Annotated in this window: 47 protein-coding genes (1 of these 47 cut by a window edge); 27 read left to right on the plus strand and 20 right to left on the minus strand. The window is 73.5% G+C overall.

Translation table 11 applies throughout. The features are described 5' to 3' along the window. Positions 1–80: 80 nt before the first annotated feature. Entirely contained in the window at positions 81–1,115 is a 1,035-nt protein-coding gene (locus ABT403_RS05950) for a WD40 repeat domain-containing protein (RefSeq protein WP_344162832.1), read from the minus strand. A 107-nt stretch (positions 1,116–1,222) separates the two neighbouring features. Here ABT403_RS05950 and ABT403_RS05955 point away from each other — a divergent pair, with 107 nt between their 5' ends. The 3 genes from ABT403_RS05955 to ABT403_RS05965 all read left to right on the plus strand — a co-directional run bounded on the left by ABT403_RS05955 (position 1,223) and on the right by ABT403_RS05965 (position 4,128). After that, complete coding sequence (locus ABT403_RS05955; RefSeq protein ID WP_344162835.1) at positions 1,223–1,918, plus strand: GDSL-type esterase/lipase family protein; 696 nt, start codon at positions 1,223–1,225, stop codon at positions 1,916–1,918. A 59-nt stretch (positions 1,919–1,977) separates the two neighbouring features. After that, on the plus strand, positions 1,978–2,976 hold the full coding sequence (locus ABT403_RS05960; RefSeq protein ID WP_344162838.1) for an aldo/keto reductase: 999 nt from the start codon (positions 1,978–1,980) through the stop codon (positions 2,974–2,976). Positions 2,977–3,156: 180 nt separating this feature from the next. Next, positions 3,157–4,128 carry an MmcQ/YjbR family DNA-binding protein gene (locus ABT403_RS05965; protein WP_344162841.1) on the plus strand — a complete coding sequence of 324 codons (972 nt, stop codon included), beginning with the start codon at positions 3,157–3,159 and terminating at the stop codon, positions 4,126–4,128. A gap of 58 nt (positions 4,129–4,186) precedes the next feature. On the opposite strand, the gene ABT403_RS05970 is transcribed toward ABT403_RS05965, so the two are convergent. From ABT403_RS05970 to ABT403_RS05985, 4 genes are all read right to left on the minus strand, one after another. Further along, positions 4,187–4,930: a hypothetical protein gene (locus ABT403_RS05970; protein ID WP_344162843.1), complete on the minus strand. Its 744-nt coding sequence runs from the start codon at positions 4,928–4,930 to the stop codon at positions 4,187–4,189. Between the two features lie 219 nt (positions 4,931–5,149). Next, entirely contained in the window at positions 5,150–5,710 is a 561-nt protein-coding gene (gene thpR, locus ABT403_RS05975; protein WP_344162845.1) for an RNA 2',3'-cyclic phosphodiesterase, read from the minus strand. A gap of 140 nt (positions 5,711–5,850) precedes the next feature. Continuing rightward, entirely contained in the window at positions 5,851–8,304 is a 2,454-nt protein-coding gene (locus ABT403_RS05980) for an HAD-IC family P-type ATPase (protein WP_344162847.1), read from the minus strand. Between the two features lie 111 nt (positions 8,305–8,415). Continuing rightward, positions 8,416–8,709, minus strand: coding sequence for a DUF2530 domain-containing protein (locus tag ABT403_RS05985; protein ID WP_344162850.1), 294 nt, complete (start codon positions 8,707–8,709; stop codon positions 8,416–8,418). Positions 8,710–8,849: 140 nt separating this feature from the next. Here ABT403_RS05985 and ABT403_RS05990 point away from each other — a divergent pair, with 140 nt between their 5' ends. Continuing rightward, positions 8,850–10,277: an NCS2 family permease gene (locus ABT403_RS05990; RefSeq protein ID WP_344162853.1), complete on the plus strand. Its 1,428-nt coding sequence runs from the start codon at positions 8,850–8,852 to the stop codon at positions 10,275–10,277. Here the strand turns inward: ABT403_RS05990 and ABT403_RS05995 are convergent. Next, positions 10,270–10,452: a hypothetical protein gene (locus tag ABT403_RS05995; RefSeq protein ID WP_007265601.1), complete on the minus strand. Its 183-nt coding sequence runs from the start codon at positions 10,450–10,452 to the stop codon at positions 10,270–10,272. The two genes, ABT403_RS05990 and ABT403_RS05995, sit on opposite strands and share 8 nt — an antisense overlap. Before the next feature lie 158 nt (positions 10,453–10,610). Between ABT403_RS05995 and ABT403_RS06000 the strand changes: the two genes are divergently transcribed. Together ABT403_RS06000 and ABT403_RS06005 are read left to right on the plus strand one after the other, a co-directional pair. Continuing rightward, a complete protein-coding gene (locus ABT403_RS06000) occupies positions 10,611–11,048 on the plus strand; it encodes a MarR family winged helix-turn-helix transcriptional regulator (protein WP_344162859.1) in 438 nt (145 codons plus the stop codon). A gap of 25 nt (positions 11,049–11,073) precedes the next feature. Continuing rightward, complete coding sequence (locus tag ABT403_RS06005; RefSeq protein WP_344162862.1) at positions 11,074–12,432, plus strand: MFS transporter; 1,359 nt, start codon at positions 11,074–11,076, stop codon at positions 12,430–12,432. A gap of 29 nt (positions 12,433–12,461) precedes the next feature. Here ABT403_RS06005 and ABT403_RS06010 read toward each other — a convergent pair whose 3' ends face one another. The 4 genes from ABT403_RS06010 to serC form a co-directional block, all read right to left on the minus strand. Then, positions 12,462–15,554 carry a sacsin N-terminal ATP-binding-like domain-containing protein gene (locus tag ABT403_RS06010; protein WP_344165747.1) on the minus strand — a complete coding sequence of 1,031 codons (3,093 nt, stop codon included), beginning with the start codon at positions 15,552–15,554 and terminating at the stop codon, positions 12,462–12,464. Between the two features lie 92 nt (positions 15,555–15,646). Beyond that, the gene (locus tag ABT403_RS06015; protein WP_344162865.1) at positions 15,647–16,270 is read right to left on the minus strand and encodes a class F sortase; all 624 of its coding nucleotides are present in this window, start codon (positions 16,268–16,270) and stop codon (positions 15,647–15,649) included. Further along, on the minus strand, positions 16,263–17,051 hold the full coding sequence (locus ABT403_RS06020; protein ID WP_344162868.1) for a hypothetical protein: 789 nt from the start codon (positions 17,049–17,051) through the stop codon (positions 16,263–16,265). The genes ABT403_RS06015 and ABT403_RS06020 overlap by 8 nt, the downstream gene beginning before the upstream one ends. Positions 17,052–17,339: 288 nt before the next feature. After that, positions 17,340–18,458, minus strand: a complete 1,119-nt coding sequence (gene serC / locus ABT403_RS06025; protein ID WP_344162871.1) for a phosphoserine transaminase — start codon at positions 18,456–18,458, stop codon at positions 17,340–17,342. A 95-nt stretch (positions 18,459–18,553) separates the two neighbouring features. Here serC and ABT403_RS06030 point away from each other — a divergent pair, with 95 nt between their 5' ends. The 3 genes from ABT403_RS06030 (at position 18,554) to cutA (ending at position 23,285) form a co-directional block, all read left to right on the plus strand. Beyond that, positions 18,554–21,361 (plus strand): FAD-binding and (Fe-S)-binding domain-containing protein, encoded by a 2,808-nt coding sequence (locus ABT403_RS06030; RefSeq protein WP_344162874.1) that lies wholly within the window; start codon positions 18,554–18,556, stop codon positions 21,359–21,361. Between the two features lie 47 nt (positions 21,362–21,408). Beyond that, positions 21,409–22,374 carry an EamA family transporter gene (locus ABT403_RS06035; protein WP_344162877.1) on the plus strand — a complete coding sequence of 322 codons (966 nt, stop codon included), beginning with the start codon at positions 21,409–21,411 and terminating at the stop codon, positions 22,372–22,374. A gap of 593 nt (positions 22,375–22,967) precedes the next feature. Continuing rightward, complete coding sequence (gene cutA, locus ABT403_RS06040) at positions 22,968–23,285, plus strand: divalent-cation tolerance protein CutA (protein WP_344162879.1); 318 nt, start codon at positions 22,968–22,970, stop codon at positions 23,283–23,285. On the opposite strand, the gene ABT403_RS06045 is transcribed toward cutA, so the two are convergent. Then, positions 23,282–24,547: a helix-turn-helix domain-containing protein gene (locus ABT403_RS06045; protein ID WP_344162882.1), complete on the minus strand. Its 1,266-nt coding sequence runs from the start codon at positions 24,545–24,547 to the stop codon at positions 23,282–23,284. The genes cutA and ABT403_RS06045 overlap by 4 nt on opposite strands. A 180-nt stretch (positions 24,548–24,727) precedes the next feature. Between ABT403_RS06045 and ABT403_RS06050 the strand changes: the two genes are divergently transcribed. After that, complete coding sequence (locus ABT403_RS06050) at positions 24,728–24,871, plus strand: hypothetical protein (RefSeq protein WP_351648143.1); 144 nt, start codon at positions 24,728–24,730, stop codon at positions 24,869–24,871. Then, on the plus strand, positions 24,864–25,121 hold the full coding sequence (locus ABT403_RS06055) for a hypothetical protein (RefSeq protein WP_344162885.1): 258 nt from the start codon (positions 24,864–24,866) through the stop codon (positions 25,119–25,121). Before ABT403_RS06050 ends, ABT403_RS06055 begins: the two co-directional genes overlap by 8 nt. A 544-nt stretch (positions 25,122–25,665) precedes the next feature. Here the strand turns inward: ABT403_RS06055 and ABT403_RS06060 are convergent. Then, entirely contained in the window at positions 25,666–27,282 is a 1,617-nt protein-coding gene (locus tag ABT403_RS06060; protein ID WP_344162888.1) for a CocE/NonD family hydrolase, read from the minus strand. A gap of 354 nt (positions 27,283–27,636) precedes the next feature. On the opposite strand from ABT403_RS06060, the gene ABT403_RS06065 reads away from it, so the two are divergent. From ABT403_RS06065 to ABT403_RS06095, 7 genes are all read left to right on the plus strand, one after another. Then, complete coding sequence (locus tag ABT403_RS06065) at positions 27,637–28,437, plus strand: TIGR03084 family metal-binding protein (protein WP_344162891.1); 801 nt, start codon at positions 27,637–27,639, stop codon at positions 28,435–28,437. 71 nt (positions 28,438–28,508) lie between these two features. Continuing rightward, positions 28,509–30,362, plus strand: a complete 1,854-nt coding sequence (locus ABT403_RS06070) for an acyclic terpene utilization AtuA family protein (protein WP_344165750.1) — start codon at positions 28,509–28,511, stop codon at positions 30,360–30,362. Continuing rightward, entirely contained in the window at positions 30,359–31,957 is a 1,599-nt protein-coding gene (locus tag ABT403_RS06075; RefSeq protein WP_344162894.1) for an acyl-CoA carboxylase subunit beta, read from the plus strand. The genes ABT403_RS06070 and ABT403_RS06075 overlap by 4 nt, the downstream gene beginning before the upstream one ends. 8 nt (positions 31,958–31,965) lie before the next feature. Beyond that, positions 31,966–33,873 carry an acetyl/propionyl/methylcrotonyl-CoA carboxylase subunit alpha gene (locus ABT403_RS06080; protein WP_344162897.1) on the plus strand — a complete coding sequence of 636 codons (1,908 nt, stop codon included), beginning with the start codon at positions 31,966–31,968 and terminating at the stop codon, positions 33,871–33,873. Then, the gene (locus ABT403_RS06085; protein ID WP_344162900.1) at positions 33,870–35,033 is read left to right on the plus strand and encodes an acyl-CoA dehydrogenase family protein; all 1,164 of its coding nucleotides are present in this window, start codon (positions 33,870–33,872) and stop codon (positions 35,031–35,033) included. Before ABT403_RS06080 ends, ABT403_RS06085 begins: the two co-directional genes overlap by 4 nt. 189 nt (positions 35,034–35,222) lie before the next feature. Next, positions 35,223–35,963, plus strand: a complete 741-nt coding sequence (locus tag ABT403_RS06090; RefSeq protein ID WP_344162903.1) for an enoyl-CoA hydratase family protein — start codon at positions 35,223–35,225, stop codon at positions 35,961–35,963. Continuing rightward, on the plus strand, positions 35,951–36,610 hold the full coding sequence (locus ABT403_RS06095; protein ID WP_344162906.1) for a TetR/AcrR family transcriptional regulator: 660 nt from the start codon (positions 35,951–35,953) through the stop codon (positions 36,608–36,610). The genes ABT403_RS06090 and ABT403_RS06095 overlap by 13 nt, the downstream gene beginning before the upstream one ends. 61 nt (positions 36,611–36,671) lie before the next feature. Here the strand turns inward: ABT403_RS06095 and ABT403_RS06100 are convergent, their stop codons facing one another. Continuing rightward, positions 36,672–37,778, minus strand: coding sequence for a citrate synthase 2 (locus tag ABT403_RS06100; RefSeq protein ID WP_344162909.1), 1,107 nt, complete (start codon positions 37,776–37,778; stop codon positions 36,672–36,674). A 239-nt stretch (positions 37,779–38,017) separates the two neighbouring features. Between ABT403_RS06100 and pdxH the strand changes: the two genes are divergently transcribed. The 3 genes from pdxH to ABT403_RS06115 all read left to right on the plus strand — a co-directional run bounded on the left by pdxH (position 38,018) and on the right by ABT403_RS06115 (position 41,049). Continuing rightward, on the plus strand, positions 38,018–38,641 hold the full coding sequence (gene pdxH / locus ABT403_RS06105; RefSeq protein WP_344165754.1) for a pyridoxamine 5'-phosphate oxidase: 624 nt from the start codon (positions 38,018–38,020) through the stop codon (positions 38,639–38,641). Between the two features lie 373 nt (positions 38,642–39,014). Beyond that, the gene (locus ABT403_RS06110; RefSeq protein WP_344162912.1) at positions 39,015–39,620 is read left to right on the plus strand and encodes a PH domain-containing protein; all 606 of its coding nucleotides are present in this window, start codon (positions 39,015–39,017) and stop codon (positions 39,618–39,620) included. 118 nt (positions 39,621–39,738) lie between these two features. Next, complete coding sequence (locus tag ABT403_RS06115) at positions 39,739–41,049, plus strand: PAS domain-containing protein (RefSeq protein ID WP_344162915.1); 1,311 nt, start codon at positions 39,739–39,741, stop codon at positions 41,047–41,049. 58 nt (positions 41,050–41,107) lie between these two features. Here the strand turns inward: ABT403_RS06115 and ABT403_RS06120 are convergent, their stop codons facing one another. Beyond that, on the minus strand, positions 41,108–41,863 hold the full coding sequence (locus ABT403_RS06120) for an SIS domain-containing protein (protein ID WP_344162918.1): 756 nt from the start codon (positions 41,861–41,863) through the stop codon (positions 41,108–41,110). A 259-nt stretch (positions 41,864–42,122) separates the two neighbouring features. Between ABT403_RS06120 and ABT403_RS06125 the strand changes: the two genes are divergently transcribed. From ABT403_RS06125 to ABT403_RS06135, 3 genes are all read left to right on the plus strand, one after another. Then, positions 42,123–42,815 (plus strand): iron-dependent transcriptional repressor DtxR, encoded by a 693-nt coding sequence (locus ABT403_RS06125; protein ID WP_344162921.1) that lies wholly within the window; start codon positions 42,123–42,125, stop codon positions 42,813–42,815. 292 nt (positions 42,816–43,107) lie between these two features. After that, the gene (locus ABT403_RS06130) at positions 43,108–44,052 is read left to right on the plus strand and encodes an alpha/beta fold hydrolase (RefSeq protein WP_344162924.1); all 945 of its coding nucleotides are present in this window, start codon (positions 43,108–43,110) and stop codon (positions 44,050–44,052) included. A gap of 176 nt (positions 44,053–44,228) precedes the next feature. Beyond that, complete coding sequence (locus tag ABT403_RS06135) at positions 44,229–46,304, plus strand: calcium-binding protein (RefSeq protein WP_344162927.1); 2,076 nt, start codon at positions 44,229–44,231, stop codon at positions 46,302–46,304. Between the two features lie 64 nt (positions 46,305–46,368). On the opposite strand, the gene ABT403_RS06140 is transcribed toward ABT403_RS06135, so the two are convergent. The 5 genes from ABT403_RS06140 to ABT403_RS06160 form a co-directional block, all read right to left on the minus strand. Then, positions 46,369–47,436 (minus strand): hypothetical protein, encoded by a 1,068-nt coding sequence (locus tag ABT403_RS06140; RefSeq protein ID WP_344162929.1) that lies wholly within the window; start codon positions 47,434–47,436, stop codon positions 46,369–46,371. Between the two features lie 9 nt (positions 47,437–47,445). Then, on the minus strand, positions 47,446–48,168 hold the full coding sequence (locus ABT403_RS06145; protein ID WP_344162932.1) for a DUF6789 family protein: 723 nt from the start codon (positions 48,166–48,168) through the stop codon (positions 47,446–47,448). Between the two features lie 260 nt (positions 48,169–48,428). Then, complete coding sequence (locus tag ABT403_RS06150; RefSeq protein WP_344162935.1) at positions 48,429–50,033, minus strand: transporter; 1,605 nt, start codon at positions 50,031–50,033, stop codon at positions 48,429–48,431. Further along, on the minus strand, positions 50,030–50,869 hold the full coding sequence (locus tag ABT403_RS06155; protein WP_344162938.1) for an ABC transporter ATP-binding protein: 840 nt from the start codon (positions 50,867–50,869) through the stop codon (positions 50,030–50,032). Before ABT403_RS06155 ends, ABT403_RS06150 begins: the two co-directional genes overlap by 4 nt. 150 nt (positions 50,870–51,019) lie before the next feature. After that, positions 51,020–51,700: a bifunctional DNA primase/polymerase gene (locus ABT403_RS06160; RefSeq protein WP_344165757.1), complete on the minus strand. Its 681-nt coding sequence runs from the start codon at positions 51,698–51,700 to the stop codon at positions 51,020–51,022. A 219-nt stretch (positions 51,701–51,919) separates the two neighbouring features. On the opposite strand from ABT403_RS06160, the gene ABT403_RS06165 reads away from it, so the two are divergent. Further along, positions 51,920–53,302, plus strand: a complete 1,383-nt coding sequence (locus ABT403_RS06165; RefSeq protein WP_344162940.1) for an NsdA family TPR-like regulatory protein — start codon at positions 51,920–51,922, stop codon at positions 53,300–53,302. 89 nt (positions 53,303–53,391) lie between these two features. Beyond that, positions 53,392–55,134, plus strand: a complete 1,743-nt coding sequence (locus tag ABT403_RS06170; protein ID WP_344162943.1) for a hypothetical protein — start codon at positions 53,392–53,394, stop codon at positions 55,132–55,134. A gap of 3 nt (positions 55,135–55,137) precedes the next feature. On the opposite strand, the gene ABT403_RS06175 is transcribed toward ABT403_RS06170, so the two are convergent. Next, positions 55,138–56,574, minus strand: coding sequence for an ABC transporter substrate-binding protein (locus ABT403_RS06175; RefSeq protein WP_344162946.1), 1,437 nt, complete (start codon positions 56,572–56,574; stop codon positions 55,138–55,140). A gap of 196 nt (positions 56,575–56,770) precedes the next feature. Here ABT403_RS06175 and ABT403_RS06180 point away from each other — a divergent pair, with 196 nt between their 5' ends. Further along, a protein-coding gene (locus ABT403_RS06180) for an SCO4402 family protein (protein ID WP_344165760.1) crosses the window boundary here: on the plus strand, positions 56,771–56,992 show its 5' portion. Its footprint extends 225 nt past the window's final position; 222 of the gene's 447 nt are visible here — the first part of the coding sequence; it begins with the start codon at positions 56,771–56,773; the stop codon falls past the right edge of the window.

Below are 56,992 nucleotides of genomic sequence, written 5' to 3' on the forward strand. Positions count from 1 at the left end.
GGCGGGGCTGTTCATAGCCCCGCCGGCGTTTGAGGCGCGGGGGTCTGGGGGCGGAGCCCCCAGGAGGCCCCGCGCAGCGGTCAACCCTTCGGGCGCCGCCGCAGCAGCCGCTTCGCCGCCAGGACCAGCGCCGTGCCCGCCGCGAGGACCAGGGCGCCCTTCGTGAAACTGCCGCTCCCCGAGCCGGCCGGGCCCTTCTCTCCGGCCGGTCCCGCCGCCGGCGGGGGAGTGGGGCCCGCGGCCGACGGGGTGGCGGCGGGGGCCACGGGGACGGCCACCACGCGGCTGTTCACGCCCTCCGCCCCGAACAGCAGCGTCCGCCCGTCCGGGGAGTACGTCACCGACTCCGCCTGCCCCTGCCAGGGCGCGTCCACCCGCTCGCCCTCCCCCTGCGGCCGGCCGTCCTTCCACGGGTACGTGCGCGCCGTGAAGTACCCGCGCAGCGTCAGCCGGGTGCCGTCCGGGGAGAACGCGCCGTCCGTCACCCACGGCACCTCCGCGACCCGCCGGAAGACGTTGCGCCCGTCCGCCGACAGCTTCTCCGGGCCCTCGTACAGCCCGCCGCCCTTCTCGTTCTTGCTCGCGATGTACACCCGGCCCGTCACCGGATGCACCATCAGCGCCTCCGCGTTGCGCGGCCCGTCCGCGTACACCGCCGTGAACTGCTCGGCCTTGACCGTGGCGTCGGCCAGTTCCTTCGGCTCCGGGAAGCGATAGATCCACACGTGGTCCCAGGTGCCGTCCCGGTTGTCCCCGATGTCACCGACGTACAGGTTCCCGTCCGGGCCCAGCGAGATCGCCTCCACGTCGCGCGGGGTGCCGATGCCGGAGAGGGTGATCCGGGCCACCGTCCTGCCCGTCGCCGAGTCCACCGCGTACACGTACGGGCCGTCGTCGCTGTCGTTGTGCGTCCAGTACACGCCCGGGTGGATCCGGCTGGCCGCCAGCCCGCTCGACTCCGTGATCCGCGGGTCGCTGATCGTGAACCCGGACGCGGCGGGGTCCGGGCTCCCGGTGGCCGGGGCGGCGCCGGAGGCCGCGGCGGCACCCGGCAGCAGCAGGCCCAGGGCGAGAGCGGCGGGAACGGCGGTCGTCGGCACGGTCAGCAGGCGCATCCCCCCAGCCTGCCAGCAGGCGGGCCGCGGCGCGCCGCGCCCCGTACCGGCCCCGGCGTGTCCGGCATCACAGGGGTTCCCGTCGTGTGATCCGCGATGATGACCGGATGCGTTTCATGTTCGTCGGCGACTCCATGACCATCGGACGCGCCGGCGACTACACCTGGCGCTACCGGATGTGGCAGCACCTGCGCGCCACCCTGGGCGACGGCTCCTTCGAGATCGTCGGCCCGCGCAGCGCGCTCTACGACACCGACGGCGACACGCCCGCCGGCCACGACTACGCCGATCCGTGCTTCCCCGAGCCCGCCCGCCGCCACCTGGCCGGCTGGGGCGAGGGCTGGCAGCACATGGCCCCGCTCATCGGGCCCGCCGTCCGCGAGGCCGGCGCCGACGTCCTGCTCGTCTCCCTCGGCCTGATCGACCTCGGCTTCTACACCAACGCCTACCAGACCGCCGCCAACGTCCGCGCCTTCGCCGCCGCCGCCCGCGAGGCCCGCCCCGGCATCCGGATGGTCTTCCTGCCGGTCATACCCAACGTCCGCGCCGAGGAGGACGCCCCCTTCGCCGCCGAGGTCGTCCGCTTCAACGAACTGCTCGCCAAGACCGTCGCCGACCTCGCCGACGCCACCTCGCCGATCCTGCTGGCCGCGCGCCCGGACGCGTACGACATCCACCGCGACACCTACGACGGCACGCACCCCAACGCCTCCGGCGAGCACCGCCTGGCCGGCGAGTTCGCCGCCGTCCTGCACCAGGCCTGGGGGATCGGCGGCCCCTACCGCCCGGCGGCGGACGCGTAACACACCCGTCTCGCGGGGGACTTGATTAGAGCGCACTCCAAGCAGTTGGCTTGGGCCCCATGAAGTACACGCAGCTCGGACGCACCGGCCTGAAGGTCAGCCGACTCGTACTCGGCACGATGAACTTCGGTCCGCAGACCGACGAACCCACCAGCCACGCCATCATGGACGCCGCCCTCGACGCGGGCGTCAACTTCTTCGACACCGCCAACGTCTACGGCTGGGGCGCCAACAAGGGCCGCACCGAGGAGATCATCGGCACCTGGTTCGCCCAGGGCGGCGGCCGCCGCGAGAAGACGGTCCTGGCCACCAAGGTCTACGGCTCGATGTCCCGCGAGGGCGAGACCTGGCCCAACTTCGACCGGCTCTCCGCCCTCAACATCCGCCGCGCCGTCGACGCCAGCCTCAAGCGGCTCCAGACCGACCACATCGACGTCTACCAGTTCCACCACGTCGACCGGCAGACCCCCTTCGAGGAGATCTGGCAGGCCGTCGAGGTCCTGATCCAGCAGGGCAAGATCCTCTACGCCGGCTCCTCCAACTTCCCCGGCTGGAAGATCGCCCAGGCCAACGAGACCGCCGCGCGCGGCGGCCGCCTCGGTCTCGTCAGCGAGCAGTGCCTGTACAACCTCGCCGAGCGGCGCGCCGAGATGGAGGTCATCCCGGCCGCGCAGGAGTACGGACTCGGCGTCATCCCCTGGTCGCCGCTGCACGGCGGGCTGCTCGGCGGTGCCATCCGCAAGCAGGCCGCGGGCGCGGCCGAGGGACGCAGCGCCTCCGGCCGCACGGCGGACGCGCTCGCCGACTCCACGGTGCGGGCGCAGGTGCAGGCGTACGAGGACCTGCTCGACAAGCACGGCCTGGAGCCCGGCGACACCGCCCTGGCCTGGCTGCTGACCCGTCCCGGGGTCACGGGCCCGATCGTCGGCCCGCGCACGCCGGAGCAGCTCACGTCCGCGCTGCGCGCGGTGGAGCTGGAGCTTTCGCAGGAGGTCCTGGCCGCACTGGACGAGATCTTCCCCGGCCCGGGCCCGTCGCCGGAGGCCTTCGCCTGGTAGGCGCGGTACGAGGGGTGGCCGCGGTGGTGCTCTACCGGCCGACCGCGGCCGCCACGGCGACGACGGCGAACATCAGCACGAGCACACCGGCCATGACACGGTTTCTGGTCTTCGGGTCCACCCGTCGAGACTAACGCGACCGCCCCCGGGCCCCGTGCCAGGGGCTGCGAGACTTCCGTCATGGTCACAGTCGACGACGTACGGCGGCTGGCGCTCGCGCTGCCGCGCACCGAGGAACACCTCATCCGCGACCGGGTGAAATTCCGGATAGGCCGGATCGTCTACCTCGCCCTCTCCCGGGACGAGACCCAGCTCGGCTTCGCCTTTCCCAAGGAGGAGCGGGCCGCGCTGGTCGCCGCCGAGCCGGAGAAGTTCCTCCTGCCGGGCGCCGGCGACATGCGCTACCACTGGGCGGAGGCGCGGATGGCGGCCCTCGACCCGGCGGAGCTGGAGGAGCTGGTCACCGACGCCTGGCGGATGTGCGTACCGGCCAAGGTGGCCCGCGCCCAGCTGGAGGGCGGCCTGCCGCCCGCGCCCGGGCTGGCCCGGCTGCGGGAGGCGGCCGAGGTGTTCGGGGCGTTCCCCGGGGTGGACCGCAGCTGGCTCGCGCTGCGCGCGGACACCGCGCCGGGGCTGGACCTGTCCGGCGCGGGGCACCGGGCGGCCCTGCACCGCTGGCTGAACGCGTGGGGCTGCCGGATCCGCTACCCGCGCGAGGGCGAGCGCGACCTGTTCGGGGAGGGGCTGGCGCACTGGTGGTCCCGGCACGGGGCCCTGCCGGAGACCCGGCTGGCGGCCCTGTCCGACCGGGAGATCGCCCGGCTGGCCGCCGCGTACGGGGAACTGGCCGCGCTTCCCGTGGGGCGCCGCAGCCTCGGGCCGACGGCCGCCGCCAAGGCGCTGTTCGCGCTGCGGCCGGACACGGTGATGCCGTGGGACGCCGCGATCGCGCAGCGGCTGTGGGGTGCCCGGGACGAGACGGCGTTCGCCCGGCACCTGACGACGGGCCGGGCGTGGGCGCGGGCCGCGCTCGCGGAGAGCGGCGGCCTGGACGAGGCCGCGCTGGCCTCGGAGCTGGGGCGGCCGGGGCTGCCGCTGGCCAAGCTGCTGGACGAGTACCTGTACGTGACGATCACGTACCAGGGTTCCTGAGGGCGTGCGCGGCGGTGCCGCCCCCGCAGGGCGGGGGCGGCACCGGGGCGGCCGTGTGTCAGGCCTTGCCCTTGAGCTTCGAGACCAGCTCGTTGGTCAGCTTGGTCGCGCCGGCCAGGCCCTTGTCGCCGTTGCCGCTGACCAGCACGGTCACCACGGAGTGGCCGACGCGTGCGGCCACCAGGGTGGTGCCGCCCATCCATTCGGGGTTGGTCTCGGTGATGACCCAGGCGCCGTCGCCCACCCCGGCGAGGGGCTTCTCGGTGATGGTCACCTTGCCGTGGGTCTGCTCGTCGGTGTAGCTCGGGCAGGCCTTGGAGAGCATGCCCAGCGCGCCGAGGACGGTGGTGGAGGTGGTGCCCTGGTAGACGTCGATCTCCTGGGCGTACTCCTCCGAGGTGTTCTTGTTGATGTAGGCGTCCTGGGCGAACGAGACGCCGTCGATGCCGGTGATGCCCGTCCACGCGGTCCCGCCGAGCTTGGTGCAGTCGGGGGTGGGCACCTCGGCGGCGACCGGCGGCCGGTAGCCGGGGCCGCTGTCGCGGGCGTCCGCGGGGTCGGCGGTGTAGCCGGCCGGGAAGAAGGAGGCGGGGGCGAGCGCGGCCTTGAGCTGCGTACCCGTCAGGAGGCCCTTGTTGGGGCCGTCGGTGGCCGGCGCCCCGGCGGGGGCGGCGGGGGCCGCGGAGGCGGCGGCCTTGACGGCGGCCTTGGCGGCCTCCTTGGGGAGGAGGGAGCAGCCGGTGAGCGCGAGCGGGAGGACCGCGACGGCGAAGAGGGTGGCGACGGGCGATATCTGACGCACGGTGTGGTTCGACCTCGTTGTTCGGGCGTACTGCTGACTCCGGCCGGCCACACCCCCGGCCGTCCCCCCGGCCCGCGCGGGGGAGCGCGGTGCGTCCGGTTCAGCGACAGGACTCGCGCATCACATCGGGCTGCCGCCGGAGCGGCAAGGGTTCAGCGGATCCTTTGCCTCCGGATGTAAAACCTTTTCCCGAAACCCTGCACGAGTGCCCGAAAAGTGCTAATGGCCGGTCAATGGCCATGCGCCGACGACCTCGTAGCGCGGCTGCTCGCCGGGGACCCCGGAGACGGGCAGGTTGCTGCGGACGAGGCTGAGGACGTCGACCTGCCAGGGCGTGCCCTCGAACCCGGAGAGGGCGTCCAGGCAGGGCCGCAGGTCGGCGTCGTCGTGCCGGGCGCGGGCGACGGTGAGGTGGGGGGTGTAGCGGCGGTGCTGCTCCATGGGCACCCCGGCCCGGCGGGCGGCGGCGTCGGCCCGCTCGGCGAGCATCCGCAGCGCGTCGAGCCCGCCGGCGGCGCCGATCCACAGGGCGCGGCGGCCGAAGTGGCCGGCGCCGTGGAGGCGGAGCGGGAAGGGGGCGCTGTGGGCCGCCGCCCGGGCGAGGCGGGTGTGCAGCTCGGGGAGGCGGTCGTCGTCGACCTCGCCCATGAAGGCGAGGGTGAAGTGCCAGCCGGCTTCGCCGGTCCAGCGGAGGTCCGTGCCGCTCGGCGCGGCCGCCACGGCCTCGCGCAGCTCGGCGACGGCGTCGGTGCTCGGCAGCACGGCTGCGAATAGCCTCACGCTCCGAAGATAGCCGCTGCGCGGGGCCTACTGGGGGCTCCGCCCCCAGACCCTCCCCCAGCTACCGCTGGGAGGTGCCCCCAGCGCCTCAATCGCCGGCGGGGCTATAAATAGCCCGCCGGCGATTGAGCCGGAAACGGTTACGCCGGGAAGCGGTGGTCGACCCAGCGGAAGGCGGCTTCGATGAGGGCCGCCGCCGCTGCCGCGATCGCGACCGCGATCCACGGCATCGTGACCCCCTCCAGCTTCAGCTGGAAGAAGTGCTGGAGCCAGGGGACGACCAGGACGACGAGGAACGCCGCCCCCATCGCCGCCACCAGCGCGACCCGCCACCACGTGTAGGGCCGGGCGATGATCGCCAGGACCCACAGCGAGGTCAGAAACAGCGTCAGCGTCGCCGCGCTGGTCTCCGCCGGCAGGGAGTCCGGGCCGGTGTAGTGGGCCCGGGCGATCAGGTACGAGGTGAAGGTGGCCACCGCCGCCACCACCCCGCCGGGGACGGCGTACCGCATGACCCGCTTCACGAAGTGCGGCCGCGCCCGCTCCTTGTTCGGGGCCAGCGCCAGGAAGAACGCCGGGACGCCGATGGTGAGGGTGGACAGCAGGGTGAGGTGGCGGGGGAGGAAGGGGTACTCCACCTGGGAGCAGACCACCAGGATCGCCAGCAGCACCGAGTAGACCGTCTTGACGAGGAAGAGGGTCGCCACGCGCGTGATGTTGCCGATGACCCGGCGGCCCTCGGCGACCACCGACGGCAGGGTGGAGAAGCTGTTGTTGAGGAGGACGATCTGCGCGACCGCGCGGGTGGCCTCGGAGCCCGAGCCCATGGATACGCCGATGTCGGCGTCCTTGAGGGCGAGCACGTCGTTGACGCCGTCGCCGGTCATGGCGACGGTGTGGCCGCGGGACTGGAGGGCGCCGACCATGTCCCGTTTCTGCTGCGGGGTGACCCGGCCGAAGACGGCGTTGCCGTCGAGGACCTCGGCCATCGCGTCCCGCTCGGCGGGCAGGTGCCGGGCGTCGACGGTGCCGGCGGCTCCGGGCAGGCCCAGCTTGCCGGCGACCGCGCCGACGGAGACGGCGTTGTCGCCGGAGATCACCTTCGCCCTGACGTCCTGCTCGTCGAAGTAGCGCAGGGTGTCGGCGGCGTCGGGCCGCAGCCGCTGTTCGAGGACGACGAGGGCCGTCGGCTTGACCCCGCTGGCCACCGCCGGGTCGTCGAGTTCGCGGGCCGAGCGGGCCAGCAGCAGGACCCGCAGCCCCTGTTCGTTGAGGCCGTTGATCTCGTCGAGCGCCGGGTCCCCGCTGGGCAGGAGCACGTCGGGGGCGCCGAGCAGCCAGGTGTTGTTCTCGCCGTCGCCCTCGCTGAAGCTGGCGCCGCTGTACTTGCGGGCGGAGGAGAAGGGCAGGGACTCGGTGCAGCGCCACTCGGCGCTGTCGGGGAAGGCGTCGATGATGGCCTGGAGGCTGGCGTTGGGGCGGGGGTCGGACTCGCCGAGGGCGCCGAGCACCTTCTTGACGTACTCGGGCTCCGCGCCGCCGAGCGGGCGCAGCTCGGTGACGTCCATGCCGCCCTCGGTGAGGGTGCCGGTCTTGTCGAGGCAGACGACGTCGACGCGGGCGAGGCCCTCGATGGCGGGCAGTTCCTGGACGAGGCACTGCTTGCGGCCGAGCCGGATGACGCCGACGGCGAAGGCGACGGAGGTGAGGAGGACGAGCCCTTCGGGGATCATCGGGACGATGCCGCCGACGGTCCGGGCGATGGCGTCCTTGAGGTTGTCGTCCTTGACGACGAGCTGGCTGATGATCAGGCCGATGGAGGTCGGGACCATCATCCAGGTGACGTACTTGAGGATGGTGGAGATGCCGGTGCGCAGCTCGGAGTGGACGAGCGTGAAGCGGGAGGCCTCTTCGGCGAGCTGGGCGGCGTAGGCCTCGCGGCCGACCTTGGTGGCCGTGAAGGCGCCGCCGCCGGCGACGACGAAGGAGCCGGACATGACCTGGTCGCCGGGCTTCTTCAGGACGGGGTCGGCCTCGCCGGTGAGGAGGGACTCGTCGATCTCCAGTCCCTCGGCCTCGCCGACGACGCCGTCGACCACCACCTTGTCGCCGGGTCCGAGCTCGATGACGTCGGACAGGACGATCTCGGAGGTGGAGATCTCGGCGGTGGTGCCGTCGCGGCGCACGCTCGGTTTGGCCTCGCCGATGACGGCGAGCCCGTCGAGGGTCTTCTTGGCGCGCAGCTCCTGGATGATGCCGATGCCGGTGTTGGCGACGATCACGAAGCCGAAGAGGCTGTCCTGGAGGGGCGCGACGAAGAGCATGATCACCCACAGGACGCCGATGATGGCGTTGAAGCGGGTGAAGACGTTGGCGCGGACGATGTCGGCGGTGGAGCGCGAGGAGCGCAGCGGGACGTCGTTGACGTCGCCGCGCGCGACGCGTTCGGCGACCTCGGCGGTGGTCAGACCGCCCGGCCTGAAGCGGGGGGCGGGGGGTTTCACGGGATGTACGGGGTCCAGCTCGGCCCCCGCGTCGATGGCGGCGGCGGGCCGCTCGGGCCCGTCATGGTCGATCCTCGCCCACTGGGTCATGTTTTCGACGGTAAAGGGCGTTTCCGCGCTTCACCCGCCGAGCGGCGGGAAGATCCGACTTCGGGATGAGGGGAATCGTCCTCGGGTCGGCCCGGGGCGGCCCCGCGGGTCCTACTCGGGCTGCTCGTCCCCGGCGGCCCGCGCCGCCCGCGCGGCCTCCTTCGCCGCGTGGGCCTTGAGCGCGGCGTCGCGGCCGCGGACGTACCAGATGCCGATCAGGCCGAGCCCGCCGCCGGCCGCGCAGGTCCACAGCCACCACAGCAGGTCCCGGTCGGCGAACCAGCCGTAGAAGGGCAGCTGGACGATGAACATGGCGAACCAGAGGATCGTGCCGCCGGTGATGGTGGCGACAACCGGGCCCTCCAGGGGCTCGGGCGCCTCGTGCCTTGGGGTCCACTTCGCCATGCCGACTAGTCTAAGTGGCCGATTTCGGAGTCTACGCGCGGAGATGGACTGCCCTCCGTTCATGTGTTCATACTGAAACGGTTTGCCTACGGCCGGATTGCTTCGTAGGAACCCCTAATTCGACTCAGTTTGAGGACCGCATGAGCACCTCGGCACCCGCCGCGGCCCCCACCAGCGGCCTGGACCGCTTCTTCAAGATCTCGGAACGCGGCTCGACCGTGGCCCGCGAGGTACGGGGCGGCTTCGCGACCTTCTTCGCGATGGCTTACATCATCGTGCTGAACCCGATCATCCTGGGCAGTGCGAAGGACATGTACGGGCATCAGCTCGACGGCGGCCAGCTGGTCACGGCCACCGTCCTGACGGCCGCCTTCTCCACCCTCCTCATGGGTGTCATCGGCAACGTCCCGATCGCCCTGGCCGCCGGCCTCGGCGTGAACACGGTCGTGGCCCTCCAGCTCGCCCCGCGCATGAGCTGGCCCGACGCCATGGGCATGGTGGTCCTGGCCGGCTTCGTCGTGATGCTGCTGGTCGCCACCGGCCTGCGCGAGCGGGTCATGAACGCCGTCCCGCTGGGCCTGCGCAAGGGCATCGCGATCGGCATCGGCCTGTTCATCATGCTGATCGGCCTGGTGGACTCCGGCTTCGTCACCCGCATCCCGGACGCCGCGCACACCACGGTCCCGCTCCAGCTCGGCGGCAACGGCCACCTGCACGGCTGGCCCGTCCTGATTTTCGTCGTCGGCGTGCTGCTCACGCTCGCGCTGCTGATCCGCAAGACGCCCGGCGCGATCCTGATCTCCATCGTCGCCCTGACCGTCGTCGCGGTCGCCGTGCAGCTGATCGCCGACCTGCCGGACCTCGCCTGGGGCCTGACCGTCCCGCAGTGGCCGGGCAACCCGGTGGCCGCGCCCGACTTCGGGCTCGTCGGCCAGGTCAGCCTCTTCGGCGGCTTCGGCAAGGTCGGGGTGCTCACCGGCATCCTGTTCGTCTTCACCGTGCTGCTGTCCTGCTTCTTCGACGCGATGGGCACCATCCTCGGCGTCGGCGACGAGGCCAAGCTCACCAAGCCCGACGGCACCTTCCCCGGCATCAACCGGGTCCTGCTGATCGACGGCCTGGCCGTCGCCTCCGGCGGCGCCACCTCGTCCTCCGCCACCACCTGCTTCGTGGAGTCCACGGCGGGCGTCGGCGAGGGCGCCCGCACGGGCCTGGCCAACGTGGTCACGGGCGGCCTCTTCACCGTCTCGCTCTTCCTGACCCCGCTCGCCACGATGGTCCCCTCGCAGGCCGCCACCCCCGCCCTCGTCGCGGTCGGCTTCCTGATCCTGGCGGGCTCGGTCCGGGACATCGACTGGAGTGACTTCACCATCGCCGTCCCGGCCTTCATGGCCATGGTGATGATGCCGTTCACCTACTCGATCACCAACGGCATCGGCATCGGCTTCATCAGCTTCTGCGTGCTGCGCCTGGCGGCGGGCCGGGGCCGGGAGGTCCCGGCCGCGATGTACGCCGTCTCGGCGATCTTCGTCTTCTACTACGCGATGCCGGCCCTCGGCCTCACGTGAGCCCGTAGAACTTCTCCGTCTCGTCGACGGCGGCCTTGAACCGCTCGTCGAAGTCATCGCGAATGAGCGTCCGGACGACATAGTCCTGGACGCTCATTCCGCGTTTGGCGGCATGGTGCCTCAGCCGCTCCAGCAGCTCCCCGTCTATGCGCATGCTCAGCACATGTGTCCCCATGCCGAAAGGGTCGGGCCAGAGGGTACGCGTGCGTGCCCCTTTCCCCGCCGGACTCACCCGTACGAGTGATCCGGCCGGATCCGGTTCCGCGGACCCGCCCCGAGGCCTTCCGTCACCCCCTGCGTTCGTTAGCCAGAGTAATGAGTTATTCTAAGTACATGCCAGACCTCTCCCATGGCGACGACGCTGCCGCCGTGAACGACCTCCGCTCCGCCGTAATGCGGCTGGGCCGGCGCCTGAAGCACCAGCGCGTCGACGAATCGCTGAGCCCGACCGAGATGTCGGTCCTCGGCACCCTCGCCCGCTGCGGCCACGCCACCCCCGGTGAGCTCGCCCGCAAGGAGCACGTCCAGCCGCCGTCGATGACCCGCATCGTCGCGTTGCTGGAGGCCAAGGGACTGGTCAGGCTGGAACCGCACCCCGACGACCGCCGCCAGAAGGTGGTCAGCCAGACGGAGGAGGCCGAGGCGATGCTCGAAGAGAGCCGCCGCAAGCGCAACGCCTTCCTGGCCGGGCTCGCCGCAGAGCTCACCGAGGACGAATGGGCCAAGCTCCGCGCGGCCGCCCCCGTCCTGGAGAAGCTCGCGCACCTATAGGAACGACGCCAGGAGGCGAACGCTTTTGAGTACCGGAACCGGAGGGAACTCCGCACCCGGCCACCTACCCACCCCCCAGACCCCGAGCACGGACAGAGGACCGGGCACCCGCTCGAACTCCATGTTCAGCTCACTGAGGATCCGGAACTACCGGCTCTTCGCCGCAGGCCAGGTCGTCTCGAACACGGGCACCTGGATGCAGCGCATCGCGCAGGACTGGCTGGTCCTCTCCCTGACGGGCTCCGCGTCCGCCGTCGGCGTGACCATCGCCCTGCAGTTCCTGCCGATGCTGCTGTTCGGCCTCTACGGAGGCGTCCTCGCGGACCGGCTGCCCAAGCGGCCGCTGCTGATCGCCACACAGACCGCCATGGGCCTCACCGGCGTCGCGCTGGCCGCCCTCACCCTGGCCGGGAACGTCCAGGTGTGGCACGTGTACCTCGCCGCGTTCCTGCTCGGCCTGGTCACCGTCGTGGACAACCCGGCCCGGCAGACCTTCGTCTCCGAGATGGTCGGCCCCGCGCAGGTCGCCAACGCCGTCAGCCTGAACTCCGCGAACTTCCAGTCCGCGCGGCTGGTCGGCCCGGCGATCGCCGGCGTGCTGATCACCGCCGTCGGCTCCGGCTGGGCCTTCCTGCTGAACGGGCTGTCCTTCGCGGCGCCGATCGCCGCGCTGCTGATGATGCGCACCCGCGAGCTGCACCGGGTCGAGACCCAGCCGCGCGCCAAGGGGCAGCTGCGGGAGGGCCTGCGCTACGTCGCCGGCCGGCCCGAGCTGGTCTGGCCGATCGTCCTGGTCGGCTTCATCGGCACCTTCGGCTTCAACTTCCCCATCTGGCTGTCGGCCTTCGTCGACGACGTCTTCCACGGGGACGCGGGCACCTACGGCGTGTTCAACACCCTGATCGCGGCCGGCTCCCTGGCCGGCGCCCTGCTCGCCGCCCGCCGGGGCAACACCCGGCTGCGGCTGCTGGTGACGGCGGCGGTGCTGTTCTCCGTCCTCCTGCTGGTGACGGCCTTCGCGCCCGGCTTCTGGCTGTTCGCGGCCCTGCTGGTGCCGGTCGGGATGTTCGGGCTGACCGTCAACGTCGTGGCGAACTCCAGCGTCCAGATGGCCACCGACCCCGAGATGCGGGGCCGGGTGATGGCCCTCTACATGATGGTCTTCACCGGCGGCACCCCCGTCGGCGCCCCGCTGGTCGGCTGGATCACCGACACCTACGGGGCCCGGCTCGGCATGGCCGCGGGCGGCCTGGTCTCCCTGGCGGCCGCGGTGGCCGTCGGCCTGATCCTGCGCCGCGTCGGCAACCTCCGCCTGCGCGTCGGCCGCCACGGGCTCACGTTCGTCCCGGCGGCCCCCCAGCGCGAACTGGCCCCGGCGGCGTAAGCCACCGGCCGGGGCCGCCCCTCGGCGTCCTAGTCGAACCACCTGTCCCGCGCGAGTTCCGCCGTGCGGGACGGGTCCTCCAGGAGGGCCGCGACCTCGAAGCGGCGGGGCCACTGGGACGCCGACCAGGCCAGGCCCGCCGCCACGCCCTCCAGGGTGGCCGCGTGCAGCACCCCGTCCGGGGTCAGCCGCCAGTCCAGCTCGGTGCCGCCCGCCACCAGCTCCTCGTGCTCCACGTACGTCTCCGGGGTGGCCGGGCCCAGCAGCACCCGTACCGGCTCCGGGACCTCGTGCTCCTCGCCCGGTGTGGTCACCTCCGCCGGGACCGTCTCCGACAGCCGCCGCACCTGGAACAGCTCCGCCAGCTCCGCCGCCCGGGAGGGGGAGACGGGCAGCAGCGGCAGGCCCTCCGTCAGGGGCAGCAGGTCGGGGGCGTCGCAGACGACCGCCTCGGCGGCGTCCACCACGACCACCTCCCCGTCCACCACGGCCCGCAGCTCGTCCGGCAGCGTCACCTGCTCCGGGTCCAGCTCGGCCAGCGCCCCGTACAGCCCGTGCAGCTGCCGGCCCGACACCTCGCGGTCCGGGTCCGCGAGGCGGCCCAGCAACTCGGCCGCGCCGCCCGGCTCCTCCAGCAGGGCGCGCACCGAGGTGCGTACGCCCAGCGCGCGCAGGACCTGCTCGTCCTCGAAACCGGTCGCGTCCGCCGGGGTGTACAGGCCGGCCAGCAGCGGGTCCCCGCCCGCCGCGCGCAGCCCCGCCGGGCGGCGGCCGTCGAGCACGGGGTGGTCGCGCAGCCACCAGGCGGTGTACGGGCGCACCGACTGCGTGGTGCCGTCGGGGAGCAGGACCCGCACCGGCTGGGTGAGGGCGTCGCGCAGCGGGGGCTGGGCGAGCATCGCCAGGGCCTGGGGCCAGCGGTCGTCGTCGACGAGGTCGAGGTCCCGTACGGCGATCAGCTCGGTGGCGACGGGCGGCACGGGGGAGTCGGGGAACTGGTCGAGGAGGTCCTCGCACCACACGTCGACGGCGTCCAGCAGCCCCGCGTCGTCGGGCTCGGCGTAGTCCCCGTCGCGGGGCTCCAGCTCGTCCGGGTCGAGGACGACGTCGGTGGCGCGGACCAGCTGGAAGGTGGTCAGCACCCCGCAGGCGGCCAGCGTGCCGGCGTCCCAGCGGGCGGCGAGCTCCGGGTCCAGGTACGGGATCTCGTCCTCGCGGACGACGGAGGCGAGCGGGCTGCCGGCGAGGAGGAGCTCCCCGGCCGGGGCCGGTTCGCCGTCCTCGTCGGGCAGGGCCAGGGCGCCCAGCCAGGGCTCGTCGCCGGGGGCCAGGCCGGCGTCGCGGACCAGGGTGAGGACGATCTCGGCGAGTTCGTCGGCGTCGGGGGCGTCGGAGTCCTCGTCCCAGACCTCGCCCGCGTCGAGCGAGCCGGCCACCGCGGCCCGGATCTGCGGGGTCGTCAGGACGGCGCGGGCGGTGGCGGGGAGGGCGCCCAGCTTCTCCAGCAGCGGGTGGGCGGCGTCCGGGTGGGCCACCTTGAGGCCCAGCCGGGCCAGGTCCGCCGGGGTGTCCGCGCCGGGCAGCAGGATGTGGCGCGGGCCGATCGCGGTGCGGCCGTCGGCGAGCGGTACGGGCAGGCCCGAGAGCCGGTCCGGGTCGACGCCGGCCAGGGTGTCGTAGAGGCTGTGCCACCACTGCGGGGTGCGCTCGATGCCGGCGATCCGCTCGATGGCCTCCCCGAGCGGGAGCCGGCCCACGCCCAGGGTGCGCAGCTCGGGCCGCCGCTCCAGCCCGGCGGGCAGCAGCGTCGGGAGGACCTCCGCGAGGACCCGTACGGTGTCGGCTCCGGCGCCCTCGACGACCTCGGCCTCGAAGGGGCGCAGCCGGGTGAGTTCCTCGGACGGGACGGCGGGGGCGAGGAATCCGGTGCGGGGGAGCCGGCGCAGGACGGCGGCGCGCAGGGCGCCGTCGAGCTCGCCCTTGCCGAGGGGGCCGGGGACGAGGTCGACGAGGGCCGGGGTCACCGGCTCCCAGGCGGCGAGGAGTCCGGCGTAGGCGTCGGCGGCGCGCTCCACGAGGAACTCGGCCAGCGGCCCGGGCGCGTGGTGGCGCCGGGAGGTGTCCATCGGCAGGGAGGCGATGAGCAGGGCCGGGATGCCGAGGGGTTCGTCGGTGGGGGTGGGGGCGTGGACGACGGGCTCGGTGCGGGGCGGTACGGGTGCGCCGTCGGCGTCGACGGGGACGGCCCAGGTGACGCTCCAGGCGGGCCGCAGCCGCTCCTCGACGGGCCGGTCGGCGAGGAGTTCGGGTGTGAGGGGGCCGTTCGCGCGGGCGGTGCGCCAGCGGTGGGTGCCGGAGGCGGAGTCCTCGATGACGGTGTAGGGGCCGTCGGTGTGCCGGTAGAGGGTGCGGGTGCCGCTGGAGGGGGTGTCGACGACGATCTCGGTGAGCCCGGGGAGGGTGAGGAGGAGGGCGTCGTCGACCCCGTGCAGGAGGCGTTCGGCGAGGGCTTCGGCGGCGGCGTCGCGCAGCGGGAGGACGACGACGGTGTCGTAGCCCTCGGGGGCGGTGCCCTCGGCGGGCAGCGGCAGGCGCAGCAGCGGGACGTGGCCGTCGCGGCGGCGCAGTTCGTCGCCGAGCCCGGGGCTGAAGTGGGCGGCCTCGCGGGCCATTTCGCGGGCTTCGGCGAGGGACCAGCGCACGCCGCCGTGCCGGCCGAGGACGGCGGGTTCGTCGGTGACGGCGAGGACGGCGGCGAAGCCGACGCCGAACCGGCCGACGGTGTCGGCGGCGGAGGCGCCCTCGCGTTTGGCGGAGGCGCGCAGGGTGCTCAGCGACTCCACGCCCGTGGCGTCCAGCGGGGCTCCGGTGTTGGCGACGGCCAGGACGCCGTGCCCGTCGCCGGGGGCGGCGGGGTGCAGGGTGAGCCGCATCCGGCCGGGTACGCGGCCGCGGGCGGCGGCGTCGGAGGCGTTCTGCGCCAGTTCGACGACGAGCCGGTCGCGGTAGCCGCCGAGTGCCAGGTCCTCCTCGGCGTTGGCGTCCTCGCGGAACCGGGCGGGCCCGGCCGCCCAGGCGTCGAGCACCGCGCGGCGAAGCCGGGCGGTACTGAAGGGGTCCATGCCGCTCTGGGCCGCCGTCACTCGCACGTTCACGCCGCTGCCTCCACGCTGTGCTGCCTCCACGTCCTGCTGTGAAGGTATCGCGTGGGGGGCTAGGCCTTGCCCGTGAGGTGGGCGAACACGACGACGTTGGAGTCCCAGTGGCGGTCGGGGGTGAGGCTGCCGCCGCAGGTGATGAGGCGGAGTTCGGCCTTGCCGTGGGTGTCGCCGTAGACCTCGGAGGTGGGGAAGGCGTCCTTCTTGAAGGTGTCGACGGCGTCGACGGTGAAGACGGCGGTGGTGCCGTCGGCGCGGTGGACATCGATCTCCCCGCCCTCGGCGATGTCCTTGAGGTGGAAGAAGACGGCCTGGGGGGCCTGCGGGGTGTCCATGTGGCCGACGATCGCGGCGGCGCCGGGTTCGCCGGGGGTGGGGCCGTCCTGGTACCAGGCGGCGTCGCGGGGCTTGGCGAAGTCGGGTTCCCGCATGACGCCTTGGGGGTCGAGGCCGACGGCGTCGAGGTGGGCGTCGACGTGCAGGGAGGGGATCTCGACGCGGTCGGGGACGGAGGGCGGGAGGGCGGAGACGGAGGCGACGGCGGCCGCCGTGTCCCGGTGGGCGCCGTCGCCCGCGGCGCAGCCGGAGGCGAGGGCCGCGGCCAGGGCTGCGGCCCCCGCCAGGGCGGCGGCGCGGCGTGCGCGGCCGCCCCGGCGGCGGGTGGGGGCGGACTCAGGCATCGGCGGGGGCCTGGCCGGTGTTGACGGAGCCCTTGGGCGTCTTGTGCTCGCCGGGGGTGAGGGGCTTGAGGGGCTTGACGTCGGGGTTGCCCTTGGCCTCGACGGAGAACTTCACGGTGTCGAACTTCTTGCCGCCGGCGAAGGCGTCGATGCCGTAGTAGCCGGTCCTGACGTCGCCCGCGACGGTCGCGGTGGCGGTGAAGGTGCCCTTGCCGTCGCCCTTGAGGTCGACGCGGCCGCCCGCGAAGGCGGCGGACTTCACGTAGGCCTCCTTCTCGGAGCTCTTCACGGTGATGACGACCTTGTCGCCGGGGCGGCCGAAGTCGGTGGACAGCTGGAGGGTGGAGGGCGCGGGGGTCGGCTTGGGCTTGGGGGAGCCGGTCTTGACGGTCAGCTGCGCGGTGGCCTGGAGCTTGGCGCCGTCGGGGGCGGAGCCGGTGAGGGCGACGCCGTAGCCGCCGTCCTTGACGTCGGCGACGGTGGCGGTGCCGGTCCAGGTGCCGTCCTTGCCGGGGCTGAGCCTGACGGCGCCGAGCGCGGACGAGGACACCGTCAGGTTCTTCGACCCGGCGGGGGCGGTCACGGTGACGCTGATCGCGTCGCCGGGCTTCACGGGGGAGCTGGGCACCGTCACGGACGCCTTGGCGGCGGGGGTGCTCGCGGACGGGGAGGGGAACGGGCCCTCGGCGGCGAAGGCGGTGGTGGCGGCGCCGCCGGCGACGGCCAGCGTGGAGGCGAGGGCTATCGCCGAGAGGGTGCGTACGGTGCGTGCCTTGCGCATGGGATCTCCTCCTGAACGGACGGCCGGGATTTTTCCCGGCACACCAGACATGAGGGACATCCAAGCCGCTCGGTTGCGGCCGCTCCGGACCCCCGGGAAGCCCCCTGCCGAAGGTCCCGCGCCGCGAACGCGCAGGCCGCGCAGCCCCTGGGGATGGTCCGTTTGCGTGCTCTTTGCCCCGATTTTTGGGACCAAAGTCCCGGGGTGCGGGGCCGTGAGAACGCGAAGGGGCCCCCGGCGCCTTCCGGCACCGGGGGCCCCTCGCGCGTCAGCGGGAGCGAGCCGCGGTCAGAGGCGCTCGATCACGTAGTCGACGCAGGCGGTCAGCGCCTGCACGTCCGCCGGGTCGATCGCCGGGAACATCGCGATGCGGAGCTGGTTGCGGCCGAGCTTGCGGTACGGCTCGGTGTCCACGATGCCGTTGGCGCGCAGCACCTTCGCCACGGCCGCCGCGTCGATCGCGTCGTCGAAGTCGATCGTGCCGATGACCGCCGAACGCTTCTCGGCGTCCCGCACGAACGGGCTCGCGTACTTCGAGGCCTCCGCCCAGCCGTACAGGTTGGCCGCGCTGGCCGCCGTACGGGAGGTCGTGAACTCCAGACCGCCCTGGCCGTTCATCCACTCCAGCTGCTGGTTCAGCAGGAAGAGGGTCGCCAGCGCCGGGGTGTTGTACGTCTGGTTCTTCAGCGAGTTGTCGATCGCCGTCGGCAGCGAGAAGAACTCCGGGATGTGCCGGCCGGACGCGTGCACGCGCGCGGCACGCTCCAGGGCGGCCGGGGAGAACGCCGCCAGCCACAGGCCGCCGTCCGAGGCGAAGGACTTCTGCGGGGCGAAGTAGTAGACGTCGGTCTCGGTGATGTCCACGGGCAGACCGCCCGCGCCCGAGGTCGCGTCCACCAGCACCAGCGAACCGGCGTCGGCGCCCGCGACGCGCTTGACCGGCGCCGCGACACCCGTCGAGGTCTCGTTGTGCGTGTACGCGTACACGTCCACACCCGCCTCCGCCACCGGCTCGGGGTGCGTGCCCGGCTCGGAGGAGATGACGGACGGCTCGTCCAGCCACGGCGCGAGCTTCGCGGCCTTGGCGAACTTGGACGAGAACTCGCCGAAGGTCAGGTGCTGGGACTTCCGCTCGATGAGACCGGCGGTCGCGATGTCCCAGAAGGCGGTGGATCCGCCGTTGCCCAGGATCACCTCGTAGCCCTCGGGGAGGGAGAAGAGGTCCCGGAGGCCCTGGCGCACCGAGCCGACCAGGTTCTTGACCGGGGCCTGGCGGTGTGAGGTACCGAGCAGGGAGTTACCGGTGGCGGCGAGGGCGTCCAGCGCCTCGGTCCGCACCTTGGAGGGGCCCGCGCCGAAGCGTCCGTCGGCGGGCTTGATGTCAGCGGGAATCTGGATCTCAGCCACGAGCGGAGCGTATCGGGTCCCGGACCGGCCGTTGGAGGCGCGTCCACCGGATGAGACACGGGCGGGTGATACACGGGTGATGGGAGGGTGTGTCCGTGACGTCTCCAGGTGAACTTGAGCGGACATTGCGGGCGGAGCTGCGCGGGGAGGTGGATTTCGGGGCAGCGGCACGGGCGTTGGTGACCATGGACGCCTCCAACTACCGGCGCGTCCCGCTCGGCGTCGTCGCCCCGCGCGACGCCGAGGACGTGGCGGCGGCGCTCCGGGTGTGCGCCGAGGCCGCCGTCCCCGTCGTCCCGCGCGGCGGCGGCACCTCCATCGCCGGACAGGCGACCGGCACGGGCGTGGTCCTCGACCTCACCCGGCACATGAACGCCCTGGTCTCGGTGGACCCGGCCGCCCGCACCGCCGTCGTCCAGCCCGGCCTGGTCCTCGACCGGCTCCGCGCGGCGGTCCGCCCGCACGGGCTGACCTTCGGCCCGGACCCCTCCACGCACTCCCGCTGCACCCTCGGCGGGATGATCGGCAACAACGCCTGCGGGGCCCACTCCGTGGCCTGGGGCACCACCGCCGACAACGTGGCCGAACTGTCCGTGACCGCGTACGGGGGCACCCGCCACCACCTCGCGGAAGGCTGGTCCGGCGCCCCCGCCGGACTGCGGGAACTCGTCGCGCGGAACCTGGCCGTCCTGCGCACGGGCCTCGGCGACGGGTTCTCGCGCCGCATCTCCGGCTACGGCGGCCTCGACCGGCTCCTGCCCGAACGCGGCACCCGCCTCGCGCAGGCCTTCTGCGGCAGCGAGGGCACCCTCGGGGTGGTCACCGAGGCCGTGGTGCGCCTCGTCGAACTCCCGCCCGCGCCCGCCCTCGCGGTCCTCGGCTACCCCGACGAGGGCGCCGCCGCCGACGCCGCCGCCGGGCTGCTGGAGTACGGGCCGCTGACCGTCGAGGGCATGGCCCGCGACCTGGTCCCCGACACCGCCGGGCTGCCCCGGGGCGGGGCCTGGCTGTTCGCCGAGACCCGGGACGAGGGGGCCGCGCACCGCCTCGTACGGGCCGCCGACGCGCTCGACGCGCTGGTCGTCGCCGACCCGGCCGGGCAGCGGGCGCTGTGGCGGATCCGCGAGGACGCCGCCGGCACCGCGACCCGTACGCCTGGGGGCACCTCCCGGACGGAGTCTGGGGGAGGCCGCATGGCCTGGCCGGGCTGGGAGGACTGCGCCGTACCCCCGGCCCGGCTCGGCGCCTACCTGCGCGAGTTCCGCGCCCTGCTCGCCCGGCACGGGCTGCGGGGGACCCCGTACGGGCACTTCGGGGAGGGCTGCGTCCACGTCCGCATCGACTTCGACCTGGCCTCGGCCCCCGGCGTGGCCCGCTTCCGCTCCTTCTCCTCCGACCTCGCCGACCTCGTCGTCGCCCACGGCGGCTCCCTGTCGGGCGAACACGGCGACGGCCAGGCCCGCGCGGAACTGCTGCCGCGCATGTACGGGCCCGAGGTGATCGGCCTCTTCGGCGCCTACAAGGACCTCTGGGACCCGGCGGGCGGCATGAACCCCGGCATGCTGGTCCGCCCCGCCCGCCTCGACGAGAACCTCCGCTTCGCCGTCCTGCCCGCGACCCCCTTCGCGGACGAGGTGGCCCGCTGCGTCGGCGTCGCGAAGTGCCGCTCGACGGAGCCGGCCGGGGCGGGGGTGATGTGCCCCTCGTACCGGGTCACGGGCGAGGAACGGCACTCCACGCGCGGCCGGGCACGCCTGCTCCACGAGATGCTCGCGGGGGAGATCGTCCGCGACGGCTGGCGCTCGCCGGAGGTGGCCGAAGCCCTGGACCTCTGCCTGGGCTGCAAGGGCTGCCGCAGCGACTGCCCGGTGGGGGTGGACATGGCCGCGTACAAGTCGCGGTTCCTCCACCACCACTGGCGGGGCCGCCTGCGCCCGCTGTCCCACTACGTCCTGGGCTGCCTCCCGGCCTGGCTCCGTCTGATCGCCGCGCTACGGGCGGCCCGGCCGGTCAACGCGGTCGGGAGGCTCCTGCGGGTGCCGGGGCTGACGCGGGAACGGGGGCTGCCCGAGGTGGCGGGGGTACCGCTGCGGCGGTGGTATCCAGCCTCGCCGGCGTCTGAGGCGCGGAGGTGGTGGCGGGCCCGCCGGGCGTCACATCCGACCCCGGCCCCGGCCCGGGTCACCCTCTTCCCGGACACCTTCACCAACCACCTCACCCCCGAAACGGGCCGCGCGGCACTCCGCGTACTGGCCGCCGCCGGCCTCCCCACCACCCTCCCGGCCACCGGCCACCCCTGCTGCGCCCTCACCTACATCTCCACCGGCCGCCTCACCACCGCCCGCAGGGTCCTGCGCCGCACCCTGGACACCCTGGGCGAGGTCGAGGGCCCCGTCCTCGTCCTGGAACCCAGCTGCGCCGCGGCCCTCCGCACCGACCTCCCCGCCCTCCTCCCCGACGACCCCCGCGCCCACCACCTCGCGGCAGCGGTCCGCACCTTCGCCGAGACCCTGGAGGAGTACGCCCCCCACTGGACCCCGCCCCGCCTGGACCGGCCCGTCGCGGGCCAGACCCACTGCCACCAGCACGCCGTCCTCGGTGACGCCGCCGACCGGCGGCTGCGCGAACGCGCCGGCCTCACCGGCGGGCTCAGCGGAGGGTGCTGCGGCCTCGCGGGCGACTTCGGCTTCCAGCCGGGCCACCACGCCGTCTCCGTGGCCTGCGCGGAGGAACAGCTCCTGCCCTCCCTGCGCGCCGCCACCCCCGGCACCGCCGTCCTGGCCGACGGGTTCTCCTGCCGCACCCAGATCGCCCAGCTCTCCGACCACCGCGCCCGCCACCTGGCGGAACTCCTGGCGGAGGCCCTCCCGCCGGACCGGCCGGCCCCGGAGGAGCCCATGTAAGAGAGAACACGGAGGCACGACCCTTACCCACCCCTTAATCTGGAGAAATGCCCGCACCCTCCGCTTCCCCCACGAAACCCCCCACCGGAACGACGGCGTCCGCCACCCCGGCCACCCCGGCCACCCCGACCCCCAAGGGCGCTCCCGGCGCTCCCGGCGGGCTCCGGGGCGGCTTCGGCCCGGTGGCACTCGTCGTCGCGGCGGGCGTCTCGGTGCAGTTCGGCGCCGCCCTCGCCGTCATGATCATGCCGAGGGCGGGCGCGGCGGGCGTGGTCACGCTGCGGCTCGCGGCCGCCGCGCTGGTGCTGCTGGCCGTCTGCCGGCCCAAGCTGCGGGGCTACACACGGGCCGACTGGGGCACGGTCGTCGCCTTCGGCGTGGCCATGGCGGGCATGAACGGCCTCTTCTACCAGGCCATCGACCGCATCCCGCTGGGCCCGGCGGTCACCCTGGAGGTCCTCGGCCCGCTGGCCCTCTCCGTCATAGCCTCCCGCCGCCTGGTCAACCTCCTGTGGGCCGGCCTGGCCCTGGGCGGCGTGGTCCTCCTCTCCGGCCACGGCGGCGGCGGCCTCGGCTTCGGCTCCCTGGACCCGCTCGGCGCGGCCTTCGCGGTGGGCGCGGGCGCGATGTGGGCGGCGTACATCGTCTTCAGCGCCCGCACCGGCCGCCGCTTCCCCCAGGCGGACGGCCTGGCCTTGGCGATGGCGGTGGCGGCGGTCATCTCCCTCCCCCTGGGCGTGGCCGAGGCGGGCTCCGCCCTCCTGGTCCCCAGCACCCTGGCCCTGGGCCTGGGCGTGGCGGTCCTCTCCTCGGTACTCCCCTACACCCTGGAACTCCTCGCCCTCCGCCGCCTGCCGGCCCCGACGTTCGCGATCCTGATGAGCCTGGAACCGGCGATCGCGGCGACGGCGGGCTTCCTGGTCCTCCACCAGGCGATGTCCGCCCTGGACGCCCTGGCGATAGCCCTGGTCATAGCGGCGAGCATGGGCGCGGTCCGGGCCCAGAGGCCCTGACCCGCCTGCGGGCCGACGGGCGGGCGCCGGGTCCCTCCGGGCGGCGACTGGACAGCGGGCGGGGCCGGGAGGGTCGGGACTTGAGCCGGGCGGTCTCAGGGAGGGTTGGGGGTTTCCCGTCAGTCTCATCGTCCTTCCGCGTCGGGCCGGCCTGTCAAGAGCGCTCCTTCGTCGCGTCGCTTCGCGATGTCGCTGCGCTCCACTCTTGACAGCCCGACCCGCCACGAAAAGCCGAAGACTGCCGGGAACCCCCCAAAGGAACGGGACGGACGTTCCTTGGACATGCGGCGGCATCAGCGCCCAGCCGGGCAGACCTGGCCACGGCAGCCCACACATCCGGCCCCCGACAACGCCAAACGGCAATCCGGGCCAGCCCACGCACCAGATCGCTACGCGCTCCTCATTGCTCGGCGTCCACTGCCCGTCTGGGGCCGCTACCCGCACGAAATGCCAATCAGAGAGGCATCCGGGACCAGTAGCCGCAGCAGATCGCTACGCGCTCCTGTCATCTCGGCGCCCGGCGGCCGTCTGCGGTCGCTACCTGCACCAGGGAATCCCAGCCGCTCAGAGAACTGTCGGGCTACCGTGCCTGCATGGCTGACTTCATGATCGTGCTGACGACGACCGATACCCAGGAGGCCGCCCGTGCCCTCTCCCGTTCGGCCGTCGAGAAGAATCTGGCGGCCTCCGGGCAGGTGACCGGACCCATCGAGACCACCTACCGACACCTCGGCACGGTCTCCCACGGCACGGAGTGGCAGGTGACCTTCAGGACCAGTGGGGACCGGTACGAGGCCCTGGAAGAACACCTCGTGTCACACCACCCGTACGACTCCCCGGAGGTCATTGCCTTCGCCATCGACGCCGGCCGCGCCGAGTACCTGGAATGGATTACCCGAGCCACTCGCTAACCCTGCGCACGTTCCAGAAGCGCACCCACTGGAGCCAGGGCGCGATGCGGCTCCAGTCGCTTCATCATCATCCGTGCGCGGGTCGCCGGGCGCGTGGACGCCAGATCCACAGAGAGGTCGAGCACCCGGCCGGTAACGGTGGCGGCGTGTTCGACCTCTCCTGCGTCCAGATAGGCCGACGCGAGCCAGGACAGGTACAGAGCTTTGTCCCTTGCCCGGGTGTCGTCGTACCGGCTCAGCGCGTCTTCCAGGGCTGGGATCGCCCGAAGCGGCCTGTGCAGCTCCGTCCAGCAGCGTCCTGTCATGATCAGGATCTCGTCGCGGTCCACCCAGTACGCCCAGTCCGGCACAGGGATATCGCCTCGGTCATGGATGGCCTCATCGGCGAGCGACAAAGCGCGGTCCGCATCTCGTGCCCGGCCCGACGTCGCGTACTGCCACGCCAGACGGTCTGCCAACAAGGCCCGGACCGCCGGCGCGGCATCGCGTTCAACCGCCCGCAGCCCCGCCTCCGCATACGCAATGCCGGAGCTGCCGCCCACCGCCCATTCCAAGTACGCGAGAAAGGCCAGCGAGTTCCCCTCCAGAGACCTGTCTTCGACCGTCTTCGAAGCGGCCAAGGCGGTCAGGTAATGGCGGCGAGCCTCCTCATACATCCCTGCGTCGTACGCTGCCCATCCCGCGAGCTGGGCCTGTTCCGCGATGATCCCTCGAAGTTCACGTCCCACCGATTCGGTGTAGACGCCCTCCTTGACCAGCCTGGTCGTGGCAGACAGCTCAGCCGTGTACATGCGATAGGTGTCGCCGCCGCCCATGAAGTCGTCCAGTCGCCGCAGGCGAGCTGTTCGCTGGGCCAGGAATCCGGGCGCGTCAGCTCCCAGTCTGCGCCCGGAGCTCAGGGGCAAGGACGGCTGTATGACGGCCAGCCCCGCGAGGCCGATGAAGTCACGGCGTTCCACATCCTGCTCCTCATCGTGTTGACGCGTCTGGTTCCGACCCTGGCGGCGGAGCCGGCGGGCGAGCTGTACCGCCCGTTTCAGCTCCTGCTCCGGGATGCCGAGCTCGGCTGCTAGGAGAGCGCGAGAGGCCGGATCCGGCAGTCGCTCCTCGTTTTCCCACCGTGACACCGTGCCCTGCTCCAGCGGATACCCCCGCCTGGCCGACAAGCCCTCCGCCAGCTCTTCCTGCGTGCGCCCGCTCTCCTTGCGCAACCGCCGCAACAGCGGGCCAGACGTCTCCACGCCGCTTTCGTCCTCGGCCACGTTCACTGCCCTCCGGCTGTCCCCGCGTTCCGCCCACCAGCGTGGCCATGAAACGCGGCCATGTCTCCGAAACGGCCATGCCGCCTGGCCCATCTCCTCAAACCTGCAAGCCGGTTCACTGGTCACACCCTCGACCCGACTTGAGGGATGACCGCGTAGTTGAGAGCAAGAGGCCTCGCAGTGACCAACGACGACCATGACGACCCGGATCCCCCGTGGCCCGGGTTCGAACCCTGTCCTGAGCTCAGCAACAAGCTCCTCGAACGTGCTCGCGTCGGTTGGGAGCGTTTCGTCGATTCCATGGGGGAGCTTTCCGATGAGTGAGCATTACGAGTACGTTCCCCATCGCCTTCTGCGTCGCCGCGTCCGCGACCTCGCCTCCGGCGCCGAGGGCGAGCTGATGGCCGTCATCAACGAGAATGTTTCCGACTGCCCCACCTACCAACGCTGGATGGAACTCGCCTACATCCGGGGCGTATCCGGCCGAGAGTTCACCACCGCCGTCGAGAACATCGTCCCCGCCTATGACCAGCCCCAGACGGCCGCCAGACGCCGAGCCCTGGGCAGCGCGTAGCGATCTGACGCGCCTATCGGCCCCGGATGCCTCCCTGATTGGCATTTCGTGCGGGTAGCGGCCACAGGCGGTCGGCGGACGCTGAGAAATGGGGAGCGCGTAGCGATCTGGTGCGTGGGGTAGTCCAGATTGCTGCTCATGGGGGTCGGATGGGTGGTCTGCCGTGTCCCGGCCCGCCCGACTGGTCGCTGATACGGCCGCATGTCCCTCTCCGGTCCGTCCCGTTCCTTTGGGGGGTTCCCGGCAGTCTTCGGCTTTTCGTGGCGGGGCGGTCTGTCAAGGGTGGAGCGCAGCGACATCGCGTAGCGACGCGACGAAGGAGCGCCCTTGACAGGGCGGCCCGACGCGGAAGGACGATGAGACTGACGGGAAACCCCCAACCCTCCCTGAGACCGGTCGGCTCAAGTCCCGACCCTCCCCGGCCCCGCCGCACCGTGCCACCCCCGCCCCGCCCCCACCCCCGGCCGGGCGGGTGGGCAGCCACCGCCCGGCCCCCGGCCCCTCGCGGGGGAAAAAGCGGGCCCCCGCCGTGCCCTGTACCTCCTCACCCCAGCGGTAGCTCCACGTACGACGGCGTCGGTTCCGGGGAGGTGAAGGACAGGGTGGCCCTGGGGAGGTTGGCGTCCGCGTAGAAGGGGTCGCGGGCGGTGAGGGCCAGCATGGGGCGGTGGCCCGGGGGGAGGTCGTACGCCGTCGGCTGGAGGTCGATGTCCGCGCTGATCAGGCTGTCCGGCGGGGAGTCCAGGTCGCTGAACGGGGCGTGGGTGATCAGGCGGGCCGAGCCGTCGGGGGCGAGGTCCAGGAGGTGGGCCACGAAGGTGGAGCCGGAGTTCGCCGCCCGGTAGGTGACCCGCAGGCGCGGGGTGCCGCGCAGGCGGGTGGTGTCCGCCGCCGGGGCGGCGGTCCACACGGCGGCGGCCGTGCGGTCCATCGCGGCGGCGTCCGGGTGGCGCCTGGGCCGGCCCGCCAGTTCCTCGTAACCGGAGCGGACGATCGCGTCGGCGACGGTCACCGGGGTGTCGATCCCGCACACGACGCCCGCCGCCCAGCCGGGGTCGGGTTCCCCGGTCAGGTCGCCGGTGCCGGTGAGGTACAGGCGGCGGGTGAGACGGGTGGGGGGCGGCCAGGTGGGGGAGGGCTCCAGGGCCCGGCTCCACATCACCTCGCAGAGCACCTGCCCCTCCTCGTCGACGCCGTTGTCGAGGTCGAGGAGGTGGCGGTCGAACCAGCGGTGGGCGTCCGTCCACACGCGGTTGGGCAGTCCGGGCAGGCCGCTCGACTCGGGGCCGGCGTGGTCGCCGATGGAGAGGTCGATGCGCTTGGGGCCGGTGAGCTCCTGGAACATCCGCAGCACCTGCCCGGCGGGGAAGAGGGTCTCGTGCCAGGCGTGCGCGCAGAACACCGGCACCCGCCGCCGCCCCAGCTCCTTGACATACGTCAACGGCGAGCGCAGCTCCGCCCACGTGCGGGTCTCCCGGTCGTCCCGGCGCGCGAGGACGTTCTCCAGGACGCGCTCCGCCGGCCGGCTGAGCCGGGCCCGGGGGGAGGCGGTGAGCAGGGCGTGGACGGCGGCGGTGCGGCGCGTGGCGTTCTCGCCGAGCACCTCCCCGAGGTCGCCCCAGCCGCTGAGCGCCGCCACCGCGTCCACCCGGGCGTCGTGCGCGGCGACGAGCTGCGCGATCCCGGCGCCGTACGAGAGGCCGAGGACGCCGATCCGGCTGACCGGCCCGGCGGCGCGTTCCAGGAGGTGGTCCAGGGCGTGCCGGCCGTCGGTGACGTCGAGCGGTCCGGCGAGGTCGGACTGGCCCTCGGAGGCGGCGAACCCGCGCGGGCTGTAGGCGATGACGTCGTAGCCGCGCACCGCGAACCGGGAGGCCTGGACGGCGTACGCGGGCCAGCCCAGGTCCGTCCACGGCGCGGGCATCACGACCACCGGCCGCGCCCCGGAGCCGGTGTGCCGCCAGAGGGCGGCGTCGAGGAGGTCCCCGTCGGCGCCGGTCACCTTGCCCCGGCTGAAGACGGCGGCGGCCCGTACGGCCCCGACCTCGGCGGCCCGGGCGGGCGCCAGGCGGCCGGTCTCGCCGGTCTCGAGGGCGGTGGCGAAGGCGGTGAGGGCGGTCGCGTCGAGTTCGGGGTGGAGGGAGTGGGCGGCAGGGTGCACGTCGGATCATCCTCATCGTCTCGTCGTCGAGTGGCATGGACGTGTGCGGACGTGGGGGAGGCGGGTGCGCTGCTGGTGCTCCGGTGGTACGGGCGGCGCACCCAGTATCGGCACGGCGCGCGGGGGCGTGCCCGGGGGCTTGAGGGGGACGGCCGGAATCGCCCGTGGGGGTGGCGGACGCCGTCGGGGGCGTGGGCCTCGGGGGAAGGGGCTGGTGGGTTCAAGTCGGCGCCGTGGGCCGCTGGTTGGCGGGTGGCGGGAATCGGGTGGTGCTGAATGAAAATCATGCAAGCGTGCTTGATTGTTTCTCGGACGGCTGCCAGGCTTCCCCTCACGCCGAGAGGGGAGCACGCCGTGCCCGAGCCGTCCGTCGTCGCCGTCTTCGCCGATCTCCGCGAAGAGGGCCGTGAACTCGACTCCCTGGTAGGGGAGTTGGCCGAGCCCGTGTGGGCGCGGCCGACGCCCGCCGAGGGGTGGGGCATCGCCCATCAGATCGCGCACCTGCACTGGACGGACCGGGCCGCGCTGCTCGCCCTCACCGACGCCGAGGCGTTCGCGCGGGAGGCGGAGGCGGCCCTCAAGGCGCCCGACTCCTTCGTCGACGAGGGGGCCGAGGAGGGCGCCCGGCTGGCGCCCGCCGAGCTGCTGGCGCGGTGGCGGGACGGGCGGGAGGCGCTGGACCGGGCCCTGGCCGCAGCCTCGCCCGACGCCCGGTTCCCCTGGTACGGGCCGCCGATGAAGGCGGCCTCGATGGCCAGCGCCCGGCTGATGGAGACCTGGGCCCACGGCCAGGACGTCGCCGACGCGCTCGGCGTGCGCCGCGCCCCGACCGCCCGGCTGCGGCACGTGGCGCGGATCGGGGTGCGGGCGCGGGACTACGCGTACGCCGTGCGTGGACTGGCCGTGCCGGACGGGGAGTTCCGGGTGGAGCTGACCGCCCCCGACGGGGCCGGGGTGTGGGCGTACGGGCCCGAGGGCGCCGGGCAGCGGGTCACCGGGCCCGCGCTGGACTTCTGCCTGCTGGTCACCCAGCGCGCCCACCGCGCCGACCTCGCCCTCACCGCCGAGGGCCCCGACGCCGACCGCTGGCTGGACATCGCCCAGGCCTTCGCCGGCCCGGCCGGCCCCGGACGCGAGCCGCGGGGCGAGCGGTGACCGGCCGCCGCCCGCTGCGCATCGGCAACGCCTCGGGCTTCTACGGCGACCGGCTGGGCGCCGTCCGCGAGATGCTGACCGGCGGCCCGCTCGACGTCCTCACCGGCGACTACCTCGCCGAGCTGACCATGCTGATCCTCGGCCGCGACCGGCTGAAGAACCCGGACCTCGGCTACGCCAAGACCTTCCTGAGGCAGCTGGAGGAGGGGCTCGGGCTCGCGCACGAGCGGGGCGTGCGGATCGTCACCAACGCGGGCGGGCTGAACCCGGCCGGGCTGGCGGACGCGGTGCGCGCGCTGGCGGACAAGGTGGGGGTGCCCGTACGCGTCGCGCACGTCGAGGGCGACGACCTGATGCGGCACGGGGACGCGGCGGCGGCAGCGGAGGGGGCGAGGGCTTCGGCGGGGGCCTTGGAGGGGGCGCTGACCGCGAACGCGTACCTGGGCGGGGCCGGGATCACCGCCTGCCTGCGGGCGGGCGCGGACGTGGTGGTCACCGGCCGGGTCACCGACGCGGCGCTGGTGAGCGGGCCGGCGGCGTGGTGGTTCGACTGGGGGCCCGGGGAGTACGACCGGCTGGCGGGGGCGGTGGTCGCGGGCCACGTCCTGGAGTGCGGTACGCAGGCCACCGGCGGCAACTACGCCTTCTTCACCGCCCACGACGTGCGCCGGCCCGGCTTCCCGCTGGCGGAGGTCTCCGAGGACGGCTCGGCGGTCATCACCAAGCACCCCGGCACCGGAGGGCTCGTCTCGCCGGGCACGGTCACCGCGCAACTCCTGTACGAGACCCAGGGCGCGCGCTACCTGGGCCCCGACGTCACCGCCCGCCTGGACACGGTCCGCCTCACCCCGGACGGCGCGGACCGGGTCCGGATCAGCGGGACCGTGGGGGAGCCGCCGCCGGACACGCTGAAGGTGGGGGTGACGAGGGTCGGGGGCTGGCGCAACGAGGTCGTCTTCGTCCTGACGGGCCTGGACGTGGAGGCGAAGGCGGCGCTGGTGCGCGAGCAGCTCGCGGACGCGCTGGCCGAGGTGGAAGGGGTGAGCTGGACGCTGGCCCGCACCGATCACGCGGACGCGGACACCGAGGAGACGGCGAGCGCCCTGCTGCGGCTGGTGGTCCGCGACCCGTCGCCGGACCGGGTGGGGAGGGGTCTGACGGGCGCGGCGGTCGAACTGGCCCTGTCCAGCTACCCCGGCTTCCACGTCACGACCCCGCCGGGACCGGCCCAGCCGTACGGGGTGTTCACCTCCACCCTGGTCCCGGCGGCCTCCGTCCCGCACACGGCCGTCCTCCCGGACGGGGCCAGGGTGGAGGTCCCGCCGGCCGGGGCCGGGCCGGGCGGCCCCGGCCTCCCGGGCGGCTCCGGCCCCCAGGCCGGTCCCGGTCTCCCGGGCGGCGCCCGGCCGCGGGGCGGGGACGGTGAGCTGGATTCCCCCGCCCGGCCCCTTCCCGGAACCGGGGCTCCGCCCCGGACCCCGTCCGGGGGCGGAGTTTCCGGCCCCACCACCCGTGCCCCGCTCGGGCTGGTGGCCGGGGCCCGGTCCGGGGACAAGGGGGGTGACGCCAACATCGGGGTCTGGGCCGAGAGCGACGCCGTCTGGGAATGGCTGCGTGCCACCCTCACCGCCCCGGCCCTCCAGGCCCTGCTCCCCGAAACGGCGCCCCTCGCCGTGGCCCGCCACGAGCTGCCGAACCTGCGGGCCCTGAACTTCACCGTCGCCGGGATCCTCGGCGCCGGCGTCGCCTCCGGGCACCGGTTCGACCCCCAGGCCAAGGCCCTCGGCGAATGGCTCCGCGCCCGTCACGTGGACATCCCGACGCACCTCCTGCCACCCGCCCCCGCCGGGGCACCGCCCGCCCCTGCCGGGGCACCGCCCGCCCCCGACGGGGCACCATCCGCCCCGGAGGGGATCCGCCCATGACCCGTCTCGGAACCGCCGTCGACCCGCTGGCCCCCGAGTACGCGCAGGCCCGTACCGCGGCGCTGGAGCGGCTCGACGCCCTGCACGCCGAGCACGCCAAGGCCCTCGCCGGTGGCGGGGAGAAGTACACCGCCCGCCACCGGGGCCGCGGCAAGCTGCTGCCCCGCGAACGCGTCGAGCTGCTCCTCGACCCCGACACCCCGTTCCTCGAACTGTCCCCGCTCGCCGCCTGGGGCAGCGACCACCCCGTCGGCGCCTCGATGGTCACCGGCATCGGCACCGTCGAGGGCGTCGAGTGCCTGATCACCGCCAACGACCCCACCGTGCGCGGCGGCGCCAGCAACCCCTGGACCCTCAGGAAGGCCCTTCGGGCCAACGAGATCGCCCTGCGCAACCGGCTCCCCTGCATCAGCCTCGTCGAGTCCGGCGGCGCCGACCTGCCCTCCCAGAAGGAGATCTTCATCCCGGGCGGGGCGATCTTCCGCGACCTCACCCGGCTCTCCGCCGCCGGCATCCCGACCGTCGCCGTCGTCTTCGGCAACTCCACCGCCGGCGGCGCCTACATCCCGGGGATGTCCGACCACACCGTCATGATCAAGGACCGTTCCAAGGTGTTCCTCGGCGGTCCGCCCCTCGTCAAGATGGCCACCGGTGAGGAGAGCGACGACGAGTCCCTCGGCGGCGCCGACATGCACGCCCGCGTCTCCGGCCTCGCCGACCACTACGCCCTCGACGAGTACGACGCCATCCGCCAGGCCCGCCGCATCGTGGCCCGGCTCAACCACCGCAAGCCCTACCCCGAACCGCCGTGCGCGCCGGAGCCGCTGTACGACGCGGAGGAGCTCCTCGGGATCGTCCCGCCCGACCTGAAGACCCCCTTCGACCCCCGCGAGGTCATCGCCCGCATCGTCGACGCCTCCGACTTCGACGAGTTCAAGCCCCTCTACGGCCCCAGCCTCGTCACCGGCTGGGCCAGCCTCCACGGCTATCCCGTCGGCATCCTCGCCAACGCCCAAGGCGTCCTGTTCAGCGCCGAGTCGCAGAAGGCCGCCCAGTTCATCCAGCTCGCCAACCAGCGCGACATCCCGCTCCTCTTCCTCCACAACACCACCGGCTACATGGTCGGCAAGGAGTACGAGCAGGGCGGCATCGTCAAACACGGCTCGATGATGATCAACGCGGTGTCCAACTCGCGTGTCCCGCACCTGTCCGTGCTCATCGGGGCCAGCTACGGCGCCGGCCACTACGGCATGTGCGGCCGGGCCTACGAGCCCCGGTTCCTCTTCGCCTGGCCCAGCGCCAAGTCCGCCGTCATGGGCCCGCAGCAGCTCGCGGGAGTGCTCTCGATCGTGGCCCGGCAGTCCGCCGCCGCCAAGGGACAGCCGTACGACGAGGAGGCCGACGCCGGGATGCGGGCCTTCGTCGAGGCGCAGATCGAGTCCGAGTCCCTTCCCATGTTCCTGTCCGGGCGGCTGTACGACGACGGCGTCATCGACCCGCGCGACACCCGTACCGTCCTCGGCCTGTGCCTGTCGGCCGTCCACAACGCCCCCGTCGAGGGCGCCCGTGGCGGCTTCGGCGTCTTCCGGATGTGAGCCCGCCCATGACGAACCCGATCACCTCCCTCCTCGTCGCCAACCGGGGCGAGATCGCCGTGAGGATCTTCCGCACGGCCCGCGCCCTGGGCCTGGCCACGGTCGCCGTCCACTCCGACCCCGACGCCGACGCCCTGCACGTCCGTTCGGCCGACACCGCGGTCCGGCTGCCCGGGGCCGCCCCCGCGGACACCTATCTGCGCGCCGACCTGATCGTCGAGGCGGCCCGCGCGGCGGGCGCGGACGCCGTCCACCCCGGGTACGGCTTCCTCTCCGAGAACGCGGACTTCGCCCGCCGGGTCGAGGCCGCGGGGCTGGCCTGGATCGGCCCGCCGCCGCAGGCCATCGAGGCCATGGCCTCCAAGACGCGGGCCAAGGAGCTCATGCGGGCCGCCGGTGTGCCGCTGCTGGAACCCGTCGACCCCGCCACCGCCACCGCCGCCGACCTGCCCCTGCTGCTGAAGGCCGCGGCGGGCGGAGGCGGCCGCGGGATGCGCGTCGTACGCGACCTCGACTCGCTCAAGGAATCCCTGGACGCGGCCGCCGCCGAGGCCCTGTCCGCGTTCGGCGACGGCGAGGTCTTCGCCGAGCCGTACGTGGAACGCGGCCGCCACGTCGAGGTGCAGGTCCTCGCCGACGCCCATGGAACCGTCTGGGCCCTGGGCACCCGCGACTGCTCCCTCCAGCGCCGCCACCAGAAGGTGATCGAGGAGGCCCCGGCCCCCGCCCTCCCCGAGGAGCTTCGCGAACGCCTTCACACCGCCGCCGTGGCCGCCGTCCGGGCGGTTTCCTACCGGGGCGCGGGCACGGTCGAGTTCCTCGTCGGGGCCGACGGGCGCCCGTACTTCCTGGAGATGAACACCCGCCTCCAGGTGGAACACCCCGTCACCGAAGCCGTCTTCGGCCTCGACCTCGTCGCCCTCCAGCTCCGCGTCGCCGAGGGAGAACCCCTCCCGCCCACCCCGCCCGAGCCCACCGGCCACGCCGTCGAGGCCCGCCTGTACGCGGAGGACCCGGCCCTCGACTGGCGCCCGCAGACGGGCGTCCTGCACACCCTCTCCTTCCCGGAGCACGTCCGCGTCGACACCGGATTCACCGCAGGGGACAGCGTCTCAGTCCACTACGACGCCATGCTCGCCAAGGTCATCGCCCACGCCCCCACCCGCGCCGAAGCCGTCCGCGTCCTCGCCGACGCCCTTTCCCGCACCCGCGTCCACGGCCCGGCCACCAACCGCGATCTGCTCGTACGCTCCCTGCGCCACCCGGACTTCACCGCCGCCCGGCTCGACACCGGCTTCTACGACCGCCACCTGGAGGCCCTCACCGAAGGCGCCCCCGACCCCGCCCTCGCCTGCCTCGCCGCCGCCCTCGCCGAAGCCGCACCCGCCCCCGGCGCGCCGCTCGCGGCCCGGCTCGGCGGCTGGCGCAACCTCCGTTCCCAGCCGCAGACCCGCCGCTACACCGTCGCCGGCACCGAGCACGAGGTCCGCCACCACCCCGTCGACCGGCCCGGCGTACACGTGCTGGCCGCCGCACCGGAACGCGTCACCCTCGAAGTCGACGGGGTCCGGCGGGTGTTCCACGTGAAACGCAAATCGAACACCGTCTACGTGGACTCCCCGCTCGGCTCCCACACCCTGACCCCCGTCCCCCGGTTCCCCGATCCCCTGGACCGCACCGAACCGGGCTCCCTGCTCGCCCCCATGCCCGGCACCGTCGTCCGCGTCGCCGAGGGCCTCACCCCCGGCACCGCCGTCACCGCCGGACAGCCCCTGCTCTGGCTGGAGGCCATGAAGATGGAGCACCGCATCCTCGCCCCCGCCTCCGGCACGCTCACCGCGCTCCACGCCGCCACCGGCCAACAGGTCGAGTTCGGCGCCCTGCTCGCCGTAGTCCAGGAGGAAACGCCGTCATGAGCCCCGCCGTCACCGAGACCGAAGAGCACCAGGCCCTGCGCACCGCCGTCGCCGCCCTCGGGAAGCGCTACGGCCGCGACTACCTCGCCCGCCTCGCCCGCGAGGGCGGCCACCCCGACGAGCTGTGGGCCGACGCCGCCAAGCTCGGCTACCTCGGAGTCAACCTGCCCGAGGAGTACGGGGGCGGGGGCGGCGGCATCGCCGAACTCTCCATCGTCCTGGAGGAACTGGGCGCAGCAGGCTGCCCGCTGCTGATGATGGTCGTCTCCCCGGCCATCTGCGGCACGGTCATCGCCCGCTTCGGCACCGAGGCACAGAAGCGGGCCTGGCTGCCCGGCCTCGCGGACGGCAGCCGCACCATGGCCTTCGGGATCACCGAACCCGACGCCGGCTCCAACTCCCACCGCATCACCACCACCGCCCGGCGCGACGGCGACGACTGGGTCCTCACCGGCCGCAAGGTCTTCATCTCCGGCGTGGACATCGCCGACGCCACACTGATCGTCGGCCGCACCGAGGACGCCCGCACGGGCAGGCTGAAGCCCTGCCTGTTCATCGTCCCCCGCGAGACGCCGGGGTTCACCCGCTCGGTGATCGACATGGAACTCCAGGCGGCGGAGAAGCAGTTCGAACTCGTTCTGGACGAGGTCCGGCTGCCCGCCGGGGCGCTGGTCGGCGACGAGGACGCGGGGCTCCTCCAGCTGTTCGCGGGCCTGAACCCCGAGCGGATCATGACGGCCGCCTTCGCCATCGGGATGGGCCGCTACGCGCTGGGCCGGGCGGTGGACTACGCCCGCACCCGGCAGGTGTGGAAGGAGCCGATCGGCGCCCACCAGGCCGTCGCGCACCCACTGGCCGCTGCGCACATCGAGCTCGAACTGGCCCGGCTGATGATGCAGAAGGCCGCGCGGCTGTACGACGCCGGGGACGACATGGGGGCCGGGGAGGCGGCGAACATGGCGAAGTACGCGGCGGGGGAGGCGTGCGTGCGGGCGGTGGACCAGGCCGTGCACACCCTCGGCGGGAACGGGCTCACCCGGGAGTACGGGCTGGCGTCCCTGATCACGGCGGCCCGGGTCGCCCGGATCGCGCCGGTCAGCCGCGAGATGATCCTCAACTTCGTTAGCCACCAGACGCTGGGGCTCCCGAAGTCGTACTGAGCCCGGTCCGGCCCGGGGGAGGGCCGCCGCTGCCCGGAGCCGCTCCCCGCCCCGACCGGGTGAACCCGAAGCCGTGCGCGCCCTGACCGGGAGGGGGGCGGGCGGATCGGGGCGCGGGGCGGGCCCGGGGCGCCGCGTACCCTCCCCGGAGGGGGCCGGCGCCCCGTCAACAGACCCTCCGGAGGAGACATGGCCCCACTCGTGCACGCCACCCGGGCGACCGGTATCACCACCCTGACCCTCGACTCCCCGGCCAACCGCAACGCCCTCTCGGCGCGGCTCGTCGGTGAGTTGCGGGCCGCGATCGCCGAGGCGGGCGAGGACGCCGGCACCCGCGCCGTCGTCCTCACCCACACCGGGAACACCTTCTGCGCCGGCGCCGACCTGAAGTCCCCCTGCGACCCGGCTGACTTCCTCGCGCTGCTGCGCGAGCTCACCACGCTGCCCAAGCCGGTCGTCGCCCGTGTCACCGGCCACGTCCGCGCCGGCGGCCTCGGCCTGCTCGGCGCCTGCGACATCGCCGCCGCCGGGCCGCAGTCCTCGTACGCCTTCACCGAGACCCACCTGGGCCTGGCCCCCGCCGTGATCTCGATGACCCTGCTGCCCCGCCTCGACCCCCGCGCGGCCTCCCGCTACTTCCTGACCGCTGAACCCTTCGACGCCGCCGAGGCCACCCGCATAGGGCTGCTCACCCTCCACACGGACGGCGACCCCGACACCGCCCTCGCCCCCGTCCTCGATGGGCTGCGCAAGGCCTCCCCGCAGGCCCTGGCGGAGACCAAGGCGATGGTGGCCGCCGGTGTACGGGAGGCCCTGGACCGCGACGGCGACCGCCTGACGGAACTCTCCGCGCGGCTCTTCGCCTCCGCCGAGGCCCGCGAGGGCATCACCGCCCGCTTCGAGCGCCGGGACCCGTCATGGGTGCGCTGACCGGCGCGGCCACCGGCGCGGGCGCCGCCCCCGGCACCGCGCCCCACGCCGCCTCCCGCACCGGCACCGGCGCCGTCCCCAAGCAGGCGCGCAGCCGCGTCACCCGCCGCCACCTCCTGGAGGCGGCCGTCTCCTGCCTCGCCGAGCACGGCTGGGCGGGCTCCACCGTCGCCGTCGTCGCGGAACGCGCCGGGGTCTCGCGGGGTGCGGCCCAGCACCACTTCCCGACCCGGGAGGCGCTCTTCACGGCGGCCGTCGAGTACGTCGCCGAGGAACGCTCCACCGCCCTGCGGGAGCTGTTCCAGGCCGCCCCCGCCCCCCGGCCGGCGGTCGTCGAGGCCCTGGTCGACCTCTACACCGGGGCGCTGTTCCGGGCCGCGCTCCAGCTGTGGGTCGCCGCCTCCAACGAGGAGCAGCTGCGCCCGCAGGTGACGGAGCTGGAGGCCAGGGTCGGCCGGGAGACCCACCGCATCGCCGTCGAGCTGCTGGGCGCGGACGAGTCGGTGCCGGGCGTACGGGAGACCGTGCAGGGCCTCCTCGACATGGCCCGGGGGCTGGGCCTGGCGAACGTCCTGACCGATGACACGGCCCGCCGGGACCGCGTCGTCGCCCAGTGGTCGAGGATCCTCGACGCCGCCCTGGGGTGACCAGTACAAGGGCGCCGCACCCCCGGCGAAGGGGTGCGGCGCCCTCGGAGCGTGAGGACCGTCAGGCCGTCGACGCGATGTCGGCGTAGCCCTCGATGTCCCGCGGGTCCCGCCGGCCCGGACCCACGTAGCGGGCCGAGGGGCGGACCAGGCGGCCCGTGCGCTTCTGCTCCAGGATGTGGGCGGACCAGCCGGCCGTACGGGCGCAGCTGAACATGGAGGTGAACATGTGCGCCGGGACCTCGGCGAAGTCCAGCATGATCGCGGCCCAGAACTCCACGTTCGTGGCGAGCACCCGGTCGGGGCGGCGCGCGTGCAGCTCCTCCAGGGCGGCCTTCTCCAGCGCGGCGGCCACCTCGTAGCGCGGGGCGTCGAGCTCCTTGGCGGTGCGGCGCAGGACGCGGGCGCGCGGGTCCTCGGCGCGGTAGACGCGGTGTCCGAAGCCCATGAGCCGCTCGCCCTTGTCGAGGGCCTTCTTGACGTAGGCCACGGCGTCACCGGTGCGCTCGATCTCCTCGATCATGCCGAGGACGCGCGAGGGCGCGCCTCCGTGCAGCGGACCGGACATGGCGCCGACGGCGCCCGACAGGGCCGCGGCGACGTCGGCACCGGTGGAGGCGATGACGCGGGCGGTGAAGGTGGAGGCGTTCATGCCGTGCTCGGCGGCCGAGGTCCAGTAGGCGTCGACGGCCTTGACGTGCTTGGGGTCGGGCTCGCCCCGCCAGCGGATCATGAACCGCTCGACGACGGACTCGGCCTTGTCGATCTCCCGCTGCGGCACCATCGGCAGGCCCTGGCCGCGGGCGGACTGGGCGACGTAGGAGAGGGCCATGACGGCGGCGCGCGCGAGGTCGTCGCGGGCGGTGCGCTCGTCGATGTCGAGGAGCGGTTTCAGGCCCCACACGGGAGCGAGCATGGCGAGCGCGGACTGCACGTCGACGCGGATGTCCCCGGAGTGGACCGGGATCGGGAAGGGTTCGGCGGCCGGGAGGCCCGGGTTGAAGGCACCGTCGACCAGCAGGCCCCAGACGTTCCCGAAGGAGACGTGGCCGACGAGGTCTTCGATGTCGACCCCGCGGTAGCGGAGCGACCCGCCTTCCTTGTCGGGCTCGGCGATCTCCGTCTCGAACGCGACGACCCCTTCGAGTCCGGGTACGAAGTCGGACATGCGGCGGCTCCCTCAGATAGTGCGAACACGCGCGGCTCCCGGCGTGATTCGCGGTCCGGCGCGGTCATCACCGTTGATGCCCGGCACGGCCGATGGTCATCCGTGCGGGGACCCTCGGACCGGCCCCAAGATTTTGTCCGTTCCACCCGGCCTTCGGAAGCGTGACATACGGCACACCCGCCGTCGGGTTACTGCGGCAGGATGGCGGTGTGACCGATCAGGACATTGACCCCGCCGCCATGCGCAAGCAGTACCGTTCCGAGATCGTCGAGGAGGCGGGTCTCGCCGGGGACCCGATGGCGCAGTTCGCCCGGTGGTTCCAGCAGGCCGCCGACTCCCACCTCTTCGAGCCGAACGCGATGGTCGTCTCGACCGCCACCTCCGACGGCCGCCCCAGCTCCCGCACCGTCCTGCTGAAGCAGTTCGACAGCCGGGGCTTCGTCTTCTTCACCAACTACGGATCCCGCAAGGCGCGGGAGATCGACGAGAACCCGTACGTCTCGCTGCTCTTCCCCTGGCACCCGATCGCCCGCCAGGTGATCGTGACGGGCCGGGCGGCCCGGACCGGCCGCGACGAGACGGCCGCCTACTTCCGCTCCCGGCCGCACGGCTCCCAGCTGGGCGCCTGGGCGAGCGAGCAGTCCCGGGTGATCGCCTCGCGCGCCGAGCTGGACCGCCGGTACGCGGAGCTGGCGGAGCGCTACCCGGAGGGGGAGCAGGTGCCGGTGCCGCCGGAGTGGGGCGGGCTGCGGGTGGTGCCCGACGCGCTGGAGTTCTGGCAGGGGCACGAGAACCGGCTGCACGACCGGCTGCGGTACGTCCTCGACGGGGAGAAGTGGCGGATCGAGCGCCTCTGCCCGTAAGGGCCGGGAGGGCGGGGAGAACGCAGACGACCCGCGGGCTCGGGTTCCTCTCCTGCAGTGAGAGGAGCCGGCCGGACGTACCGGCGAGCCCGCGGGTCGGGTGACTGCTTGGGATTGGCACCGGGCGGCTAGCTTCCGCCGGGCACCGCACTGGGTGCGTTGCTGACGACGGGCCCTTAGCCCGCAGTCACCTCACGCGTCCGGTTTCCGTACATTTCGGGAACCACCTCCCTTCTCGTGTACGGCAGAGCCTAGGCCCCTGCCCGGAGGGCCTCAACTTATTTACCGCCTTCCGCGCCCGGGGCGGCAACTCCCCTGTTCGAGGCGGGGGTTACTCCCTACACTGGCCGTCCGCCACCGGGGGAGGGGTGCCATGAGCGCCGGGCTGCTGCCGCGTGACTACCGGATCCGGTCCCAGCAGATGACCGCCGTGTACATCGCCGTCGGGGTGGGGCTGCCCGGCATCGTCCTGTCCACGCTGAACCTGGACGACGTCCCGGGCGCGGTGAAGCTGGTGATCATCGCCCTGGTGGTGCTCCTCTTCGGCTGGCTGGTGTGGGCGTCCAAGCGCTGCGCGACCTCCGCCGACCTCAAGGGCATCCGGGTCCGCCGTTTCACCGGGAGCAGGCGCCTGGCCTGGGAGGACATCCAGGAGATCCAGGCCGTGCGCAACCCCAGCGCAGGCATGGGGCAGAACCAGCCCACCCTCATCTCCTACGCCTACGACGCCGGGGGCCGCCGGGTCCAGCTGATGTACGTGGACGACAACCACGTCGACGTCGAGCGCGAGATCGCCGTGATCCGCGCCGCCTGGGAGGAGCTCCGCGGCCCCGGCTGGGCGCCGGACCCGCAGGCGCACGCGCATGTGGAGCGGCAGGCGGTGCGCGAGGGGCGGATGCTGAAAGCGACGTTCTGGGGGTGCGGGATCTTCTTCGTGCTCTTCGTCGTCGCGATGGTGGTCATGGTCGTCAGCACCTGAGCGACACGCCCCCCATCGGACATTCCGGGAGGATTCCGGGAAGCGGGTGTGGTCTGGGTCACGTTCCAGTTCAATGATCTGACGTGCCGCACACGCGAACACCTGCAGGGGGTGCCAGGTGAGTGCTTCCGGACGTGGTGAGACCACCGACGATCTGCTCGCAGCGCTGCTCGACGGGATGGACGCCGCCCTGTGCGCGTTCGACTCCGACGGCGTGATCACGCACTGGAACCGCGAGGCCGAGCGGATCCTCGGCTGGACCGCCGCCGAGGCGGTGGGCCGGCACGGGTTCGCGGGCTGGGCCGTGCGCGCCGCCGACGCGGACGACGTACAGGACCGGCTGATGTCGGCGCAGGACGCGCCGGGCCGGCAGGTCCACGAGTTCGCCTTACTGACCAAGGAGGGCGGACGGATCCTCGTACGGACCCAGTCCGCCGGGGTGCCCGGCGCCGACGGGAAACCGGCCGGGGTCTACTGCGCCTTCAGCGAGGTCCACGCCCAGATCGACCTGGAGCGCTCCATCGCCCTCAGCGAGGCCCTGATGGACGACGCCTCCTGGGGGGTCGTCCTGGTCGACGTGGACCTGCGCCCGGCGGTGGTCAACGCGCACGCCGCCCGCGCCTTCGGCTCCGGCCGCACGACGCTGCTCGGGCGGCCGCTCGGCGAGCTGCTGTCCCAGGGGGTGGAGGAGCTGGAGGGGGCGCTCCAGCACGTGCTGGCCGAGGGGGCGCCGCCGGGGCCGGTGGAGCTGTGGGTGACGGTGCGGACCCCGGAGGGGGAGCGGCGGCGCTGCTGGCGGAGCGGGTTCTTGCGGCTGGCCTCGCCGCTCGCGGAGGAGCCCGTGCCGCTGGGGGTGGGGTGGCTGTTCCAGGACGTCACCGAGGCCCGGCAGGCCGAGCTGGACAACGGGCAGGTGCGGTTCCGGTCGAACCAGCTGCACCGGGCCGGGCGGGCCGCCGGCGAGTGCGCGGACCCGGCCGAGGCGGCGGCCGTACGGCTGGACTTCGCGCTGGCCGGGTTCGCGGAGCACGCGCTGGTCGACGTACTGGCCGAGGGCGGGCGGCGGCTGGTCCGCTCGGCGGTGTCCCCGTCGGGGCTGGCCCTGCTGCTGCCCGGGCCGGGCGCGATCCCCGTCCGGTACGAGAGCGCGCACCCGGCGCTCCAGGCGCTGGACCGGATCGGCCCCGTCCGGGCCAGCGCGCCGGGGGCGCCCGGCAGCGAGGCGGCGGAGGGGTGGGCACGGGCCCGGCAGTGGCCGCCGGGGGCCGCGCACGCGCTGTGCACGGTGCTGCGGAGCCGGGGCCGGACGCTGGGCATCCTGACCTTCGTCCGCGGGGCGACCCGCCCCGCCTTCACCCATCCCGACGCGGCGTACGCGGAGGAGGTGGCGGCCCGAGTGGCCGCCGACCTGGACCTCGCCGGAGCCTGAGGGACCCCGCCCCGCAGGGCCCCGCCCCGCAGCCCCGGCCCCGCCCTGCGGTGCTCGGCTAGTGCCGGAAGAAGATCCGGTCCCCGTACTCCCGCATCACGCGCCCGTTCCACTCGTGCCCGCCGTCCACGTTCCCCGACCGCAGCAGCGGCGGCTCCACCCCCCGCGCGGCCAGCTCCCCGGCCGCCGCCGCCATCACCGCCTGCATGATCGCGCTCGTCACCACCGTCGACGCGGGAGCGAACGGCGCGTCGATGCCGTCCGCCGTCAGCTCCGCGTCGCCGACCGCGATCTTGCTGTCGAGGACGATGTCGCAGTGGTCCTTCAGGAAGGTCCCCGACACGTGCCGCGACTTCGTCTCCGTCGCGTACGCCACCGACGTCACGCCGATCACCTTCAGCCCCAGGGCCCGCGCGTTCATGGCCATCTCGACCGGCAGTGCATTGCGCCCGGAGAGCGAGATGACGACCAGCACATCGCCCTCGGAGGCGGGGCTGCTGTCCAGCACCGCCCCGGCGAGCCCGTCCACCCGCTCCAGCGCGCTGCCCAGCGTGGCCGGCATGACGTCCACGCCCGCCGTGCCCGGTACCGCGAGGAAGTTCATCAGGGCCAGCCCGCCCGCCCGGTACACCACGTCCTGCGCGGGCAGCGAGGAGTGCCCCGCACCGAAGGCGAACAGCCGGTGACCGGCGGCGACGGCCTCGGCGATCACGGTCCCGGCCTCCGCGATCCGCGCGCCCTCCTCGTCGCGCACCCGCTCCAGCAGGCCGATGGCGGCGTCGAAGAACTGCCCGGCCAGCTTGCTCTCGCTCATACGCCGAAGGCCCTTCCAGGATGGGGTGCGGTGGATGCGTCGTCGGTGGTCCGCCGCTCACCGTGCGGTCTGGACCAAGGACGTGTCAATACGGGCGTCAATCCATGGACCGAAGCCCTGCGCACCGGACGTCCGGGGCGGCGCACCGGGCTTCCCGGGAGATGTCCAGTACATGCCTTGACGTCAGGCGCGGGACGGTTGTCGGCCCGATGCGTCAGAATTGGGGGCAGGGCCAGCGCACGCAATCCGAGGGGCACGAATGTCCGGACTGATCGATACCACGGAGATGTATCTCCGCACCATCCTCGAGCTGGAAGAGGAAGGCGTGGTCCCCATGCGCGCCCGGATCGCCGAGCGGCTGGACCAGAGCGGCCCGACGGTGAGCCAGACGGTGGCGCGCATGGAGCGGGACGGTCTCGTGGCGGTGGCCAGCGACCGGCACCTGGAGCTCACCGACGAGGGCCGCAAGCTCGCGACGCGCGTGATGCGCAAGCACCGCCTCGCGGAATGCCTGCTCGTCGACGTCATCGGCCTGGAGTGGGAGCAGGTGCACGCCGAGGCCTGCCGCTGGGAGCACGTGATGAGCGAGGCGGTGGAGCGGCGCGTCCTGGAGCTGCTGCGCCACCCGACCGAGTCCCCGTACGGGAACCCGATCCCGGGTCTGGAGGAGCTGGGCGAGAAGGCCGAGGCCGACCCGTTCATCGAGGACGGCATGGTCAGCCTGTCGGAGCTGGACCCGGGCAGCGAGGGTAAGACGGTGATCGTCCGCCGCATCGGCGAGCCGATCCAGACCGACGCCCAGCTGATGTACACGCTGCGCCGCGCGGGCGTGCAGCCCGGTGCGGTGGTGAGCGTGACGGAGTCCCCCGGCGGGGTGCTGGTGGGCAGCGGCGGCGAGGCCGCCGAGCTGGACGCCGACATCGCCTCGCACGTGTTCGTCGCCAAGCGCTGACGCGGGGGCGCATCCCGTTCCGGCTGTCGCAGTCCCCTGAAGACGAGTGGTCCCGGCGCCTCGCGGCGCCGGGACCGTCCTCCCCTGGCTGACCTGGAGCCCCGAGCTCTCAAGGTCATCCCCTTCGGACCGTCTTCCCCGAGCGGCCCGCCTCCCTGTTGAAAGGATCTCCATCGGCAGCGGCGGCCAATCCTTGAGCAAGGTCACTCGAAAGAGCGGTGTTGCCGGCGAGACGCCCGTTTTCGAATACGGGTTCGATAGTCTGGCCGGGAGCGAAGGGGGTGCATCCTCGGTGGTTCAGCGCATCGATGTCACTGCAGCCGACGGCGTCCGACTGGCCGCCTGGGAGTTCCGCGATCCGCCCGCCGGAGCCCGGCAGCCGGCGGTCCTGTTACTGCACGGCCTGATGGGCCGGGCCCTGCACTGGGCGGGCACCGCGGCCTGGCTGGGCGAGCAGCGCCGCGTGGTGGCCCTGGACCAGCGCGGGCACGGCCAGAGCGAGCACCCCGTGACGAACGGCGCCGCGGCGCCGGGCGGCATCAGGGACCTGGACGGCCCGACCGGCTTCGGGCAGCCGCCCGCCCCGGCGGCCCCGGTCCCCTCCCTCGGCCGTGAGGCCTTCGTGGCCGATGCCGAGGCGGCCATCGAACAGCTCGGTCTCGGCCCGGTCGTCCTCATCGGCCACTCCATGGGCGCCCTCACCGGCTGGCAGCTCGCCGCCCGCCGCCCCGACCTCGTCCGCGCCCTGGTCATCTGCGACATGCGCGCCTCCGCGCTCGGCGAGGCCTCGCAGCAGGAGTGGGAGGAATGGTTCCGCCGCTGGCCGCTGCCCTTCCCCACGCAGGACGCCGCCCGCCGCTGGTTCGGCGAGGACGACCCCCGGGTGGAGCGCCCCGACCCCGGCCGGGGAGCCTTCTTCGCCGAGGTGATGCACCAGGCTTCGGACGGCTGGCGCCCCCTCTTCTCCCGCCGCCAGATGCTGACGGCCCGCGAGACCTGGGTGCACGACGCCCACTGGGAGGAGCTGGCCAAGGTCCGCTGCCCCACCCTCGTCGTCCGCGGCCTCGACGGCGAACTGGGCCGCGCCGAGGCGCAGGAGATGGTCCGCGTCCTCCCGGCCGGCCAGTACGCCGAGATCCCGGACGCCGGGCACTACGTCCACTACGACCGGCCGGCCGCCCTGCGCGCGGTGCTGGAGCCCTTCCTCGACGAGGTCGCGGACCTGGCGTCCCGATGACCCGCCGGACCCTTCGCCGGTGCGGCGCTCACCCGATGGGGTGGATCGCGGCCCGCCAGTGAGCCCAGCGCGGCCCGCCGCACGCACCCGGCAGCCGCGGCCCCAACAGGCTGTGGCCTGTCCAGTGGGAGCCGCCGGCCCGCTGCACCCCGGCGGTGAGCAGACGAAGGGTCTCCATGTCCACGTCCCCGTCCACATCCTCCACCTCTCCCCACGCCTCCACCCGCGCCTGCCGGTCCGGTCGCAGGAGGGCCGCGCGCCGCCACGCGGCCGCGGCCGTCGCCGCCGCCCTGGCGCTCGTCCTGGCCCTGCCCGCGACCGCGCTCGGCGCACCGGGCGACCTCGATCCGGCCTTCGACGGAGACGGCAGGGTCGCCACCGACTTCGGTGGCGGCGGCTCCGACGACAGCCGCGGCCTGGTGATCCAGCCGGACGGCAAGATCGTCACCGTCGGCAGCACCGTCCCCGCCGCGGGCGGCTACTCCGATATCACGCTGGCCCGCTACAACCCCGACGGCAGCCTCGACCCCACCTTCAACGGCGACGGCGACACCGACGGCAGGATCACGGCCGACCTGCGCGGCGGCGACGACTCGGCCGCCGCGGTGGCGCTACAGCCGGACGGGAAGCTCGTCGTGGCCGGCTACAGCGCGGAGCCCGACACCGCCGGGTCGTTCACCGTCGCCCGCTTCAACCCGGACGGCAGCCTCGACACCGGCTTCGACGGCGACGGCTTCACCTTCACCGACTTCGGCACCACCGGCCCGCAGGGGGCCTACGCGGTCGTGATCCAGCCCGGCGGTGCCATCGTGGCCGCGGGCGAGAGCGGCACCGGCGTCGCCGTCGCCCGCTACAACGCCGTCGACGGCAGCCTCGACACGGGCTTCGGCGTCGGCGGCAAGGTCACCACCGCCTTCGCCGGGGGCTCCGCGAGCGCCTACGACGTGGCGCTCCAGCCGTCCGACAACAAGATCGTCATCGCCGGCCGCTCCGGGTACAACTACCCCTCCAACGACTCCGACTTCGCCCTCGCCCGCTACAACCCGGACGGCAGCCTCGACGCCTCCTTCGGCACGGGCGGCAGAGTCACCACCGGCTTCGCCGGCCCGGACGTGGCCAACGGGGTCGAGATCCAGCCCGACGGGAAGATCGTCACGGCGGGCAGCAGCGGCTTCGACTTCGCCCTCGCCCGCTACAACCCCGTCGACGGCAGCCTCGACACCGGCTTCGACACCGACGGCAAGGTGACCACCGACTTCGGCACCAACACCCTCGACGGAGCCGCCGACCTGGCCCTCCAGCCCGACGGCAAGATCGTCGCCGCCGGTATCAGCCAGGCCGACTTCGGCGTGGCCCGCTACAACGTCAACGGCTCCCTGGACACCGGCTTCGGCGCCGGCGGCAAGGTCCACACCGACGTGTCGTTCGGCTACTTCGACACCGCCAACGCGGTCGCCCTCCAGTCCGACGGGAAGATCGTCGTCTCCGGCAACACCGGCGACGACCAGGGCCTCGTCCGCTACCAGGTCACCACCCCGCCGCCCCCGCCCGGCGTGGACCTGGCCGTCACCAAGACCGGCCCGGCCTCCGTCAGCATCGGCGACCAGGCCACCTACACCGTGACGGTGACCAACACGAGCACCACCACCACGGCCACCGGGGTCTCCCTCGCGGACACCCTCACCGGCCCCGGCACCCTCCTGTCCGCCACCCCCGGCCAGGGCACCTGCACCCTCACCGCGACCACCGCCACCTGCGCCCTCGGCACCCTCGCCCCCGGTGCGCAGACCACGGTCAAGCTCGTCGCCGAACCCCGCGCCACCGGCACCCTCTCCGACAAGGCCACCGTCTCCGCCGCCCAGACGGACCCGGCGACCGCCAACAACACGGCGACGGCCGCCAGCACGGTCAACAACGCCCGCGGCTGCACGATCATCGGCACCAGCGGGGCCGACACCCTCAACGGCGGCTACGGCAACGACGTCATCTGCGCCCTGAGCGGCAACGACACGGTCCGGGCGAGCTACGGCAACGACACGGTCTACGCCGGCCCCGGCAACGACAACGTCGACGGCGGCTTCGGCGACGACAACCTCATCGGCGGCCCGGGCAACGACACCCTGACCGGCAACTACGGCAACGACCGCCTCGACACCGTCGACGGGGTCGCGGGCAACGACACCGCCAACGGCGGCTTCAACACCGACACCTGCACCACCGACCCCGGCGACACCCGCATCAGCTGCCCGTAACCGGGCGCCCCCGAGGCGGGGTCCAGCAGGACCCCGCCCCACCGGCCGCACGCACCGGCCGCCCTCAACCGGCCGGTGCGGACCAGCGGTTGAGGATCCCCGTCGCGTCGTCGTACGTGAGCCAGGTGCCGTCCCCGAGGGGGCGTACCTCCCCGGTCGCGTGCACCCCGGCGGGGTAGGAGAGACGTCCCCGTTCCTTCAGGGTCCGGGCGTCGAGGAGCCGGTGGCCGGCCGTCCCCGGGAACTCCTCGTCGTCCGGGAGCGAGACGATGACGGTGCCGGCGTCCACGAAGCCGCAGCCGTAGTCCCAGCACGGCCGGTCCCCGGACTCGCCGGCCTCCGGCTCCGCGACGGCGAGGACGTCCCCGTCCAGGGCGTGCAGCTCCAGGTCCGATCCGTAGTGCTCGACGGTGAGGTAGCCCGCGTGTCCCGGGTGGACGTCGATCAGGATCCGGTCCATGTTCTCGTTGAGGTCCCAGGAGGTCAGCCGCTCGCCGTCCCACCGTGCCCAGTGCAGCAGGATGCCGTCCTGGCCCATGCCGATCGAGAGCCCCATGTGGATCCCGTCCGGGTGGGAGACGTGGTGCGAGCCGGACGTCACGCTGTCCAGCGGCAGCCGGGCCAGCTCCCGTCCGTCCCCGGCGTCCAGGACGACCCAGCACTCCTGCCAGTCGTCCTCCCCCTCCCCGGTCACCACGTGCGCCCACACGTACCGGCCGTCGTCGGAGACCCGGCAGGACCCGTGCTCCGACCCCCGGCACACCTCCTGCTCGTCCCCGCTGTGCGGATGGCCCAGCTCGGGACCCCAGCAGCCGTGCCGGTACTCCCAGAGCGTCTCCCCGCCCGCGCCCACGGCCCGTACCGCACGCTGCCCGGAGAACACGACGAACGATCCGTCGGGGCTCATGGAGTGGACGCCCCGGTCCCAGCCCGGCCACGGCAGCGGCAAGACGGTCTGCGGCGCCCGCGCCCCGGCGAACAGCTCGTCGAGGTCGAAGACCTCCAGCACGTGCCCCTTGCGCAGCAGCGCCCGGCGGGCGCCGCCGGTGCGGCTCTCGAAGGCGAATCCGTTGACCAGCGTGTTCCCACCCGGCAGGGGCACCGAGTCGCGCAGTCGTGCGTTGATCGACATGCCCCGAAGCTAACGGCGCCCACTGACAGCCGGTGCACGGTGGCCGTCAGGGCGAGGGGTCAGGAAGTGGTAGCGGCCGTCGAAGCGTCTGACGCACCATCCCAGCGTGCTGCCGTAGACGAGGTGACCGGCCAGGCTGACGGCCAGGGTGGCCGGGGTGAGCCGGAACAGCAGCAGCTGCGCGTGCGGTACGAGCAGGAGCGTGCAGATGAGCCCGGACCAGATGAAGACACCGTAGGCGAGCCCCAGCGGCACCAGCCCGCGCCGGACGCCGGCCACGAGGCAGAACAGCGAGAAGGCCATGCCGATACCGCCGCCGTCGCCGATGTAGCGCCACAGGTAGCCGACTGCGGCGTCCGGCCGGTCGGCGCCGGTGATCCACTGCCCGAGCCGGGGGATGAAGTCGGGCCAGCCGCTGAGGCGGATGACCGGCAGGCGCAGCATGTCGTAGGCGGTGACCGCGACCAGTCCGCCGAGGAACCCGGAGCGGGCCGCTCGTGCCACGGGCGTGCACCGCCACATCAGCGGCAGGGCCACGGCCCACAGCGGGAAGACCACGGTGTCCGCGGCCCTGTGCAGGGAGACCAGCCCGCCCAGGCTCAGCGGTATGGCCAGGACGGGCAGGGCGGCGGTGCAGAACAGCAGGCACACCAGCGCCCCTTGCGCCAGGCCGTAGCGCCGGAGCGTGCGGTCGTGCGCCGTGTGAGGGGGTTTGCGCAGGCTGAGGGGCATGGACGCGTCCGATGCCGAGGGGATCACCCGGACTCCCGGGTCTCCTGGATCGCCCGGACCTGGGTTTACCGGGTCTCCTGGAGCTCCCGGATCTCTCAGATCGCTCAGATCTCTGGTGGAGCAGCCGTCACCTTCACCATAGGCGGGCACCCCCGGCAGGAACAGCCGCGCTCGCGCGGTGTGGTGGCGCCGTCACCGAACGCCGCAGGGGGCGGCGGGCCGGTGGCCTGCCGCCCCCTGCGGGGGAGGTGGGACGGGGGTCAGCCCTTGCTGACCGCCACGAGGATCTCCGGGAGCTTGCGCGAGACCGTCGGCGAGGCGATCCGCAGCCCCGCCCAGGCGGCCAGGGCGCCCCAGGCGATGCCCGCCGGGAGGGTCAGCCAGGCCATGCCGCCCGGCGCGTCCGACAGGCTGACCCAGATCGCCAGCGCGATCACCGGGGAGGAGACCACCGCCGAGGTGATCATGCCGCCGAAGATGCCCAGCCAGGCCAGGCCCGCCTGCCCCGGGGCGACGTTCTTGAACGCCCCCTCCGTGGGGATGGAGTACGGGAAGTACGCCGAGGCCAGCGCGCCCGTGCACAGCATCGCCCCGAGCAGGCCCAGCCCCAGGCCCAGGGCGGCCGGGAACTGCGCCCAGTCGCCGACCAGCGCGGCCGTGACCACCGTGACCAGGACCGTGTACGGGACGGTGACCAGGGCCAGCGCGAAGGCGCGGGCCCGCAGTTCGACGAACGCGTCGCGCGGGGAGGAGATCGTCTGGGCGACCATCCAGAAGGCGGAGGTGTCCTGGCCGAACTGGTTGTACATCTGCACGCCGAGCATGCCGGCGCCGAAGCAGGCCAGGTAGACCGAGCCCGTGCCCTGGACGGCGTTGAAGACGGGGACGATCATGCCGACGGCCAGCGCCGACACCCACGCCGACTTCGTCTTCGGGTCGCGCACCACATAGCGCAGGGTCCGCTGCATCGCCGCGCCCGTGCGGCCGTCGGGGAGGAAGGACCGGCCGCCGCCCGTGCCCCGCTCCTTCTCCGGCTTGGCCGCCGCGAGGGTCGAACCGTCCGGGGTGACCATCAGCTTGGTCAGGCTCCGCTCCCAGAACCAGAGCAGCGCGGCGAGGGCGGCCAGGGTGAGCACCAGCTGGGCCGCCGCCCGCGCGTACGCGCCCTCGCTCGCCGAATCGACCATGCCGACCGCCGTCGCCGGCGGCAGCCAGCGGACGACCGCCTCGGCCGGCTCCAGCGCCGACAGCCCGCCCTGCTGGAACAGGCGCTGGCTGGCGAAGTTCGCCAGCTGCGCGCCGATCGCGATCAGCAGACCGCTGAGGAGGGCGAGGTCGCGGCCCTTGCGGCTGGTCAGCAGCCGTACGTTCGCCGTGGCCACCGCCCGGGCCAGGGCCACGCAGCCCAGGAGCAGCAGCGGCGCGCCCAGCACCGCCGCCACGACGCCCGCCGCGCCGTGCGCCACCGCCGCCACCGAGCCGACGGCCAGGCAGAGCGTGAACAGCGGGCCGATGCCGACCAGCGAGGAGGCCAGCAGGGCCCGTACGAGGGGACGCGGGCGCAGCGGCAGCATCACCAGCCGGCTCGGGTCGAGGGTCTCGTCGCCGGTGGGGAAGAACAGCGGCATCACGGTCCAGGCCAGCGCGAGGATGGCGCCCATCAGGACGACGGCGGTGCTCGCGTGGGCGTGGCCGTGCAGCATGGCCAGGCCCAGGGTGGCGAAGGCGGAGAAGGCCAGCGAGACCACCAGGCTGATGATCCAGACGGCCTTGCGCTTCGAGGACCCCTTCAGGCCGTTGCGCATCAGCGACAGCTTGAGGCGGACGAAGAGGGGGGTGAGGGACGCCTCGGCGGTGGCGCTCATCGGGCGCCGCCGAGCCAGTCGAGGGAGTCGCCGGCGGCGTGGTCGCGGGCGCCGACGAGTTCGAGGAAGGCGTTCTGCAGCGAGGGCGCGGCACCCCGTACGTCGGCCAGCGGGCCGGCGGCGCGGATCTGCCCGGCCGCCATGACGGCCACCCAGTCGCAGAGCGACTCGACGAGCTCCATCACGTGGGAGGAGAAGACGACGGTCGCCCCGGACGCGGTGTAACGTTCCAGCACCCCGCGGATGGTCTGCGCCGACACCGGGTCGACGCCCTCGAAGGGCTCGTCCAGGAAGAGGACCTCCGGGTTGTGCAGCAGGGCGGCCGCGAGGCCGATCTTCTTGCGCATGCCCGTCGAGTAGTCGACGACCAGCTTGTGCTGGGAGCCCGCGAGGTCGAGGACGTCCAGCAGCTGCGTGGCCCGCTTGTCGGTCTCCTCGCCCGGCAGTCCGCGCATGCGGCCCATGTAGCCGAGGAGTTCACGGCCCGAGAGGCGCTCGAACATGCGCAGGCCCTCGGGCAGGACGCCGATGCGCTTCTTCACCTCGACCGGGTCGGCCCACACGTCGTGCCCGGCGACCGTCACCTTGCCCATGTCCGGGCGCAGCAGCCCGGTCACCATCGACAGCGTGGTGGTCTTGCCGGCGCCGTTCGGGCCGACGAGGCCGATGAAGCGGCCGGCCGGCAGCTCCAGGTCGATCCCGCCGACGGCCACCTGCTCGCCGAAGCGCTTCCACAGTCCTTCTATCCGCACGGCCGCGGCGGTCCCCGGCGCGGGTCGCGTGCCGCCCGTCCCGCCCGTACCGCTACCGCCTGCCGCATAACCCTGGTCCGGCATGGGCCTGCCTCTCGTTCTCATCCCCGTGGTCGTACTTTCCTCACCATAGGAGGCAGGGGAGAGGGCGCAGCAGTTACGAATGTCATGAACTTGTGGACACGAATGTCAGCGGCCGGCGCGGGCGCCGGCCCCGTCAGGCGCCGCGCCCGGTCAGGCGTTGCGGCGGCCCCGGGCCGCGGCCGCCTCGCTGCCGCACGCGTACGCGAGGGCGTCGATCAGCTCCTCGGTGTCGGGCAGCCAGCGGTTGGCGGGGGTGGGCTTGCGCGCCCACTGGACCGGGCCCTTGCCGCCGTAGCGGGTCGGCGGCGCCGCCACGTACTCGCCCTCCCCGCGCGCGGTCAGGTCGATGGCGTGCGGCAGCCAGCCCAGCTTGCGCACCAGGTCCGGCACCTTCGCCCCGGCCCCGGGCAGCACGAAGAACATCATCCGGTGGTCGGGAGTGAGGGTGACCGGCCCCAGGGTGCGCTGCATGCGCTCCAGCCGGGCCAGGGCGAGGAAGCCGGCGGAGTCCGGCACGTCCAGGACGTCGAAGGTGCGGCCCGTCGGCAGCAGGATGGACGCGCCCGGGTGCTTGCCCCAGATCCGCCGCACCCCCACCGCACTGCCCGAGGCCAGGGAGCGCCAGTCCTTCACGGCCGGGTGCGCGCCGGGCGCCGGGCAGTCGGCCGCCCCGCAGGAGCACAGCTCCCGGCCGTCGCCGGGCTCCAGCCAGGTACCGGCGAAGACGTCCCAGTGCCGCTCTTCCACGTACCGCACGGCATGGTCGAGCAGCAGCTCGCCGCGCTGCTGGGGGATGGGTGCGGTCTCCGTGACTCCGATGGTCTCTTCCACGTGCAGCACAACTGCCGGGGTCACCGGGGGTTACGGGGATAAACGCGCGGGTCGACGGTGCATCGATCCTGCACGCGGGGCGCACGGGTGCACGCGCGGGGGCGCGTAGGAGGCCGGGGCGCGGCCGATGGGTAACGACACGTCGCAGAGAGGAAGATTCTCCGCACTTCAGGCGGGAAGTGATCATTCCAGCGATCACCCGCGTCTCAGGGGGTTTTCATGGCAGCCAGGCCTCTCGTCGCCCGCCAGCCGAACGAACGGTTGCAGGCGCTCATCCAGGAAGCCGGGTGCTCCAATGCCGGGCTCGCCCGGCGCGTCAACATGTGCGGGGCCGAGCACGGCCTCGATCTCCGCTACGACAAGACCTCCGTGGCCCGCTGGCTGCGCGGTCAGCAGCCGCGCGGCCGGGCGCCCGGCATCATCGCCGAGGCGCTGGGGCGCAAACTCGGCCGGACCGTCACCATCGACGAGATCGGCATGGCCAACGGCAAGAACCTCGCCTCCGGGGTCGGCCTGCAGTTCTCCCCGACCGTCGTCGGCGCCATCGAGCAGGTCTGCGAGCTGTGGCGCAGCGACGTCGGGCGCCGGGACTTCCTCTCCGGGTCGAGCGTGGCCGCCTCCGCGCTCGTGGAACCCAGCCGCGACTGGCTGATCACCGGGGCCGACCCGCAGGTGGCGCGCAACGGCGGCTCGCGCGTCGGGATGTCCGACGTGGAGGCCGTACGGGCCACCACGGAGGCGCTGACCGACCTCGATCACCGCTTCGGCAGCGGGCACGTGCGGCCCGTGGTCGTCCACTACCTCAACTCCGTCGTCTCCGGGCTGATCGGGGGCTCGTACCGGGAGCCGGTCGGGCGGGCCCTGTTCGCGGCGGTGGCCCGGCTCACCGAACTCGCCGGGTACATGGCGGTGGACACCGGCCAGCCGGGCCTGGCCCAGCGCTACTACATCCAGGCGCTGCGCATGGCCCAGGCGGCGGGCGACCGTGCGTACGGGGGCTACGTGCTGGCGGCGTCGATGAGCCACCTCGCGGCCGAGCTGGGCAACCCGAGAGAGATCGCCCAGCTGGCGCGGGCCGCGCAGGAGGGCACGCGCGGGCAGGTCACCCCGCGGGTGGAGGCGATGTTCTACGCGGCGGAGGCGCGCGGGCACGCGCTGCTCGGCGACGCCCGGTCCACGGCGGTGCTGTCGGGGCGGGCGGTGACGGCGCTGGAGCGGGCCGAGCCGGAGTCGGGGGACGATCCGGTGTGGATCCGCCACTTCGACCAGGCCTATCTCGCGGACGAGCTCGCCCACTGCCACCGCGACCTCGGCCAGGCCGACGCGGCGGGCCGGCGGGCGGAGGAGGCGCTGCGCGGGCTTCCCGTGACGAAGGCCCGACGGCGGGCGATCGGCCTGCTGCTGCTGGCGTCGGCGCAGGTCCAGCAGCGGGAGGTGGAGCAGGCCTGCCAGACCGCCGCGAAGGCCGCCGACCTGCTGGGATCGCTGCGCTCGCGGCGGGGCGCGGAGTACCTGGACGACTTCCGGGCGCGGCTGGAGCCGTACCGGGAGGAACCGGCCGTGAGGGAGTTCGGGGCGAGGCTGGAGGTACAGGTGGCCTGACGTCGCCACGCCGTGACCGGGTAGCGTGACCCGACGGCTGCGCGGATCCCCACGAGCGCGGACGTCGGAGAAGGCGAGAAGGAGTCCCGGTGACGGAGAACGGACAAGGGGGCGTCCCCCAGCCCGGGGCGCCGCAGGCCGGGCAGCCGTGGGCCGTGCCCGCGTACGGTACGCCGCAGCCGCAGGGGTACGACCAGCCGTCGTACGAGCAGCAGGGCGGGCCGGTGGAGCCCGCCTACGTCCCGCCGCCGGAGCCCGGCGGCCCGGCGTACGGCTACCCGCAGACCGGCCCCGGCTACGAGGGTCCGGGCGCCCCCCACGGCTACGGCTACCCGCCGCCGTCCGCCGCCGCCCCGTACGTCCCGCCGGTCCCGGGCGGCGACGAGGCGTACGCGGCCACGCAGTACGTGCCCCAGGTGTCCGCCGCCGCACCCGCGCCCCCGTTCGCCCCGGGGGCCCTGGTGGCGGGGGCCGAGACCCAGGTCGTGCCGACGCTGACGGGTACCCCGGCGGGGGGCCCGCCCCCGCCCCCGTACCCCGGCCAGACCTCGGGCGCACACCCGTCCGGCTCCCCGGCGCAGTACGCGGCGCCGGTCCCGGCGGGTGGTGTGGCGGACGCGGCGACGCAGTACATTCCGCCGGTCCAGGCGGGTGGTGTGGCGGACGCGGCGACGCAGTACATTCCGCCGGTCCAGGCGGGTGGTGTGGCGGACGCGGCGACGCAGTACATCCCGCCTGTCCCGGCGGGCGGTGTGGCGGATGCCGCGACGCAGTACATTCCGCCGGTCCAGGCGGGTGGTGTGGCGGATGCCGCCACGCAGTACATCCCGCCGGTCCCGGCGGGTGGTGTGGGGGACGCGGCGACGCAGTACATCCCGCCCGTTCCGGCCGCTCCCGGTGGTGGTGCGGACGAGGCCGCCACGCAGTACATCCCGCCCGTTCCCGCCGGTTCCGGCCCCGGGGCCGGGGCGGCCGGTGGGGGTGAGGGGTTCGACGGGCTGTTCCGGGACGCCGGCGCCGACATGGCCGCCGGGCACACGCAGCAGCTGCCGCCCGTCACCGAGCCGGTGGCCCGGCGGACGCCGCCGCCCGCCGAGCCGCAGCGGCGCGGCCCGCGCCGACCGCAGCCGCAGCCCCAGCCGCAGTTCGCGCCCCCGCCGCAGCAGTTCCAGGCCCCGCCCCCGCCGGCGCCCGCGCGCCGGATCCCGCCCGCCGTGATCGCCGCCGCGGTCTTCGGGCTGGCCGTGGCCGGGCTCGGGGTGGGCGCGCTGCTCAGCGACGGCAAGGCGCAGAACAACGACCCCGCCGCCGTGCCCCCGAAGGCCGACGGGTCCACCGCCGCCGACGCGCCGGGCGGCTCCGCGCCCGTGGACCCGGCCCGTCCGCAGGCCGTCCAGCTGGACAAGCTGCTCGCGGACGCCAACGACAGCCGGACCGTGGTGATCAAGGCCGTGGACGACATCAAGGACTGCAAGAACCTCGGCCAGGCCGCCCAGGACCTCCGCGACGCGGCCCGCAGCCGCGACGAGCTGGTCACCCGGCTCTCGGACCTCAAGATCGACCTGCTGCCGAACCACGCCCGGCTCTCGGCCGCCCTCACCAAGGCCTGGAACGCCTCGGCGGACGCCGACAACAGCTACGCGGACTGGGCGGACGACGCCGGACACGACAAGGGCGGCTGCAAGGACGGCAAGGCCAAGCAGACCGACGACGCCGCCGACGGCAACAAGTCGAGCGGCGAGGCCACCAAGGCGAAGGAGTCGGCGGCGACCATGTGGAACACGATCGCCGCCAAGTACGGACTCACCCGGCGCGACAAGACGCAGCTGTAGCGGCTACGCCGAGCGCGGGGCGGACTCCATCGTCGCGGTCATGTCCACGTCCTGCTCGCCGAGCTGTGCGACGAGCCTGCCCTGCTGGACGACCTGGAAGCTGACCCGGCCGTTGACCAGCCGCGGGAAGCCCGCCACCGCCCGCATGTCCTGGTAGCGCCAGCTCAGCTCCGGCGTGAGGTTGCCGGTGGAGATGCCCGAGGCCTCGTTGAGGGTCCGGGCCAGCTTGCGGCCCGTGATCTCCTCGCCGTCCTTGAACTTCTGGACCACCTGGTTGAGGACCGTGTACGCGATCCAGGTGGTCTGGGCCCCGCTGTCGTCGGCCTCGACGGTGTCGTCGCCGAAGGCCTGGTCGCTGATCACCTTCCGCATCGGTGCCCACAGCGGGTCGGTGGAGACGGGGTACCAGCTGGTGACGTACGCGCCCTCGAAGGGGCTCTCCTTGCCGCCGGTGCGGTCGACCAGCGCCTGGCTGACGCTGCCGAGGACGGAGGAGATCTGCGGGTTCCGGTGGGCGGTGGAGTCGGCGCGGCGGAAGGCGTCGAAGAAGGTCTCGGTGCGCTCGCCGAGCACGGCCGTGACACAGCTCTTCGACGACGACGACGACGATGACGATGACGATGACGACAACGAGGAGGCGGCGGCGGACGGGGCGGGCGAGGACGGGCCCTTGGCGGCGCCGGACGGCGACGTGGAGGGGCCGGGGGTGGTCGCCGCCCTGGCGCCCGCCGTACCGTCGCCCTTCGCCGCGCCCCCGCTCGTGCTCATGTCGGCGAGGGCCTCACGGGCCTGCGGCGTCAGGTCCGCGGCGTCCTCGGCCGCCCGGATGTCGGCGGCCTCCGGCGTTCCGCTGGCCTTCAGCCCCGCGTTCAACAGCACCGGCAGGGTGTCCCCGGCGAGGGTGTCCGGGCGGACCAGGGACACCTGGGAGCAGGCCTTGCCGAGCTGGTGGCCGGCGCCGGCGAGCAGTGCGGGCTGGCCGCCGTTCACCGGGTAGGACAGGGTGCTCTGGAACTCCTCCGGGGAGACCCCGTAGCCCCCGATGAAGGGGATGCCCTCGGCCTCCAGCGGGGCCATGAAGGCGCGCCCGAACTGGCTGTACGAGCCGACGACGGCGACGGCCTTCTTGGCGATGGCCTCGCGGGCGCAGTCGGCGGCGCCGGTCGCGGTGTTCTTCTCGTTGCAGGTCAGGACGCGCAGTTTGCGGCCCTTGATGCCACCGTTGGCGTTGACCCAGCGTTCGTAGGCCTTGGCCATGCCCGGCATTCCGGGCATGTTGGTGGCTTTCGTTCCGATCGGTGCGAAGGTCATGACCGTGAGGGTGTCCCCGGATCCCCCCGGATTCCCGGGGAGCACCCCACACGCTGTGGTGAGACACGCACCCGTCGCTGCGGCAAGGAGCAGGCGGGACAAGGGTGTTGCGCGTCGGCATTTGGTCATGTCCCACGACCATTCCGCCACAGGGGTAACTGAGCGCTGAGGTGTACACAACATCCGGTGACGCCCAGGTGAACGGCCGGGGGCGGGGGGCGGATAGGTGCGTCAAGATCACATTTGTGGGGAACGTACGATCGAAAGCGTGACATTCGCCCAAGCTTCGAAGAACCCTTCCCGACGCGGCGGCCGCTCCTCCACCATGGGCGGCATGCCCCTCAACGACATGCCGTGGTGGCGCTGGCGCGGCAACGTGCGCTCGGCGCTGCACATGCTTTCCGACACCGCGTTCCAGCAGGAGGTCTGGCTCGCCGGCGCCGAAGGGTACGGGGACGTCACCGACGCCGTGTACCGGCTGGTCGAGGACACCTGGCTCGACAGCTGGTCCGCCGACAAGTACATCGGCACGATATTCCGCGACGCG

The sequence above is a fragment of the Streptomyces sp. NPDC000075 genome (genome assembly GCF_040301925.1).
GTDB classification, from domain to species: domain Bacteria; phylum Actinomycetota; class Actinomycetes; order Streptomycetales; family Streptomycetaceae; genus Streptomyces; species Streptomyces polychromogenes.

What these genes read in the sequence shown, in the direction of transcription:
- ABT403_RS06020 (WP_344162868.1), bottom strand. Translation starts at nt 17,051, where the DNA reads ATGCGCAAGGCACGCACCGTACGCACCCTCTCGGCGATAGCCCTCGCC.
- ABT403_RS06095 (WP_344162906.1), top strand. Translation starts at nt 35,951, where the DNA reads ATGGGTGCGCTGACCGGCGCGGCCACCGGCGCGGGCGCCGCCCCCGGC.
- ABT403_RS06155 (WP_344162938.1), bottom strand. Translation starts at nt 50,869, where the DNA reads ATGCCGGACCAGGGTTATGCGGCAGGCGGTAGCGGTACGGGCGGGACG.
- ABT403_RS06055 (WP_344162885.1), top strand. Translation starts at nt 24,864, where the DNA reads ATGAGTGAGCATTACGAGTACGTTCCCCATCGCCTTCTGCGTCGCCGC.
- ABT403_RS06110 (WP_344162912.1), top strand. Translation starts at nt 39,015, where the DNA reads ATGAGCGCCGGGCTGCTGCCGCGTGACTACCGGATCCGGTCCCAGCAG.
- ABT403_RS06080 (WP_344162897.1), top strand. Translation starts at nt 31,966, where the DNA reads ATGACGAACCCGATCACCTCCCTCCTCGTCGCCAACCGGGGCGAGATC.
- ABT403_RS06140 (WP_344162929.1), bottom strand. Translation starts at nt 47,436, where the DNA reads ATGTCGATCAACGCACGACTGCGCGACTCGGTGCCCCTGCCGGGTGGG.
- ABT403_RS05965 (WP_344162841.1), top strand. Translation starts at nt 3,157, where the DNA reads ATGGTCACAGTCGACGACGTACGGCGGCTGGCGCTCGCGCTGCCGCGC.
- ABT403_RS05990 (WP_344162853.1), top strand. Translation starts at nt 8,850, where the DNA reads ATGAGCACCTCGGCACCCGCCGCGGCCCCCACCAGCGGCCTGGACCGC.
- ABT403_RS06085 (WP_344162900.1), top strand. Translation starts at nt 33,870, where the DNA reads ATGAGCCCCGCCGTCACCGAGACCGAAGAGCACCAGGCCCTGCGCACC.
- ABT403_RS06135 (WP_344162927.1), top strand. Translation starts at nt 44,229, where the DNA reads ATGTCCACGTCCCCGTCCACATCCTCCACCTCTCCCCACGCCTCCACC.
- pdxH (WP_344165754.1), top strand. Translation starts at nt 38,018, where the DNA reads ATGCGCAAGCAGTACCGTTCCGAGATCGTCGAGGAGGCGGGTCTCGCC.
- ABT403_RS05980 (WP_344162847.1), bottom strand. Translation starts at nt 8,304, where the DNA reads ATGACCCAGTGGGCGAGGATCGACCATGACGGGCCCGAGCGGCCCGCC.
- cutA (WP_344162879.1), top strand. Translation starts at nt 22,968, where the DNA reads ATGGCTGACTTCATGATCGTGCTGACGACGACCGATACCCAGGAGGCC.
- ABT403_RS06015 (WP_344162865.1), bottom strand. Translation starts at nt 16,270, where the DNA reads ATGCCTGAGTCCGCCCCCACCCGCCGCCGGGGCGGCCGCGCACGCCGC.
- ABT403_RS06125 (WP_344162921.1), top strand. Translation starts at nt 42,123, where the DNA reads ATGTCCGGACTGATCGATACCACGGAGATGTATCTCCGCACCATCCTC.
- ABT403_RS06070 (WP_344165750.1), top strand. Translation starts at nt 28,509, where the DNA reads ATGCTGACCGGCGGCCCGCTCGACGTCCTCACCGGCGACTACCTCGCC.
- ABT403_RS06175 (WP_344162946.1), bottom strand. Translation starts at nt 56,574, where the DNA reads ATGACCAAATGCCGACGCGCAACACCCTTGTCCCGCCTGCTCCTTGCC.
- ABT403_RS06100 (WP_344162909.1), bottom strand. Translation starts at nt 37,778, where the DNA reads ATGTCCGACTTCGTACCCGGACTCGAAGGGGTCGTCGCGTTCGAGACG.
- ABT403_RS06120 (WP_344162918.1), bottom strand. Translation starts at nt 41,863, where the DNA reads ATGAGCGAGAGCAAGCTGGCCGGGCAGTTCTTCGACGCCGCCATCGGC.
- ABT403_RS05960 (WP_344162838.1), top strand. Translation starts at nt 1,978, where the DNA reads ATGAAGTACACGCAGCTCGGACGCACCGGCCTGAAGGTCAGCCGACTC.
- ABT403_RS06075 (WP_344162894.1), top strand. Translation starts at nt 30,359, where the DNA reads ATGACCCGTCTCGGAACCGCCGTCGACCCGCTGGCCCCCGAGTACGCG.
- ABT403_RS06150 (WP_344162935.1), bottom strand. Translation starts at nt 50,033, where the DNA reads ATGAGCGCCACCGCCGAGGCGTCCCTCACCCCCCTCTTCGTCCGCCTC.
- ABT403_RS06145 (WP_344162932.1), bottom strand. Translation starts at nt 48,168, where the DNA reads ATGCCCCTCAGCCTGCGCAAACCCCCTCACACGGCGCACGACCGCACG.
- ABT403_RS06035 (WP_344162877.1), top strand. Translation starts at nt 21,409, where the DNA reads ATGCCCGCACCCTCCGCTTCCCCCACGAAACCCCCCACCGGAACGACG.
- ABT403_RS06010 (WP_344165747.1), bottom strand. Translation starts at nt 15,554, where the DNA reads ATGGACCCCTTCAGTACCGCCCGGCTTCGCCGCGCGGTGCTCGACGCC.
- ABT403_RS06090 (WP_344162903.1), top strand. Translation starts at nt 35,223, where the DNA reads ATGGCCCCACTCGTGCACGCCACCCGGGCGACCGGTATCACCACCCTG.
- ABT403_RS06000 (WP_344162859.1), top strand. Translation starts at nt 10,611, where the DNA reads ATGCCAGACCTCTCCCATGGCGACGACGCTGCCGCCGTGAACGACCTC.
- ABT403_RS05950 (WP_344162832.1), bottom strand. Translation starts at nt 1,115, where the DNA reads ATGCGCCTGCTGACCGTGCCGACGACCGCCGTTCCCGCCGCTCTCGCC.
- ABT403_RS05985 (WP_344162850.1), bottom strand. Translation starts at nt 8,709, where the DNA reads ATGGCGAAGTGGACCCCAAGGCACGAGGCGCCCGAGCCCCTGGAGGGC.
- ABT403_RS05955 (WP_344162835.1), top strand. Translation starts at nt 1,223, where the DNA reads ATGCGTTTCATGTTCGTCGGCGACTCCATGACCATCGGACGCGCCGGC.
- ABT403_RS06165 (WP_344162940.1), top strand. Translation starts at nt 51,920, where the DNA reads ATGGCAGCCAGGCCTCTCGTCGCCCGCCAGCCGAACGAACGGTTGCAG.
- ABT403_RS05995 (WP_007265601.1), bottom strand. Translation starts at nt 10,452, where the DNA reads ATGGGGACACATGTGCTGAGCATGCGCATAGACGGGGAGCTGCTGGAG.